The sequence below is a fragment of the Arthrobacter sp. CP30 genome (assembly GCF_053470025.1).
The window spans coordinates 1-55,701 of sequence record NZ_JBQEMM010000013.1; the positions used below are offsets into that span (position 1 = coordinate 1).

The 55,701-nt window shown below is 70.6% G+C and carries 54 protein-coding genes (1 of these 54 only partly in view); 35 read left to right on the top strand and 19 right to left on the bottom strand.

Going from position 1 to position 55,701, the window contains the following annotated elements; all coding sequences use genetic code 11:
• Nucleotides 1-444 precede the first annotated feature (444 nt).
• Nucleotides 445-891 (bottom strand): PLD nuclease N-terminal domain-containing protein, encoded by a 447-nt coding sequence (locus ACTIMO_RS14955; RefSeq protein ID WP_448182901.1) that lies wholly within the window; start codon nt 889-891, stop codon nt 445-447.
• Nucleotides 892-921: 30 nt separating this feature from the next.
• Here ACTIMO_RS14955 and ACTIMO_RS14960 point away from each other — a divergent pair, with 30 nt between their 5' ends.
• Nucleotides 922-1,218, top strand: coding sequence for a DUF4229 domain-containing protein (locus ACTIMO_RS14960; RefSeq protein ID WP_448182902.1), 297 nt, complete (start codon nt 922-924; stop codon nt 1,216-1,218).
• Nucleotides 1,219-1,257: 39 nt separating this feature from the next.
• Here the strand turns inward: ACTIMO_RS14960 and ACTIMO_RS14965 are convergent, their stop codons facing one another.
• From ACTIMO_RS14965 to ACTIMO_RS14980, 4 genes are all read right to left on the bottom strand, one after another.
• Nucleotides 1,258-2,142, bottom strand: coding sequence for a 1,4-dihydroxy-2-naphthoate polyprenyltransferase (locus ACTIMO_RS14965; protein WP_055767559.1), 885 nt, complete (start codon nt 2,140-2,142; stop codon nt 1,258-1,260).
• Between the two features lie 53 nt (nt 2,143-2,195).
• Nucleotides 2,196-3,326, bottom strand: a complete 1,131-nt coding sequence (locus tag ACTIMO_RS14970; RefSeq protein ID WP_055767562.1) for an AMP-binding protein — start codon at nt 3,324-3,326, stop codon at nt 2,196-2,198.
• 7 nt (nt 3,327-3,333) lie between these two features.
• A complete protein-coding gene (locus ACTIMO_RS14975; protein WP_448182903.1) occupies nt 3,334-4,287 on the bottom strand; it encodes a 1,4-dihydroxy-2-naphthoyl-CoA synthase in 954 nt (317 codons plus the stop codon).
• Nucleotides 4,288-4,387: 100 nt separating this feature from the next.
• Nucleotides 4,388-5,137: a GAF and ANTAR domain-containing protein gene (locus ACTIMO_RS14980; RefSeq protein WP_448182904.1), complete on the bottom strand. Its 750-nt coding sequence runs from the start codon at nt 5,135-5,137 to the stop codon at nt 4,388-4,390.
• A gap of 100 nt (nt 5,138-5,237) precedes the next feature.
• Between ACTIMO_RS14980 and ACTIMO_RS14985 the strand changes: the two genes are divergently transcribed.
• Complete coding sequence (locus ACTIMO_RS14985) at nt 5,238-6,119, top strand: tyrosine-protein phosphatase (protein ID WP_448182905.1); 882 nt, start codon at nt 5,238-5,240, stop codon at nt 6,117-6,119.
• 150 nt (nt 6,120-6,269) lie between these two features.
• On the opposite strand, the gene ACTIMO_RS14990 is transcribed toward ACTIMO_RS14985, so the two are convergent.
• Complete coding sequence (locus ACTIMO_RS14990; protein ID WP_422390573.1) at nt 6,270-7,133, bottom strand: SGNH/GDSL hydrolase family protein; 864 nt, start codon at nt 7,131-7,133, stop codon at nt 6,270-6,272.
• Between the two features lie 20 nt (nt 7,134-7,153).
• A complete protein-coding gene (locus ACTIMO_RS14995; protein ID WP_235498697.1) occupies nt 7,154-7,504 on the bottom strand; it encodes a PaaI family thioesterase in 351 nt (116 codons plus the stop codon).
• 530 nt (nt 7,505-8,034) lie between these two features.
• Here ACTIMO_RS14995 and ACTIMO_RS15000 point away from each other — a divergent pair.
• From ACTIMO_RS15000 to ACTIMO_RS15020, 5 genes are read left to right on the top strand one after another with little or no spacing between them, the layout of a single operon-like run.
• A complete protein-coding gene (locus ACTIMO_RS15000) occupies nt 8,035-9,327 on the top strand; it encodes an ABC transporter substrate-binding protein (RefSeq protein ID WP_448182906.1) in 1,293 nt (430 codons plus the stop codon).
• Between the two features lie 3 nt (nt 9,328-9,330).
• A complete protein-coding gene (locus ACTIMO_RS15005; protein WP_055767580.1) occupies nt 9,331-10,317 on the top strand; it encodes a carbohydrate ABC transporter permease in 987 nt (328 codons plus the stop codon).
• Nucleotides 10,314-11,228 (top strand): carbohydrate ABC transporter permease, encoded by a 915-nt coding sequence (locus ACTIMO_RS15010; protein WP_448182907.1) that lies wholly within the window; start codon nt 10,314-10,316, stop codon nt 11,226-11,228. Before ACTIMO_RS15005 ends, ACTIMO_RS15010 begins: the two co-directional genes overlap by 4 nt.
• Complete coding sequence (locus tag ACTIMO_RS15015) at nt 11,225-12,694, top strand: GH1 family beta-glucosidase (RefSeq protein ID WP_448182908.1); 1,470 nt, start codon at nt 11,225-11,227, stop codon at nt 12,692-12,694. Before ACTIMO_RS15010 ends, ACTIMO_RS15015 begins: the two co-directional genes overlap by 4 nt.
• Nucleotides 12,694-13,773, top strand: coding sequence for a LacI family DNA-binding transcriptional regulator (locus ACTIMO_RS15020; protein ID WP_448182909.1), 1,080 nt, complete (start codon nt 12,694-12,696; stop codon nt 13,771-13,773). Before ACTIMO_RS15015 ends, ACTIMO_RS15020 begins: the two co-directional genes overlap by 1 nt.
• Here ACTIMO_RS15020 and ACTIMO_RS15025 read toward each other — a convergent pair.
• On the bottom strand, nt 13,704-15,899 hold the full coding sequence (locus tag ACTIMO_RS15025; protein ID WP_448182910.1) for a S9 family peptidase: 2,196 nt from the start codon (nt 15,897-15,899) through the stop codon (nt 13,704-13,706). The genes ACTIMO_RS15020 and ACTIMO_RS15025 overlap by 70 nt on opposite strands.
• 186 nt (nt 15,900-16,085) lie before the next feature.
• Here ACTIMO_RS15025 and ACTIMO_RS15030 point away from each other — a divergent pair, with 186 nt between their 5' ends.
• The 4 genes from ACTIMO_RS15030 to paaZ are packed head-to-tail and all read left to right on the top strand — an operon-like array spanning nt 16,086 to nt 21,062.
• Nucleotides 16,086-17,294, top strand: a complete 1,209-nt coding sequence (locus tag ACTIMO_RS15030; protein ID WP_448182911.1) for a thiolase family protein — start codon at nt 16,086-16,088, stop codon at nt 17,292-17,294.
• A complete protein-coding gene (locus ACTIMO_RS15035; RefSeq protein WP_055767599.1) occupies nt 17,294-18,040 on the top strand; it encodes an enoyl-CoA hydratase/isomerase family protein in 747 nt (248 codons plus the stop codon). The genes ACTIMO_RS15030 and ACTIMO_RS15035 overlap by 1 nt, the downstream gene beginning before the upstream one ends.
• Nucleotides 18,040-18,978 (top strand): 3-hydroxyacyl-CoA dehydrogenase family protein, encoded by a 939-nt coding sequence (locus ACTIMO_RS15040; protein WP_448182912.1) that lies wholly within the window; start codon nt 18,040-18,042, stop codon nt 18,976-18,978. The genes ACTIMO_RS15035 and ACTIMO_RS15040 overlap by 1 nt, the downstream gene beginning before the upstream one ends.
• A complete protein-coding gene (paaZ, locus tag ACTIMO_RS15045) occupies nt 18,975-21,062 on the top strand; it encodes a phenylacetic acid degradation bifunctional protein PaaZ (protein WP_448182913.1) in 2,088 nt (695 codons plus the stop codon). Before ACTIMO_RS15040 ends, paaZ begins: the two co-directional genes overlap by 4 nt.
• Before the next feature lie 125 nt (nt 21,063-21,187).
• Here the strand turns inward: paaZ and ACTIMO_RS15050 are convergent, their stop codons facing one another.
• Nucleotides 21,188-21,997: a type IV toxin-antitoxin system AbiEi family antitoxin domain-containing protein gene (locus ACTIMO_RS15050; RefSeq protein WP_448182914.1), complete on the bottom strand. Its 810-nt coding sequence runs from the start codon at nt 21,995-21,997 to the stop codon at nt 21,188-21,190.
• A 285-nt stretch (nt 21,998-22,282) separates the two neighbouring features.
• Nucleotides 22,283-22,897: a TetR/AcrR family transcriptional regulator gene (locus tag ACTIMO_RS15055; protein ID WP_055767609.1), complete on the bottom strand. Its 615-nt coding sequence runs from the start codon at nt 22,895-22,897 to the stop codon at nt 22,283-22,285.
• A gap of 146 nt (nt 22,898-23,043) precedes the next feature.
• Between ACTIMO_RS15055 and ACTIMO_RS15060 the strand changes: the two genes are divergently transcribed.
• From ACTIMO_RS15060 to ACTIMO_RS15095, 8 genes are all read left to right on the top strand, one after another.
• The gene (locus ACTIMO_RS15060; RefSeq protein WP_448182915.1) at nt 23,044-23,487 is read left to right on the top strand and encodes a hypothetical protein; all 444 of its coding nucleotides are present in this window, start codon (nt 23,044-23,046) and stop codon (nt 23,485-23,487) included.
• 114 nt (nt 23,488-23,601) lie between these two features.
• A complete protein-coding gene (locus tag ACTIMO_RS15065) occupies nt 23,602-24,006 on the top strand; it encodes a DUF7793 family protein (protein ID WP_448182916.1) in 405 nt (134 codons plus the stop codon).
• Between the two features lie 79 nt (nt 24,007-24,085).
• Entirely contained in the window at nt 24,086-25,066 is a 981-nt protein-coding gene (paaA, locus tag ACTIMO_RS15070) for a 1,2-phenylacetyl-CoA epoxidase subunit PaaA (RefSeq protein WP_055767618.1), read from the top strand.
• Nucleotides 25,067-25,414, top strand: coding sequence for a 1,2-phenylacetyl-CoA epoxidase subunit PaaB (gene paaB / locus ACTIMO_RS15075; RefSeq protein WP_055767621.1), 348 nt, complete (start codon nt 25,067-25,069; stop codon nt 25,412-25,414). It begins immediately after the preceding gene.
• Nucleotides 25,411-26,235: a 1,2-phenylacetyl-CoA epoxidase subunit PaaC gene (gene paaC / locus ACTIMO_RS15080; protein ID WP_448182917.1), complete on the top strand. Its 825-nt coding sequence runs from the start codon at nt 25,411-25,413 to the stop codon at nt 26,233-26,235. The genes paaB and paaC overlap by 4 nt, the downstream gene beginning before the upstream one ends.
• Complete coding sequence (gene paaD / locus ACTIMO_RS15085; RefSeq protein WP_448182918.1) at nt 26,232-26,741, top strand: 1,2-phenylacetyl-CoA epoxidase subunit PaaD; 510 nt, start codon at nt 26,232-26,234, stop codon at nt 26,739-26,741. The genes paaC and paaD overlap by 4 nt, the downstream gene beginning before the upstream one ends.
• The gene (paaE, locus tag ACTIMO_RS15090) at nt 26,741-27,871 is read left to right on the top strand and encodes a 1,2-phenylacetyl-CoA epoxidase subunit PaaE (protein WP_448182919.1); all 1,131 of its coding nucleotides are present in this window, start codon (nt 26,741-26,743) and stop codon (nt 27,869-27,871) included. The genes paaD and paaE overlap by 1 nt, the downstream gene beginning before the upstream one ends.
• A 41-nt stretch (nt 27,872-27,912) precedes the next feature.
• Nucleotides 27,913-28,692: an enoyl-CoA hydratase/isomerase family protein gene (locus ACTIMO_RS15095; protein WP_448182956.1), complete on the top strand. Its 780-nt coding sequence runs from the start codon at nt 27,913-27,915 to the stop codon at nt 28,690-28,692.
• 132 nt (nt 28,693-28,824) lie between these two features.
• On the opposite strand, the gene ACTIMO_RS15100 is transcribed toward ACTIMO_RS15095, so the two are convergent.
• Entirely contained in the window at nt 28,825-29,907 is a 1,083-nt protein-coding gene (locus ACTIMO_RS15100) for a hypothetical protein (RefSeq protein ID WP_448182920.1), read from the bottom strand.
• Nucleotides 29,908-30,124: 217 nt separating this feature from the next.
• Between ACTIMO_RS15100 and ACTIMO_RS15105 the strand changes: the two genes are divergently transcribed.
• A complete protein-coding gene (locus ACTIMO_RS15105; protein WP_448182921.1) occupies nt 30,125-31,351 on the top strand; it encodes a MalY/PatB family protein in 1,227 nt (408 codons plus the stop codon).
• A gap of 81 nt (nt 31,352-31,432) precedes the next feature.
• Complete coding sequence (locus ACTIMO_RS15110) at nt 31,433-32,089, top strand: dihydrofolate reductase family protein (RefSeq protein ID WP_448182922.1); 657 nt, start codon at nt 31,433-31,435, stop codon at nt 32,087-32,089.
• A 78-nt stretch (nt 32,090-32,167) separates the two neighbouring features.
• On the opposite strand, the gene ACTIMO_RS15115 is transcribed toward ACTIMO_RS15110, so the two are convergent.
• On the bottom strand, nt 32,168-32,611 hold the full coding sequence (locus ACTIMO_RS15115; RefSeq protein ID WP_055767641.1) for an Lrp/AsnC family transcriptional regulator: 444 nt from the start codon (nt 32,609-32,611) through the stop codon (nt 32,168-32,170).
• Nucleotides 32,612-32,847: 236 nt separating this feature from the next.
• On the opposite strand from ACTIMO_RS15115, the gene pdhA reads away from it, so the two are divergent.
• Genes pdhA through ACTIMO_RS15130 form a run of 3 tightly spaced genes read left to right on the top strand, consistent with a single transcriptional unit; the run spans nt 32,848 to nt 36,693 of the window.
• Nucleotides 32,848-34,029, top strand: coding sequence for a pyruvate dehydrogenase (acetyl-transferring) E1 component subunit alpha (gene pdhA, locus ACTIMO_RS15120; protein WP_448182957.1), 1,182 nt, complete (start codon nt 32,848-32,850; stop codon nt 34,027-34,029).
• Nucleotides 34,026-35,102 (top strand): alpha-ketoacid dehydrogenase subunit beta, encoded by a 1,077-nt coding sequence (locus ACTIMO_RS15125; RefSeq protein ID WP_152812656.1) that lies wholly within the window; start codon nt 34,026-34,028, stop codon nt 35,100-35,102. The genes pdhA and ACTIMO_RS15125 overlap by 4 nt, the downstream gene beginning before the upstream one ends.
• 1 nt (nt 35,103) lies before the next feature.
• Nucleotides 35,104-36,693: a dihydrolipoamide acetyltransferase family protein gene (locus ACTIMO_RS15130; protein WP_448182923.1), complete on the top strand. Its 1,590-nt coding sequence runs from the start codon at nt 35,104-35,106 to the stop codon at nt 36,691-36,693.
• 24 nt (nt 36,694-36,717) lie between these two features.
• Here ACTIMO_RS15130 and ACTIMO_RS15135 read toward each other — a convergent pair whose 3' ends face one another.
• Complete coding sequence (locus tag ACTIMO_RS15135; protein WP_448182924.1) at nt 36,718-36,993, bottom strand: hypothetical protein; 276 nt, start codon at nt 36,991-36,993, stop codon at nt 36,718-36,720.
• A 123-nt stretch (nt 36,994-37,116) separates the two neighbouring features.
• On the opposite strand from ACTIMO_RS15135, the gene ACTIMO_RS15140 reads away from it, so the two are divergent.
• Both ACTIMO_RS15140 and ACTIMO_RS15145 read left to right on the top strand, forming a co-directional pair.
• Nucleotides 37,117-37,392 carry an NAD(P)H-dependent oxidoreductase gene (locus ACTIMO_RS15140; protein ID WP_448182925.1) on the top strand — a complete coding sequence of 92 codons (276 nt, stop codon included), beginning with the start codon at nt 37,117-37,119 and terminating at the stop codon, nt 37,390-37,392.
• Entirely contained in the window at nt 37,389-39,947 is a 2,559-nt protein-coding gene (locus ACTIMO_RS15145; RefSeq protein ID WP_448182926.1) for an ABC transporter, read from the top strand. The genes ACTIMO_RS15140 and ACTIMO_RS15145 overlap by 4 nt, the downstream gene beginning before the upstream one ends.
• A gap of 69 nt (nt 39,948-40,016) precedes the next feature.
• On the opposite strand, the gene yczR is transcribed toward ACTIMO_RS15145, so the two are convergent.
• Nucleotides 40,017-41,429, bottom strand: a complete 1,413-nt coding sequence (gene yczR / locus ACTIMO_RS15150) for a MocR-like transcription factor YczR (protein ID WP_448182927.1) — start codon at nt 41,427-41,429, stop codon at nt 40,017-40,019.
• A gap of 61 nt (nt 41,430-41,490) precedes the next feature.
• On the opposite strand from yczR, the gene yczE reads away from it, so the two are divergent.
• Together yczE and ACTIMO_RS15160 are read left to right on the top strand one after the other, a co-directional pair.
• The gene (gene yczE, locus ACTIMO_RS15155) at nt 41,491-42,141 is read left to right on the top strand and encodes a membrane protein YczE (protein ID WP_448182928.1); all 651 of its coding nucleotides are present in this window, start codon (nt 41,491-41,493) and stop codon (nt 42,139-42,141) included.
• 134 nt (nt 42,142-42,275) lie between these two features.
• Nucleotides 42,276-43,139, top strand: a complete 864-nt coding sequence (locus tag ACTIMO_RS15160) for an MBL fold metallo-hydrolase (protein WP_448182929.1) — start codon at nt 42,276-42,278, stop codon at nt 43,137-43,139.
• 22 nt (nt 43,140-43,161) lie between these two features.
• Here the strand turns inward: ACTIMO_RS15160 and ACTIMO_RS15165 are convergent, their stop codons facing one another.
• On the bottom strand, nt 43,162-44,436 hold the full coding sequence (locus tag ACTIMO_RS15165; protein ID WP_448182930.1) for an FAD-binding protein: 1,275 nt from the start codon (nt 44,434-44,436) through the stop codon (nt 43,162-43,164).
• Between the two features lie 140 nt (nt 44,437-44,576).
• Here ACTIMO_RS15165 and ACTIMO_RS15170 point away from each other — a divergent pair, with 140 nt between their 5' ends.
• From ACTIMO_RS15170 to ACTIMO_RS15195, 6 genes are all read left to right on the top strand, one after another.
• Nucleotides 44,577-45,596, top strand: coding sequence for a LacI family DNA-binding transcriptional regulator (locus ACTIMO_RS15170; protein WP_422390547.1), 1,020 nt, complete (start codon nt 44,577-44,579; stop codon nt 45,594-45,596).
• 324 nt (nt 45,597-45,920) lie between these two features.
• Nucleotides 45,921-47,273, top strand: coding sequence for an ABC transporter substrate-binding protein (locus ACTIMO_RS15175; protein ID WP_448182931.1), 1,353 nt, complete (start codon nt 45,921-45,923; stop codon nt 47,271-47,273).
• A gap of 100 nt (nt 47,274-47,373) precedes the next feature.
• Nucleotides 47,374-48,324, top strand: coding sequence for a carbohydrate ABC transporter permease (locus ACTIMO_RS15180; RefSeq protein ID WP_055767669.1), 951 nt, complete (start codon nt 47,374-47,376; stop codon nt 48,322-48,324).
• Nucleotides 48,325-48,327: 3 nt separating this feature from the next.
• The gene (locus ACTIMO_RS15185; protein ID WP_422390546.1) at nt 48,328-49,257 is read left to right on the top strand and encodes a carbohydrate ABC transporter permease; all 930 of its coding nucleotides are present in this window, start codon (nt 48,328-48,330) and stop codon (nt 49,255-49,257) included.
• A gap of 50 nt (nt 49,258-49,307) precedes the next feature.
• Nucleotides 49,308-50,819, top strand: a complete 1,512-nt coding sequence (gene arfA / locus ACTIMO_RS15190) for an arabinosylfuranosidase ArfA (RefSeq protein ID WP_448182932.1) — start codon at nt 49,308-49,310, stop codon at nt 50,817-50,819.
• The gene (locus tag ACTIMO_RS15195; protein ID WP_448182933.1) at nt 50,816-51,724 is read left to right on the top strand and encodes an aldose 1-epimerase family protein; all 909 of its coding nucleotides are present in this window, start codon (nt 50,816-50,818) and stop codon (nt 51,722-51,724) included. The genes arfA and ACTIMO_RS15195 overlap by 4 nt, the downstream gene beginning before the upstream one ends.
• Nucleotides 51,725-51,745: 21 nt before the next feature.
• On the opposite strand, the gene ACTIMO_RS15200 is transcribed toward ACTIMO_RS15195, so the two are convergent.
• From ACTIMO_RS15200 to ACTIMO_RS15215, 4 genes are all read right to left on the bottom strand, one after another.
• Complete coding sequence (locus ACTIMO_RS15200) at nt 51,746-52,387, bottom strand: hypothetical protein (protein WP_082471242.1); 642 nt, start codon at nt 52,385-52,387, stop codon at nt 51,746-51,748.
• 193 nt (nt 52,388-52,580) lie between these two features.
• On the bottom strand, nt 52,581-53,585 hold the full coding sequence (locus tag ACTIMO_RS15205; protein ID WP_448182934.1) for an NAD-dependent epimerase/dehydratase family protein: 1,005 nt from the start codon (nt 53,583-53,585) through the stop codon (nt 52,581-52,583).
• Nucleotides 53,586-53,639: 54 nt separating this feature from the next.
• Nucleotides 53,640-54,029, bottom strand: coding sequence for a hypothetical protein (locus ACTIMO_RS15210; protein ID WP_448182935.1), 390 nt, complete (start codon nt 54,027-54,029; stop codon nt 53,640-53,642).
• 196 nt (nt 54,030-54,225) lie between these two features.
• Entirely contained in the window at nt 54,226-54,771 is a 546-nt protein-coding gene (locus ACTIMO_RS15215; RefSeq protein ID WP_448182936.1) for a GNAT family N-acetyltransferase, read from the bottom strand.
• 208 nt (nt 54,772-54,979) lie between these two features.
• Here ACTIMO_RS15215 and ACTIMO_RS15220 point away from each other — a divergent pair, with 208 nt between their 5' ends.
• Nucleotides 54,980-55,701, top strand: partial view of a dienelactone hydrolase family protein gene (locus ACTIMO_RS15220; RefSeq protein WP_448182937.1) — the 5' portion only. 25 nt of this gene lie beyond the right edge of the window; the window shows 722 of its 747 coding nt (coding positions 1-722); its start codon is at nt 54,980-54,982; its stop codon lies beyond the right edge, outside the window.

Genomic DNA, 55,701 nt, shown 5'->3' on the forward strand with positions numbered 1-55,701 from the left:
GACTCCCGGTGGCCGGCACCCTGTGCGCTGCGTCCCTCCCATCGTCCAGCAGGATGACGTGGAATGGTCGAGCCCTCCCAGGTGCGGAGGCCTCGGGCGGGCAGATCCGCACCTGCAGTGCCCGTGGTGTGCCCATGCGCTGTGGGCCGGAGCTCCTGCGTGGGCGCCTGAGTACCTTCCTGCTGCGTGCTCGGCACCCCGGGCACTGCAGGTGCGGATCTGCCCGCCCGAGGCCTCCGCACCTGGGAGGGCTCGACCATTCCACGTCATCCTGCTGGACGATGGGAGGGACGCAGCGCACAGGGTGCCGGCCACCGGGAGTCCGCGACGGCCGATGGACGCCCTCGGTAGGCCCGCGACGGACGATGAACGCCTTCGAGAGGTCCGCGACGGACGATGGACGCCCTCGTCAGGCCCGGACACCGAAGGTCCTCGGAAGGCCCGCTAGGGGCGGTGGACTCCCGCGGGGCCGGATCCGGCGTCGTCGTTCCCCTCGCCGTCGGCCTTGCCGTCGTCGGCAGGGCCCCGCGCATCCCGCTCGCGCGCTTTCGCGTCGAGATCCTTCTGCTCCTGCTCGCGCCGTCGACGTTCCTGCTCGCGCGCCTGCTGCCGCCGCTGTGCCTCGAGGTTCTGGAGGAAGGCGGGATCGTCATCGGGTGCGGTGGGTTTTCGCGGTGCAGGCCGGCGCGGACCGGATGGGCCGTCGTTGCGCGGGCGCCCCAGGAGGAACCACATGCCGGCTCCGATGAGCGGCAGGACGAGGATCGTGATGAACCACGCGGTCTTGGAGATGCTGCGTACCTCGTGTTTGCGACTCATCACGCAATCGATGAGCGCGTAGATGATGACGGCGACCCCGAGGATCGCGGCGAACAGCAGGAGGCGAGGCATGCGCCAATTGTAGGCGAGTAAACTTGGAGTGTGGCCTTCCTCAAATTCAGCGCCCTGCGCCTCCTGCTGATCGTCGTGTTCTATGTGGCCTGCGTGCTGCTGGGCCTCGGACTGTTCTTCTCCGCCGTGGTCGCCGCGATCCTCGCCTGGTGCCTGACCTACCTCTTCGCCCGCGACCTCCGGGACGCCGCGGCAGCGGCGCTCCAGCGTCGGTTCACGCCGGGGGCACCACCTGTGCGCACCGCCGTCGAGCTCGACGACGCGGCCGCGGAGGACGCACTGGACCCCAACATGCCGGTCAACTCCGACCGCAAGCCCCGTGCCTAGCAGGACGCGCGCAGGAAGACCCCGCCAGGACTGCAGGAGCTAGGCGAGGGCCGTGGTGATGACGATTCCGGCGCCGAACAGGATGCTGAAGGCGAGGTTGATCAGGCCCGTCTGCTTCAGGACCGGGATCAGACTCTTGCGCTTCTTCCCCTTGAGCATCAACCAGCTGGGCATGAGGCAGGCCGGGATGAGCAGGAGCACCAGCAGCACCCACGGGTAGTCGTAGCTGAGCAACAAGGGCAGCAGGACGGCGGCCGCCAGCATCATGACATAGCTGATGCGGGCGGCGGTGTCGCCCAGCCGCACCGCCAGGGTCCGTTTGCCCACCATGCTGTCCGTGGGGATGTCGCGGACGTTGTTGGCCATCAGGAGTGCCGTGGCGATCAGCCCGGTGCAGACGGCGCCGATCCATGCCGGTGCGGAGAGCTGGTCGGCCTGGGTGTACGTGGTGCCGAGGGTGGCGACGAGCCCGAAGAACACGAAGACGAAGACGTCACCGAGCCCCAGGTAGCCGTAGGGGTTCCTGCCGCCGGTGTAACCCCACGCCGCCGCGATGCAGCCCACACCGACCAGCAGGAGTATCCAGGCCTGGGACAGGACGATCAGGGCGAGGCCCGCCAGCATCGCGACGCCGAACGCCGTGAAGGCCGCCCGCTTCACCTGCCGGGGCTCTGCTGCGCCGGAGCCGGTGAGACGGAGGGGACCCACGCGCTCGTCGTCGGTCCCGCGGATGCCGTCCGAGTAGTCGTTGGCATAGTTCACGCCGACCTGCAGCAGCACGGAGACGATCGCGGCCAGCACGGCGTTGACGGGCTTGAACTCGCCGAGCCCGAAGGCCGCCGCACTGCCGATGATCACCGGGGCGAACGCCATCGGCAGGGTTCGGGGGCGGGCTCCTTCGAGCCACTGAGCGGCAGTCGCCACGGGGAGGTCCTTCTGGTCGGTGCGGATGTCGGGGGAGCCCTCTGCCCGGAGGGTCAGGCGCGTTCGAGGAGGCTGTGGATGGTGCGGCGGTCCGGCTTACCGCCCGGCAGCAGGGGGAAGGCGTCCAGGGTCACGATGGCCTTCGGCACGGCGTGTGCTCCCAGTTCGACGTGGACCGCCTGTCGGATGACGTCGGCGTCCACGTCGCCCACGATCGCCGCCGCCACGGCCGAGCCCCACTCCTCGCTGCGGACGCCGAGCACCATGGCCTGTTCGACGCCCGGAAGCGCCTCGATCACATCGGTGACCTTCGCGGCGGAGACCTTCAGGGCGCCGGTGATGATGACGTCGTCGAGCCTGCCGTGCACCGTCACCGAGCCGTCGAGGGCCACGTCCCCGGCGTCGTCGGTCGCGAACCACCGCTGGCCTGCGTTGAAGACGAACCGCTCCTCGGTGAGCTCGGGCGCGCCCAGGTACCCTTCGGCGAGGACCGTTCCACCGATGCGCAGGCGTCCGTCGACGGAACGGAGGTCGACGCCGTCGAGCGGGACGCCGTCGTACACGCACCCGCCGCAGGTCTCGCTCATACCGTAGGTCTCGACGATCCGCAGGTCGTGGCTCCGCGCAAGGGAGCGCAGGGCGGAACCGGCGGGTGCACCGCCGAGGAGGATCCGGTCGAAGCGCCGCAGGACCCGCAGGGTCTCCGGGGAGGGATCGGTCAGCAGGCGGTGGAGCTGCGTGGGCACCAGCGAGGTGAAGCGGACCTTGTCCGTCAGTTCGGCCGCCCCCGCGGTGAAGGCTGCCGGGGTGAAGCCCGCCGAGGTGTCCATGACCCACGGCTGCGTCCCGGCGAAGAGCGACCGGACCAGCACCTGGAAGCCGGCCACGTAGTGCACCGGCAGGGTGAGGAGCCACTGTCCCTCGCCCTTCAGGGCGAACGCCGTCCCCATGGCCGAGGCGGCGAGGGCGTCGACGCTCAGCATCGTCTGCTTGGGTGTGCCGGTGGACCCGGAGGTGCTGATCACGGCGGCGATCTCGTCGTTGGGCAGCGTGCCCCGGAACTCCTGGCCGGGGAGCACGTGGGGGGCGACGGCGGGACCCTCACCGGCGAGTGCCGCGGCGAGGGATGGGAGCAGCTCCAGGGGATCGGAACCGTCCGGGGTGTGGACGGGAAGAAGTTCCACGCCGCTCCTAGAAGTAGTAGGGGAACGAGGACCAGTCGGGAGCGCGTTTCTCGAGGAACGCCTCCTTGCCCTCCACGGCCTCGTCGGTCATGTAGGCGAGGCGCGTCGCCTCGCCCGCGAAGACCTGCTGCCCGGCGAGGCCGTCGTCCGCCAGATTGAAGGCGAACTTCAGCATACGGAGGGCCTGCGGGCTCTGCCGGGCGATGTCCGCCGCGTATCCGAGCGCCACCACCTCCAGCTCCGCATGGTCGACGGCCTCGTTGACGGCCCCCATCTCCACCATCTCCGCCGCCGAGTACTCACGCGCGAGGAAGAAGATCTCCCGCGCCTTCTTCTGCCCGATCTGGCGCGCGAGGAGCGCGGACCCGTATCCGGCGTCGAAACTGCCCACGGTCGCGTCGGTCTGCTTGAACTTCCCGTGCTGCGCCGAGGCGATCGTCAGGTCCGCGACGACGTGCAGGCTGTGCCCCCCACCGGCTGCCCAGCCGTTGACGACGGCGATCACGACCTTCGGCATGGTGCGGATCAGGCGCTGAACCTCCAGGATGTGGAGCCGTCCGGCGCGTGCCGGGTCGATCGTCTCCCTCGTCTCGCCCTCCGCATAGCGGTAGCCGTCCCGGCCGCGGATCCGCTGGTCGCCGCCGGAGCAGAAGGCATGGCCCCCGTCGCGAGGGCTCGGCCCGTTGCCGGTCAGCAGGACCGTGGCGACCTCGGGGGTCATGCGGGCGTGGTCGAGCGCGCGGTACAACTCGTCGACGGTGCCCGGGCGGAAGGCGTTACGGACCTCGGGGCGGTCGAACGCGATGCGCACCGTGGGGATGTCGCGCACCACGTCGCCGTCGTGGTCGCGCTCCACCTGGCGGTGGTAGGTCAGGTCCGTGAAGTCCTCGAATCCTGCGACGACGCGCCAACGAGCGGGGTCGAAGGTGTCGGATACCGAGGCGGGGAGCTCTGAAGTCACCCGTCGAGTCTAGCCGCGCGGGAGGCAGGCCCTGCCGAGCTTCCTGCGCGATGCAGGCCGCGGCGTGCCGGGGCGAAGGCCCCGGCTGCCACGGTTCCGGTCACGGCGCAGGCGGGGGACCCGCGGTACCGCCGCCGGAGGCGACGACGGCGGCCGCCACGTCCCGCAGCTTCAGGTTGCGGACGCTGGAGGCGCGCTCGAGGAAGGTCAGCGCCTCCTTCTGCGAGCAGTGGTTCTGGGCCATCAGGATCCCGACGGCGGTGTTGATCGTCGACCGCGAACGCAGGGCGGCGTCGAGATCGTCCCGCTCGGAGGCGAGCACGGCGAGACGGACGGCCAGCCGGAGTGCATTCGAGGTCTCCCGGACGAACTCGTGCGCGACGCCGATCGAAGCGGCAGGGAAGGCATCGGGGGACGAGCTGTAGAAGTTCAGGCCCGCGTCCGCCTCGTCAGCGAGGTGGAACGGCGTGCCGAGGATGGAGCGTACGCCCAGTCCGCCCGCCGTCGGCAGGTAGTCGGGCCACCGGTCATCCTGCAGCGTGTCCGGGACATACACCGTCTCGAGCGAGCGGGCTGCCGTGATGCACGGCCCCTCGGCCACGCGGTTCTGCTCGTCGTCCAGTCGCCGCGCGTCCTCGTTGCTCCAGGCGACGGTCATGGGGCGTCGGCGGCGCAGCAGGGAGACGGCGCACATCACCTGGTGGTCCGGCGTCGTGAGCCGGTGTGCGGCCCGGGCGGCGATCTCCTGCAGGAATTCGTGGACGTCCTCCGTCCGGGTCACGAAGTCCAGGAGATCGCCGTCCACCGATTGCTCGACGGCGCTGCTGTCATCGGTCCCGTTCGGCGTCATCGGACCACCGTACTCAGCGCCGGCCGCCGATGCAGGAGGCTTGTGCGTCGACGATGGGCCGTGCGCCGCCCGCCGGACTGTGCTTGCTAGGCTTCGGCGCATGGACGCCGCACCGGTCTCGAGCCCGCTCCACCCAGTCCCGCCCGTCCGGTCCGGCGCGCCGGTGCCGCCCGTCCGGTCCGGCGCGCCGGTGTCGCCCGCCGCGGACGCGGGACCGTCCGGCTCGCACACGCCGGCAACCGCAGCCGCGGCACGGGCTCCGCTCTGGGACGGAGCGGTGAACGCGCGTGACGTCGGAGCGGTCGTGTCCGCTGTGCAGCCGGGGCGCCTCTACCGGATGGGCCGGCAGGAGTGGGTCACGGAGGCGGGGTGGGAGCAGGCCTGGGATCACGGCGTCCGCACCGTGATCGACCTGCGCAAGCCGTTCGAGCTGGGACGACGTTCCCCCGATCCGCGCGTCCAGCCGGACGTCCTCGCCCGGTTCCTGGTCCTCAACCTGCCGACCGAGGACCAGGCGGACGCCGACTTCATGGCGTTGACCGGCCCGTACCTGAACACCCCCGAGCACTACCGCGAGAACCTGGACCGCTGGCCGGAGAAGTTCGGGGCCATCGCCCGGGCGTTCATCACCGCACCACCCGGGGGAGTCGTCATCCACTGCGCCGCCGGCAGGGACCGGACGGGCATGGTGGTGGCGCTGCTGCTGGCGGCGTCCGGCATCCCGCATCCGGAAATCGGCGCCGACTACGCGAGAGCCGTGACGGCGATCAATGACCGCTACCGGGGCCAGGAGGTGCCGCACGAGACGCCGCGCTCCGACGAGGAACTGACCGAGTGGCTCACCGTCGCGCAGGGGCACCTCCGAACGCTGCTGTCCTCGCTCGACGCCGCCCGCTACCTCCTCGACGCCGGACTCACGGAGGCCGAGCTCGACCTGCTGCGCGCGCGGCTCACCGGTCCGCGAGCACCCGCGCACCGCTAGCGACGCCGACCGGGCGGGCGGCGCCAGGGCCGGGAGCCGGCCCCGCAGGACCACCGGGCATCCGACGACCGCGGAGCCGCTCGTCCCCGACGGGAGATCCCTGCCCGCCAGGACCGGGTGCTGCTGGACCTGCCCAGCGGCAAGGGGTGATCAGCGCTGCAGCTGGGCGAGGTTGACCGAGCTGCGAACGGCGGGGAAGTACCCCGACTTGTACCCCTCCGCCGTCGGGTGCAGATTGTCCACCGCACCGGCGCGGAAGGTGATCCACGGCGACGGGGAGCCGAGGCCGTGACCGTCGAACTTCTGCACGAGGTCCACGAAGGTGTACCCGTGCGCCTCGGCCTGGTTCCGGATGACCGCATTGAGCGCATCCGTCCCGGCGTTGAAGGCCGTCTGCGAGGCGACCGGGATGACCGGGACGCCGAACTCGGGCGAGAACAGGTGGGGGTACCCGGTGACGGCGACCGTCGCGTTCGGCGCGGCCGCATCGAGGGAATCGAAGAGCGTGTCCAGGTTCCGGTCGAGCACCGGCAGCGCTGTCGCGTTCTTGCCGGCGATCACCTGGGCGCAGACGGCCGTCGACTGCGTGGCGCACACACCGGCGATCTCGCCGAATCCGACGTCGTTCCCGCCTGCCGAGAGGGTGACGAGGTCCGTGGCGGGGGAGAGCGCGCCTGCAGCCGCCACCCGGGCCACCTGCTCGGGGAGATCGAGGGCGCCACCCGGCTCCGTGGCGGCCTTGGCTCCTGCGCAGGTGGCGTCGGCGACGAGCTGCACCTGCTTCTTGCCGTCCAGGATGCCGGGCAGGCCCAAGGGTGACTGGCCGCACGCGTTCACGTAGGAGCCGGCACCGAAACCGGAGGCGTAGGAGTCACCGAGCGAGACATAGGAGAGCGGCTGCTTGGGCGCTGCTGCCGCGGGGGCGGCACCACCGGCCAGGAGGGCGGAGGCTGCGGTCGCGAGGACGGCGAACCTGAGGGAGTGCTGACGGAGGACACGCGCGGCGGGAGTCATGGCCTAACGGTACTCGCGGATCAGCGCTTGTCGAGGAGGAGGTTCGTGATCCTCAGGGTGCACAGCCGCCCGCCTGCCGCATCGGTGATCAGGACCTCGTGGGTGGTGAGGGTCCGGCCCAGGTGGATCGGGGTCGCGGTGATGGTGATGACGCCCTCGCGCGCACTCCTGTGATGGGTCGCGGACACGTCGACACCGACGGCCGTCCGGCCGAGGGTGGAGGCATGGATGACCGCGGCCCAGGAGCCGACCGCCTCCCCGACGGCCAGGGAAGCACCGCCGTGCAGCAGTCCGAAGGACTGACGGTTGCCCTCGACAGGCATCGTGGCGACCACGCGTTCCACGGACTGCTCGAGGATCCGCACGCCCATCTTCTCGTCGAGCTCGCCGAGGGTGATGGTCCAGGGTGCGGGGGATTCGTGGGTCACGGCTGCGGTCTCCGGGGCGGTGGAACGGGGTCGGTCGACGGCAACTCTAGCCCTTCCCCGGGGGAGTCCTCGGGTTCCCGATCGCGTCCTTCCGGTAACGATCCCATCACGAAGACCATCATGTCCCGCCCCTGACCTGCGACGATGCTGCGCTCTCGAAGTCTTCCGCACACCGTGGAAGCGCTCCCACTTGACAGTGCCATACGTCACAGTCAGGATGATCTGACAGCGTGAGAGCGCTCCCACCGCTCCTGATCAGCGTGGCGGGAACCGACGTCTCGGGCTGCCGAATCCACTCGCTCCGGCGGCGGGTTCCGGGTGCTCCCGGTTCTCGCCGCCGCCACCCCCGTCCTGGTCCCGGTTCGTCATCCATCGCGGTGAGAGAACCCGTCCGGCCGCCAGGAAAGTCCACCCAAAGAAACCCTTCGACAGCCCTGCGCCCGCAGGTGTCGAAGCTGACAAAGGAGTCACCCGTGCACAGCAGAGCACGCATCACAGCACTTTCCGCCGCGGCGGCATGCCTCGCCCTGGCCCTCACCGCCTGCGGATCCGGCGGAACCGAGAACGCAGGAACCGAAGGCGAGACCGGCACCGAGGACGTCACCCTCTCGGTCGGCACCTTCAACGAGTTCGGCTACGAGGAGCTCTTCACCGAGTACGAGGAGCTCAACCCGAACGTCACGATCGAGCACAAGAAGGCTGCGACCTCCAACGAGGCCCGCGACAACCTCACCACGAGGCTCGCCGCCGGCTCGGGCCTGTCCGACATCGAGGGCATCGAGGTCGACTGGCTGCCCGAACTGCTCGAATACCCCGACCAGTTCGCCGACCTCAGCGATCCCGCTGTCGAGGGCCGCTGGCTGGACTGGAAGACGGCGGCCGCGACCACCGAGGACGGCCAGCTCATCGGCTACGGCACCGACGCCGGCCCCCAGGGCGTGTGCTACCGCGCGGACCTCTTCGAGAAGGCCGGCCTGCCGAGCGACCGCGAGTCCGTCGCGGACATGCTCGACGGCTCCTGGCAGGACTACTTCGACGCCGGGAAGGAATTCGTCGCCGCAAGTGACGGCGTCGCCTGGTTCGACTCCGCCGGAGCCACCTACCAGGGCATGATCAACCAGGTCCAGAACGCCTACGAGGACAACGAGGGCGCGGTCATCGCGACCGACAACTCCGAGGTCAAGGACATCTACGAGCAGGTCCTCCAGGCCTCCGTCACCGACGGACTCTCGGCCCACCTCACGCAGTGGGAGGACGACTGGGTGGCGAGCTTCCAGTCCGACGCCTTCGCCACCAAGCTCTGCCCGGGCTGGATGCTCGGTGTCATCGAGGGCAACGCCGAAGGCGTCGAGGGCTGGGACATCGCTGATGTCTTCCCCGGTGGCGGCGGCAACTGGGGCGGCTCGTACCTGACTATCCCGACGCAGGGTGCCAACCAGGCCGAGGCGAAGAAGCTCGCCGAGTGGCTCACGGCTCCCGAGCAGCAGGTCAAGGCCTTCGAGTCGAAGGGGACGTTCCCCAGCCAGGTCGAGGCGCTCGAGAGTGACGCGCTGCTGGGCCAGACCAACGCCTTCTTCAACGACGCGCCGACCGGCGAGATCCTCGCGAACCGCGCCACCGCCGTCGAGGTCACGCCGTTCAAGGGCCCGAAGTACTTCGCCATCAACGACGCGATGCAGCAGGCCCTGACCCGCGTGGACGTCGACGAGACCGACGATCCCGACTCCTCCTGGGAGAAGTTCGTCACCGCTGTGGGCGCTCTGTAGCCGATGGCCGTCACGGACCGGGTCCACACCCCACCCCCTACGAGACAGCGGGCTCCACGCGACAAGAGCGTGAAGCGGCTGGCCTTCTCCCAGAAGGTATCGAAGTGGGACGTCAAGCTGTCCCCGTATCTCTACATCTCACCGTTCTTCCTGCTCTTCGCCGTCACGGGGCTCTTCCCGCTGCTCTACACGGCATGGGTCTCGCTGCACTCCTGGAACCTCATCGGAGGCCAGGGCGAGTTCACCGGGCTGGAGAACTACGAGTTCGTGCTCGCGCAGCCGTTCTTCTGGAACGCGGTAGGCAATACGTTCAGCATCTTCCTCCTCTCGTCGGTCCCGCAGGTCGTCATCGCCATCGCCATCGCCGCGGTGCTGGATGCGAACCTCAGGGCCCGGACGTTCTGGCGGATGGGCGTCCTGGTTCCCTTCGTGGTGGCCCCTGTGGCCGTGGGGCTGATCTTCAACAACCTCTTCGCCGACCAGGCAGGCCTGGTCAACGAGATGTTGGTGGGGGTGGGCCTGGACCCGGTCCGTTGGCACTCCGACTCGCTGGCGAGCCATGCGGCCATCGCCACCATGGTCAACTTCCGCTGGACGGGCTACAACGCCCTGATCTTCCTCGCGGCCATGCAGGCCATCCCGAGGGACGTCTACGAGGCCGCGACCATCGACGGTGCGGGCCGGCTCCGCCAGTTCTTCTCGGTCACCGTGCCGATGCTTCGCCCCACCATCATCTTCGTGGTCATCACCGCCACCATCGGTGGACTCCAGATCTTCGACGAGGCCCGGGTGTTCGACCAGGCCGGCCTCGGCGGGGCGGACCGCCAGTGGCAGACGCTCACCATGTACATCTGGGAGCTCGGCTGGGGCCAGCGCAACTTCGGGAGGGCATCCGCCGTCGCCTGGCTGCTGTTCCTGATCATCGTCATCATCGCGATGGCGAACTTCCTCATCACCCGCCGCATCGCCAACCAGGGAGGCCGACAGTGAGCTCCGTCCCCATGATCGAGCAGACCGCGGGCAAGGGCGCTGCCCGGGCCGCCCAGCGTGGCCTGGGCGCCCGGCGCCGCGGAGGGGCCGGCGGGACCATGCGACGCCCCGGCTTCCTGACCTACGGCTTCCTCGGCGCGGTGATCCTCGGATCCGTGTTCCCGCTCTGGTGGTCCTTCCTCGTGGGCAGCCACGACAGCTCGGTGATCAGCAAGGGCGTCCCGTTGACTCCGGGCGGCAACTTCCTCGCCAATGCCGCCACCGTGCTGGACAGCATCCCGTTCTGGAAGGCCCTGAGCAACAGCATCATCGTCTCCACCGTCACGGCCGCCTCGGTGGTGCTGTTCTCCACGCTTGCCGGGTTCGCGTTCGCCAAACTCCGTTTCCGCGGCAGCAAGGTCCTCCTCGTGTTCGTCATCGCCACCATGGCGGTGCCGACACAGCTCGGCGTGGTCCCGCTGTTCATCGTGATGGCGAAACTCGGGTGGACCGGCTCCCTCTGGGCCGTGATCGTGCCCGGCGTCGTCACGGCTTTCGGTGTCTTCTGGATGACGCAGTACCTGCGCGACGCGCTGCCCGACGAACTCATCGAGGCCGTGCGGATCGACGGCGCGTCGATGATCCAGGCGTTCTGGTACGTTGGGCTGCCGGCAGCACGGCCCGCGGCCGCGATGCTCGCACTCTTCACCTTCGTCGCGACGTGGACCAACTTCTTCTGGCCGTTCATCGTGCTGGATCCCTCCAACCCCACCCTCCCGGTGGCCCTGCAGCTGCTCCAGGCGGCGCACTTCGTCGACTACTCGATCGTGCTTGCCGGGGCCGTGCTGTCCACCATCCCGCTGCTGCTCCTCTTCGCCGTCGCGGGACGCCAACTCGTTTCAGGAATCATGCAAGGAGCAGTCAAAGGATGAGCAGCACCGACATCACCTTCCCCGAGGGTTTCCTCTGGGGTGCGGCCACCGCGGCCTACCAGATCGAGGGCGCAGCCCGGGAGGGCGGCAGGGGACCGTCCATCTGGGACACCTTCAGCCGGGTGCCGGGGGCGGTGGCGGATGCACACAACGGCGACGTCGCGTGCGACCACTACCACCGGTCCGCCTCGGACGTCACCCTCATGAAGAGCCTCAACCTGCAGGCGTACCGTTTCTCGACGTCGTGGTCGCGCTGCATGCCCGACGGCGTCACCCCGAACGCGGAGGGTATCGCGTTCTACTCGGCACTCGTGGACCAGCTCCTCGAAGCGGGCATCAAGCCGTGGCTCACCCTCTACCACTGGGACCTTCCGCAGGCCCTCGAGGACGAGGGCGGCTGGACCAACCGCGAGACGGCCCACCGGTTCGCCGAGTATGCGGCAGTCATGCACGAGGCGCTCGGGGACCGCGTCCGCGTGTGGACCACGCTCAACGAGCCGTGGTGCGCGGCCTTCCTCGGCTACGCCGCGGGCATCCATGCCCCCGGCCGCCAGGAGCCGACGGCGGCGCTCGCCGCCGCGCACCACCTCCTGCTCGGGCACGGACTCGCCACGCAGGAGCTGCGCCGGCGTGACGCCGAGGCGACCCTCGGCATCACGCTGAACCTCACCGTCCCCGACCCGCTCGATCCCGAGAGCGAGGCGGACCGCGATGCGGCCCGCCGGATCGACGGGCAGTTCAACCGCATCTTCCTCGATCCGGTCCTCCGGGCCGCCTACCCCGAGGACGTGCTCGCGGACGTCGCGCACCTGGGGATGACGGAGCACATCCGGGAGGGCGACCTGGAGATCATCGGCACACCGATCGACGTCCTCGGGGTGAACTATTACCACGGCGAGGCCGTCACCATGACGCCGGCCGGGGGGTCCGTCCCGCAGGAGGGCCATGCGCCGCTCGAACGCCCGATCTCCTCGCCCTACGTCGCGGCACACGGCGTGCGCTCGGTGCCGCGCGGCCTGCCTGTCACCGCGATGGACTGGGAGGTGCAGCCGGAGGGACTCCGCCGGCTGCTCAACCGCCTGCAGGACGAGTACACGGGACCTGCGGGGATCCCCGTGTACATCACCGAGAACGGGGCGGCGTACGACGACGTCCCGGACGAGGGTGGTTTCGTGGACGACCAGGACCGACTCTCCTTCTTCGACCAGCACGTCCGGGCCATGAAGGACGCGATCGACGACGGGGTGGACCTTCGGGGTTACCTGGCCTGGTCCCTCCTGGACAACTTCGAATGGGCGTGGGGCTACCACCAGCGCTTCGGTCTGGTCCGGGTGGACTACGCGACCCAGGAGCGTATCCCGAAGGCCAGCGCCCTCTGGTACGCGCGCCTCGCCGCGACCAACGCGCTGAGCGCCGACGCCTCGGCCGCGGACGCGGGAAAGCCGGGTGTCGTATTGTCGAGGTGATGAACGCCTCCCCGCCCCGGTCACTGCGCCAGGTGCCAGGCCGCCCGAGCCCCACGCTCGAGGACCTGGCCCTGGCCGCCGGGGTGTCGCGCTCCACGGCCTCGCGCGCGATCAACGGAGGGGACCGCGTCAGCCCCGAGGCACAGGCAGCCGTGGACCGCGCCGTGGTGTCCCTCGGCTACATCCCGAACAGGGCTGCCCGCAGCCTGGTGACGCGGCGCACCTCCTCGATCGCGCTGGTCATCCCCGAACCCGACGTCCGGGTCATGATGGACCCCTTCTTCGCCGTCGTCATCACCGGGATCACGGAGGCGCTCCGCGAGACCGACGTCCAGCTCGTGCTGCTGATGTCGAGGACCGACGACGACTCCGCGCGCACCCTGCGCTACCTGCGCGGAGGCCACGTGGACGGCGCGATCGTCGTCTCCCACCACAAGGCCGATTCCTGGGCGAGATCGCTCTCCGAGACCGGCCTGCCCACCATCTTCATCGGCCGCCCGTGGGACACGGCGTTCGACGTCACGTATGTGGACACCGACAACGAGGGCGGCGGGCGCATCGCCGCGCGGCACCTGAGCGGTATCGGTCGCCGCCGGCTCGGGACCGTCGCCGGACCCGCGGACATGACGGCCGCGGTCGACCGCCTCCGCGGCTGGCAGGCGGGCCTCCGCGAGGCGGGCCTGCCCGAGGGTCCGGTGGTCCACGCCGACTTCACGACCGACGGGGCCGCCGCTGCCGCCCGGCGGCTGCTGGCCGAGCACCCGGACATCGACGGCATCTTCGCCGCGTCCGACCTCATGGCGCTCGGCGTCATGGAGGCCATCCAGGCGGCGGGCAGGAGCGTGCCCGGGGACATCGCCCTCATGGGCTACGACAACCACGCCGTGGCGGAGACGGCGGCCACGCCCCTGACGACCATCACGCAGCCCATGGTCGAGATGGCCGTGAAGGCGGGCACCATGCTCCTCGAGGAGATCGAGGCTCCGGGCTCGCACCCGGAGCCCGTCATCTACTCGACCGAGCTCGTGGAACGCGCCAGCACATCCGTGGCACCGACGGCCTCGGCGGCGAAGGCGTAGTCCCACGCGATGTCGCGCCAGCGGGAGTAGCGCCCGCTGGCGCCGCCGTGGCCACCGTCCATCTCGGTCTTCAGGACGATCGGCTCCGCGCCCGTCGTCGTCTCCCTGAGCTGCGCCACCCACTTGGCCGGCTCGACGTACAGGACCCGGGTGTCGTTGTAGCTCGTGACGGCCGCGATCCGCGGGTAGGCCACCTGCCGGACGTTCTCGTAGGGCGTGTACTCCTTCATGTACCGATACACCTCGGGGTCCGTGATCGGGTTGCCCCACTCCTCCCACTCCAGCGCGGAGAGCGGGAGCTCCGGGTCGAGGATGGTGGTCAGGGCGTCGACGAACGGGACCTGCGCCACGATCGCCCGGTACTTCTCGGGCGCCAGATTCGCGACGGCACCCATGAGCAGTCCGCCCGCCGAACCACCGATCGCGGCGATGCGCGCAGGGTCCACCCAGCCCGAGGAGCCGATGTAGGTGGTGGCATCGACGAAGTCCGTGAACGTGTTCTTCTTCGCGAGCTTCTTGCCCTGCTCGTACCAGGTCCGGCCCATCTCGCCGCCCCCACGGATGTGCGCGGTCACGTAGACGATGCCGCGGTCCAGGAGCGAGAGCCGCGCGATCGAGAAGGCGGGGTCCATGCTGACCTCGTAGCTGCCGTAGGCATAGACGACGGCGGGATGCGTGCCGTCCTGCGCGAGGTCGGCGCGGCGGACCACCGACAGCGGGATCAGGGTGCCGTCCGCGGCCGGAGCCCACTGCCGCTCGGCGACGTACTCCGCCGCGTCGTACCCGCCACGGACCTCGGTCTCCTTGCGCAACTCCAGTGAACCGGCCGCGAGGACGTAGTCGTAGACGCGGGGCGGAGTGAGGTAGGACGTGTAGGAGAGCCGGATGACGGGGGATTCGAACTCGGCGTTCGCGAGGTTGCAGGTGAACAGCTCCTCGTCGAAGTCGGGTTCCGTCGGCAGCTCCTGGTCGCTCGATCCGAGACCTGCCAGCGGCAGGACCTGGACGCGCTCGATGGTGTCCTTGCGGACCGAGAGGACGAGGTGGGTCTGCGTGACGGTCAACCCGTTCACGCGGACGGCGTCGTCGTGCGGGAGGACCGTCGTCCACTCCTGGTCCGCGAGCGGACGGGCGAACTCCGTGGCCCGGACGAGGCTGACCATCGAGTTCTTCGCGTCGCGGTCGTGGGTGAGCAGGTAGTGCGCGGTGCCGTCGACGACGACGGGCTCGGCGTCGTACAGGATCCGCTCGTCGCGGGAGATCAGCGTGGTGAGGCCGGTGTCGGGCCGGGCGAGGTCGAGGACGCGGTACTCGCTGTACTCGGAGCAGCCGATGCTGATGAGGAGTTGCGTGCGGTCCGCCGAGACCTCGAAGCCCGTCCACATGGCCACGTCGTCCTCCTGGTAGACGACGTCGTCATCCGTCACCGGGGTGCCGAGGGTGTGCGAGCGCACCTGGTACGGGCGCCACGAGTCATCGACGACGGTGTAGTAGACGCGGGATCCGTCGGGGGAGAAGGCGAGGCCGTAGAAGACGTTCGGCACCTCGTCGGGGAGGAGCTCGCCGGTCGTCAGGTCCTTGATGCGGAGCGTGAAGCGCTCGTCGCCGGCGTTGTCCTCGCAGTACGCGAGCAGCGTCCCGTCCTCGGTCACGGACAGGCCGCCGAGGGAGAAGAAGGGCTTGCCCTCGGCGAGCTCGTTCCCGTCGAGCATGATCTGCTCGCCGGGCACGGGGCGCCCTGGCACCACCTCCGGCGGCGTCCAGTCACGGCCCACATCACCCGTGTCCGCCGCGGCGACGCGGCACTGGATGCCGTACTGCTTGCCCTCCTCGGTGCGCGAGTAGTACCACCAGCCCTTCTTGCGGGCGGGCACCGACAGATCGGTCTCCTGGGTGCGGTCCTTGATCTCCGTGAAGATGGCCTCGCGCAGCGGCTCCTGGTGCCGGGCGACGGCTTCGGTGTAGGCGTTCTCGCGCTCGAGGTACTCGATCAGCTCCGGGCTCTCCTTGTCGCGCATCCACTCGTAGTGGTCGACGAAGGTGTCCCCGTGGCGCGTGCGGTCGGAGGGGACCTTCCTGGCGGGGGGCGGGACGGGGACTTCAAGCGCGGTGGCGTCAGCGGTCATGGCTCCCATCTTGCCACTGCCCGCGCGGCGGGGGTCGACCCGCCGGGCCCGGTCTCCCTGGTCGGGTTGCCGCCGGTTGACCGTGCAGGGCGGGCATGTAAGGGTGGAGCAGGCCTTTACAGAACGAGCGTTCAGTAATTCGTTCCGAGCGACGGGGCCGGACCTGTGACGACGAGGGAGACGACCATGGCCGAGGCATTCCTGGTAGGGGGAGTCCGCACCCCCGTGGGCCGTTACGGCGGGGCACTGTCCAGCGTCCGCCCCGACGATCTCGCGGCGCTCGTCCTCTCCTCGGTGGTCCAGCGTGCCGGCCTCGATCCGGCCGCCGTCGACGAGGTGATCCTCGGCAACGCGAACGGCGCCGGCGAGGAGAACCGCAACGTCGCGCGCCTCGCGTCCCTGCTCGCAGGGTTCCCGGACACCGTCCCCGGCATCACCGTCAACCGCCTGTGCGCATCCGGCCTCTCCGCCATCATCATGGCCTCCCACATGATCAAGGCGGGTGCCGCGGACATCGTGATCGCGGGCGGCGTCGAGTCCATGAGCCGCGCGCCCTGGGTCATGGAGAAGCCGGACAAGGCTTTCGCCAAGCCGGGCGCCGTCGTCGACACCTCCATCGGCTGGCGCTTCACCAATCCGCTGCTCGCCGCACGGGAGAAGACCACCTACTCGATGCCCGAGACGGCCGAGGAGCTCGCCTCGGTGGACGGCATCACGCGCGACGACGCCGACGCCTTCGCGCTCCGGTCCCACGAGCGGGCGCTGGCCGCGATGGAGGCGGGGCGCTTCGACGACGAGATCGTGTCCGTGCAGGTCAACCGGGGCCGCACGTCCTTCGCCGTGGACACCGACGAGGGGCCGCGCGCCGAGACGACCCTGGAGGTCCTCGGGAAGCTCCGCCCCGTCGTCCGGCCGGGCGGGATCGTCACGGCCGGGAATTCCAGTTCGCTGAACGACGGCGCGTCCGCCGTGATCGTCGCCTCGGAGGCGGCCCTGCAGCGCTACGGGTTGACGCCGCGGGCCCGGATCCTCGACGGCGCCTCCGCCGGTGTGCCCCCGGAGATCATGGGGATCGGCCCCGTCCCCGCCACGCAGAAGGTCCTGGACCGGACCGGAGCGGGCATCGCCGATCTCGGCGCCGTCGAACTCAACGAGGCCTTCGCCACGCAATCCCTCGCATGCATCCGCCGCCTCGGCCTCGACGAGGAGATCGTGAACCGGGACGGCGGGGCGATCGCCCTCGGCCACCCGCTCGGCTCCTCGGGCTCCCGCATCGCGATCACCCTGCTGGGGCGCATGGAGCGGGAACTCGGCGGGGAGGCGCGCCGGCTCGGGCTCGCAACCATGTGCGTGGGCGTCGGCCAGGGCACCGCGATGCTGCTCGAGGGCGTCTGATGCCCGCCGCGCTGCAGCTCACCGAAGACGAGGGCTCGAACGCCCTGGTCGTCGAACTCCACCGGCCCGAGGTCCGCAACGCCATCGACCGGCAGATGGTCGATGAGCTGCATGCCGTCTGCGCGGACCTCGAGCGCGCTCCGCGCACGCTGATCCTGATCGGGTCCGGCGGCGTGTTCGCCTCGGGCGCAGACATCGCCGAGCTGAGGGAACGGCGGCGCGACGACGCTCTCGCCGGCATCAACTCGACCCTGTTCGCCCGCATCGCGGCCCTGCCGATGCCCGTCATCGCCGCCCTCGACGGCTATGCGCTCGGCGGCGGTGCGGAACTGGCCTTCGCCGCCGATCTCCGCATCGGCACACCGCGCCTGAAGATCGGGAACCCCGAGACGGGCCTCGGCATCCTGCCCGCAGCCGGAGCCACCTGGCGCCTGAAGGAGCTCGTGGGGGAGCCGCTCGCGAAGGAGATCCTCCTCGCAGGGCGCATCCTCTCCGCGGAGGAGGCCCTCGACGCACGCCTCATCTCCTCGATCCACGAGCCGGACGAACTCCTGCCAGCAGCCCACGGACTCGCGGACCGGATCGCCCGCCAGGATCCCCTCGCCGTCCGGATCACGAAGAGCGTCTTCCACGCCCCCCGGGAGTCGCATCCGGTGATCGATCACTTGGCGCAGGCCATCCTCTTCGAATCCGAGGCCAAGTTCGAGCGCATGCAGCAGTTCCTCGACCGGAAGAAGGGTTCCTGATGACCTCCCTCGACGTCCCCTCGGTCGCCGGTGTCCCCACCTGGGTCGGCGTGCTCGGCGGTGGCCGCATGGGCGCGGGGATCGCGCACGCCTTCTGCCTCGCGGGCGCGCGCGTCGTCGTCGTCGAGCGTGACGACGCCGCAGCCGCGGCCGGGCTCGACCGCGTGACACAGGCCCTCGGGCGCAGCGTCGACCGCGGGACGACCCCGGAGGACCTCGGAACCCTGTCCGCCCGCGTCTCGGTCTCCACGGACTACGCCGCCTTCACGGACTGCGGGCTCGTCGTCGAGGCGGTTCCCGAGGACCTGGACCTCAAGCGGCACGCACTGCGGGCCGTCGAGGACGTGCTCGACGGCGGCGCCTCGCTCGCCACCAACACGTCGTCGCTCTCGGTCGATGCGCTGGCCGGCGCCCTGCGGCGGCCGGAGCGGTTCTGCGGCCTCCACTTCTTCAACCCCGTCCCCGCCTCCGCGCTGATCGAGGTGGTCGTGGGCAGCCAGACCTCCCCGGAGCTCGAAGCCGCCACGCGGACCTGGGTGACCGCGCTCGGCAAGGTGCCCGTCGTCGTGCGGGACACCCCCGGTTTCGCCAGTTCGCGTCTCGGCGTCGCGATCGCCCTGGAGGCCATGCGCATGCTCGAGGAGGGCGTCGCGTCGGCGGAGGACATCGACGCCGCGATGGTCCTCGGGTACCGGCATCCGGTCGGGCCGCTGCGCACCACGGACCTCGTGGGCCTCGACGTCCGCCTCGGCATCGCCGAATACCTCGAGTCCACACTCGGCGCCCGTTTCACCCCGCCGTCCATCCTGCGCGACAAGGTCGCCGCGGGGCATCTCGGACGCAAGAGCGGCCGCGGCTTCTTCGACTGGGAGGATGCGCCGTCGTCCTCCGACTCCCCTCCTCCCTCGGCACAACCAGCGAAAGGTGAGCGGCCATGACCACCGCCCCGGAACGAGTACAGATCGACGTCGTCCCCAGCTTCATCGAGGACGCCTGGTGGACGCCCGACCGCACCGCCGCGGACGACGACGGCACCGTGGTGCGCGACGCCAGCACGGGCGAGGAGCTCGCCGTCGTCAGCACGGCCGGGATCGACACCGCCGCGGCGATCGGGTTCGCGCGGGCCACGGGGCAGGCCGAACTCGGTCGCCTCACCTTCCACGAGCGCGCACTGAAGCTCAAGGAGCTCGCCCAGTACCTCAATGCCCACCGCGAACCGCTGTACGAGCTGTCCGCGAAGACCGGCGCCACGAGGATCGACTCGATGGTGGACATCGACGGCGGCATCGGCGTGCTCTTCACGTTCGGCTCGAAGGGCCGCCGCGAGCTGCCGAACTCGCACGTGATCGTCGACGGCCCGCCCGAGGTGCTCTCGAAGGACGGCTCCTTCCTCGGGACGCACATCCACACGCGGATCCCGGGCGTCGCCGTGCAGATCAACGCCTTCAACTTCCCGGTGTGGGGCATGCTCGAGAAGCTCGCCCCCGCGTTCCTCGCCGGCGTCCCGACCATCGTGAAGCCCGCCACGCCCACCGGGTTCCTGACCGCCGCCGTCGTGAAGCTCATCATCGGCTCGGCGATCCTGCCGACGGGCGCGCTGCAGCTGATCTCCGGTCCCGCCCGCGACATCCTCGACCACCTCGACTACCGCGACCTCGTCTCCTTCACCGGTTCGGCCTCGACGGCCAATCACCTCAAGTCGCACGCATCCATCGCGCGCGGCGGCGTCCGCTTCACGTGCGAGACGGACTCCCTCAATGCGGCCATCCTCGGACCCGACGCCGTCCCCGGCACCCCCGAGTTCGACGCCTTCGTGAAGTCGCTCGTCACGGAGATCACGGTCAAGGCCGGCCAGAAGTGCACGAGCATCCGGCGGTCCATCGTGCCGGACGCGCTGGTCGAGGACGTCGTCCGGGCTGCCGGCGATCGGATCCGGGAGCGTGTGACCCTCGGGGACCCACGCGCCGAGGGCGTCACGATGGGTGCACTCGCCTCCCTCGCCCAGCTCGAGGGGGTGCAGGAATCCGTGCGCGAACTGATCGCGGGCGGCGCGTCCCTGGCGTTCGGGTCGCTGGACGCGCCCGACGTCGTGCTCGCCGACAACACCTCCGGCAAGGCGCCGGGCGGGGCGTTCATGGAACCGGTGCTGCTCACCTGGCAGGACGTCGAAGCCGGGGCCCTCCACTCGGTCGAGGCCTTCGGCCCCGTCGCGTCGGTGATCGGGTACGACGACGTCCAGCACGCCGTCCGCCTCGCGGCCCTCGGATCCGGCTCGCTCGTCGCCACGGTCTGCACCAACGACCCCGCTGTGGCGCAGGAGCTGGTCCTCGGCATCGCGGCGCACCACGGCCGCGTGCTCATCCTGAACCGCGAGGACGCCCGCTCCTCGACCGGGCACGGCTCGCCCGTCCCGCACCTGGTGCACGGTGGACCCGGCCGGGCCGGCGGCGGCGAGGAACTCGGCGGGATGCGCTCGGTGCTGCACCACATGCAGCGCACCGCGGTCCAGGGCTCCCCGAACATGCTCACGAGCATCACGGGCGAGTGGCACACCGGAGCGGACCGCCGCTTCGACGACGTCCACCCGTTCCGCAAGGACCTCGCGACGCTGCGGATCGGCGACAGCGTCCGGTCCGAACTGCGGCAGGTGACGCTGGCGGACATCGCCGCGTTCGCAGAGACGACGGGCGACACGTTCTACGCGCACACCAACGAGGAGGCCGCGGCCGCCAACCCGTTCTTCCCCGGCATCGTGGCGCACGGCTACCTGCTGCTCTCCTGGGGCGCCGGCCTGTTCGTCGATCCCGAGCCCGGGCCCGTCCTCGCCAACTACGGCCTGGAGAACCTGCGCTTCATCACGCCGGTCGCCGCAGGTGATTCCATCCGGGTCACGCTGACGGCCAAGCGCATCACCCCGCGGGAGACCGACGAGTACGGCGAGGTGGCCTGGGACGCCGTCCTGCACAACCAGGACGACGAGATCGTGGCGACCTACGACGTCCTGACCCTCGTGCAGAAGTAGCCGGAGTTGCTGGTCCCGGTTCCGGGGCGCCGTTCCGCCCATTCCGAGCTCGTCGGTCGGCGTTCCTCCCATTGACCGAGGCCGGTCAGTGGGAGGAGGCGCCTCTGCCCACCGACCGGACGCGGTCATCGGGCAGAGTGCACCTCAAGCGTCGCCCTGACGAGCCGGAGGAAGGTGTCCGGATCGTTCTGCAGCAGGGGCCAGGTGACGCGCGGCACGGGCATGCCCCGTGCAGTCAGCAGGTTCCCCCGGCGACGGTCCTCCTCGAAGGCGGGCCGGTCACTGTGGTACTCGTGTCCGTCGGCCTCGATCCCCAGGACTCCATCGACAACGAGGTCGGGACGACCGACGCCGGACACCTGCACCTGCGATGCGACGTGGAACCCGGCCTCGAGCAGGCGATACCTCGCAACCGTCTCGAGGATCGACTCGGCCTGCGGATCGATCAGCGCCACGATCCGGCGCAGGGTGCCGGACCTGTGCCCGACGACGTGCTCCCGCAGGTCATCGAGCGTGACGGAACCCTGGACGACTGCTGATTCGACGATGGACAGGGCATCGAGTTCCGGCAGGCACCGCATCACCTGCAGGCACACGACGAGGTCCGTCACGGGGCGTGCCGCCCGATGGACGCGCAAGCCGGCAGTGTCGATCGGCCGCCCGTGGTCCGTGGCGACATGCATCAGCCCGGGTCGTCGGAGGATCCAGAGCCCGCGGTGCTGCGCCGCACTGACGGAGGCGAGTTCGGTGCCCAGCTGGAGCGCGGCCACGACCACGGGATCATGGTCCGGAAGCGCATAGATGCCGCGGGCAACCCGGAGGACCTGACCCCGCTCGCACGCCTTCGCGATGGCGGCCCTCCCCGTGCCGGCTGCCACGAGCTCCGGCAGCCGGGCCACCCCACCCAGCTCGGAAAGCAGGTGAACGACAGTCATGGGACCACTGTGACGGTCCGTCGGGATCCAGGGTGCCGTGTTGTCCCTCTGTGGACGACGCCATGGCCCCGTTGCGGTGACGCGCCAGCCCATTCACCGGCTTCCGTCGGTGGGAAGGAGTGCCCATTCCCACTGACCGGCAACGGTCGGTAGGAAGAGCTCACGTCGTCGGGCGGTTCGGTACGGGCATCGGCGCCGCGGGGCGCAGTCGGTATAGAGCAGTCGGCATAGATGGGGAGGGACGCTGGTGGGTGGGAGGCCCACCGACGCCGGGGAGCAGCCCGGTCAGCGCCGGTGCAGGCCGTCGAAGACCATGAGGATGATGTCGTCGGCCAGCTTGTCCGCGGTGAGCGGTCCTCCGGGTCGGTACCACTCCACGATCGAGTTGATGGTCCCGAAGATGAGGCGCGTCGTGGTCCGCGGGTCGATGTCGTCGCGGATGGAGCCCTCGTGGCGGGCGGCGTCGACGAGCGCGGCGATCTCACGGTCGAATCTCCGGCGCCGGTCGAGGGCTTCCCGCTCCACCTCCGTGTTGCCGCGGAGCCGCAGCAGGAGCGTGACGAAGGGGAGGCGCTCCGTCAGGACGGCGATGGTGCCACGGAGCACGAATTCCAGGCGGGCGTCCGCGGCGCCGGTGCCCGCGCGGCTGTCCTCGAGCACGGCCTCCAGCCCGCCGAGCGCGTGGTCGAGCGCGAGCCGGAGGAGGTCGCCCTTCGACGGCACGTGGTGGTAGATCGCCGACTTGCTGATGCCGAGTTCCTCGGCGAGCATGCCCATGGAGGTCGCCTCGTAGCCGTGGCGGTTGAAGGCCGTGACGGCGACGGCGAGGACCGACTGCTGGTCGTACCCGGGACGTCCCCGGCGGGCAGTGGGGAGCGGAGCGGCTCCGGCAGCAGTCATAGGGTCATTTTTGCACGACCGTTCGGTCGGGAGAGCGGGCGGGACGGCGGGCCACGGCGTCACAATCGAACACAATCCTTAGTTTGCCTAGAGAGTAGTAGCCTTACTGTCGATACCACCGCACCACCCGTGAAAGGGCGCTCACCGTGCCGACCACCTCCTGGGACCTCCGTCTCCACGCCCTGACCGCCTTCATGGACGCCGAAGGCCGCGAGCCCTCGACCCGATCCGCCATTGCCGGGGAGCACCGGCTGGCCCTGTGGCTCGACGAGCAGCGGAAGTCGGTGCGCGCCGGACGGATGGGGCCCGCCCGCCGGGAGATCCTGCAGCAGGCGGGATTGCTCACGGCGGACGAGATCGGCAGTCCCCGCACCGGCACGGCGTGGCTCAGGGTGGCCAGTGTGGCCGAATTCGTCGAGGAGGAGGGCCGGTTGCCGTCCTTCGTGGCGCCGGCGACGGCGGGCGAGAAGCGCCTTGCGGACTGGATGCACGTGCAGCTCTCCGGCCGAGCGGCCGAAACGGAGCCACTGCGTGCACTGCGCGCCATCCTCGACGCGGTGGCCGTCGACGGGCTCGCGCACACCGTCTGAGCTCGCGCCTCCCTTACTCCGCTTCCTGACGGGTGATAGGTTCGGCGCACGTGCAGCGCTGCAATGGACCCGGACGTCCCCGGGCCGCCAGGGCGGCATTCTGCGAGGAAGCCGATGGACAGTGTGGTGGCGGCGAGCGGCCGAGCGACAGTCTCCCTGATCGCGCCCGGCCTGCAGCGCCTCTCCTGGAGTCCGGGGACGCACATCGATCACGACGACGCGCTCTCGGTGCTCGCCGCGAGCAGGATCATGTCCTCCGGCGGGCCCTACGCCATCCTGGTCGACATGACGACGACGGTCGACGTCCGCTCCGATGCGCGGGCGGCCTTCAACGGGGAGTCGCTCGTGGTCGCGGCCGCCCTGCTGGGCGACGGGCCGATGGACGAGGTGCTGGCTGCAGGAGCATGCAGGGCGGTGCATCCCACCCGGTACTTCACGTCCGTCTCCCTGGCGCTCGCCTGGCTGGAGGAACGTCTCGCTGACCGGCAGATCCCGTCCGGCGACCCGTCGTTCCGTTGACTGCTCAACGCCCTGCTCCCTATACTGAACGAACGGTCGGTAAATACGCCGCATACGTCCAGACGAGCGAGGTAGCACGATGACGACGACAGCGATTGATCCGCGGAGCCGCGAGGACCACGACGCGGCCGGTGAGCGCCGATTCGACGAGCTGATCGCCCAGGACTCACGCATCGAGCCCCGTGACTGGATGCCGGCCGACTACCGCAAGTCGCTGACGCGCCAGATCTCCCAGCATGCGCACTCCGAGATCATCGGCATGCAGCCCGAGGCCAACTGGATCACGCGCGCGCCGTCCCTCAAGCGCAAGGCCGTCCTCATGGCCAAGGTGCAGGATGAAGCCGGCCACGGGCTCTATCTCTATTCCGCGGCCGAGACCCTCGGAACGCCCCGTGACCAGATGACCGAGGACTTGATCGCCGGCAAGGCGCGCTACTCGAGTATCTTCAACTACCCCGTCCTGACCTGGGCCGACATCGGTGCGATCGGCTGGCTCGTCGATGGTGCGGCCATCTGCAACCAGGTGCCCCTGTGCCGTGCGTCCTACGGCCCGTACGGCCGGGCGATGGTGCGCATCTGCAAGGAGGAGTCCTTCCACCAGCGCCAGGGCTTCGAGATCCTGCTCGAACTCGCCAACGGCACCGAGGCGCAGAAGCAGATGGCGCAGGACGCCGTGAACCGCTGGTACGCGCCGTCCCTGATGATGTTCGGTCCGCCGGACGAGGACTCGCCCAACTCGCAGAAGTCCATGGAGTGGAACATCAAGCGCTTCTCGAACGACGAGCTGCGGTCGCGCTTCGTCGGCATGATGGTCGAGCAGATCAAGGTTCTCGGGCTCGACCTGCCCGACCAGGACGTGCGCTTCGACGAGGAGACCGGCCGCTGGCAGCACGGGCCCCTGGACTGGAACGAGTTCAAGGAGGTCCTCGCGGGCCGTGGACCCTGCAACGCCCAGCGCATGGAGCGGCGCCGCGAAGCCCACGAGGACGGCGCCTGGGTGCGCGAGGCCGCTGCGGCCTACGCCGAGAAGCAGGTCCTCAAGACCGCGCAGGCGGCGTAGGTGACGGGCGGGTCGACCACGGGCGACGACGGCGCGAAGGCACCGTCGTCGGGTCCGCGGGAACCGCGTGCGGCCTGGCCGCTCTGGGAAGTGTTCGTGCGGTCGTCGCGCGGGCTCTCCCACGTCCACGCCGGGTCGCTCCACGCGCCCGACGCCGAGATGGCCGTGCGGAACGCGCGTGACCTCTACACGCGGCGCAACGAGGGCGTGAGCCTGTGGGTGGTCCCGGCGACGGCGATCATCACCAGCGATCCCGACGCGAAGGACCAGTTCTTCGAATCCCCCCAGGGCAAGGACTACCGGCACGCGACGTACTACACCAAGAGTGAGGGAGTGAAGCACCTGTGAGCGAGGCCAACGCCAGCGCGACCCGCATCACCCCGGGCAACGCCCTGCGGCCGGAGGACATCGCGCTGCTCGAGGCGAAGCCCTCGGACGCCGTCGGGCAGTACGCGCTGTGGCTGGGCGACGACGCCCTGATCCTCGCGCAGCGGCTCGGCTGGTGGATCTCCCGCGCGCCCGAACTCGAGGAGGACGTGGCGCTCGCCAACATCGCGCTCGATCAGATCGGCCACGCCCGGTCCTTCCTCACCTATGCGGGACGGGCGTGGGACAAGACCGAGGACGATCTCGCCTACTTCCGCCGGGAGCCCGAGTTCCGCTCGGTCCATCTCGTCGAGCAGCCCAACGGGGACTTCGCCCGCACTATCGCGCGGCAGTTCGTCGTCGCCCTCTACCAGTGGGAGCTCTACTCGCGGCTGGTGGATTCCAGCGATCCCACCCTCGCCGCGATCGCCGCGAAGGCGGTCAAGGAGGTGGATTACCACCGCGACCACAGCATCCAGTGGATCCTGCGGCTCGGCCAGGGCACCGAGGAGTCGCGCCGCAGGATGATCGCGGGCCTCAAGCTGACTTGGCCGTACGTCGAGGAACTCTTCACCGATCACCCACTCGTCGACGAGCTCGGAGACGCCGGTGTCCGCCCGAGCACTCTCCGTGCGCCCTTCGACGCGGCGGCGCAGGTGGTCCTCGCCGAGGCCGATCTGGAGGTGCCGCAGGTGCCCGGATCCGTGGGCGGCGGGCGTCTCGGCCGGCACAGCGAACATCTCGGCTACATCCTCGCCGAACTCCAGGTGCTCGCGAGGGAGTACCCCGGAGCGTCGTGGTGACCGTCACCGATCTGCGGCCCTCGTCCGCCGTGGACGCCGCGGCGTGGGACATCGCCGCGACGGTCTGCGACCCCGAGATCCCGGTCCTCACGATCGAGGACCTCGGGATCCTCCGCGACGCCCACGTCGCGGAGACCGGGCAGGTCCTCGTGACCATCACGCCGACGTACTCGGGCTGCCCCGCCATGGACGCCATCCGCGACGACGTCACCGCGGCCCTCAGGGGAGCGGGGTACGACGACGTCGCCGTGCGCCTGGTCCTCTCGCCCGCCTGGACCACGGACTGGATGAGCGACGACGGCAAGGCGAAACTGGCGGACTACGGCATCGCTCCGCCCACGGGGAAGGCCGCCGCCGGTCCGTTCCGGATCGGGCTCAGCGTCAAGTGTCCGCAGTGCTCGTCGCTCAACACCCGCGAGATGACGCGCTTCGGCTCGACCTCCTGCAAGGCCCTGTACGTCTGCAACGACTGCCGGGAACCCTTCGACTACTTCAAGGTGCACTGATGGCCGTCGTCCTCGCCCCCTCCACCCAGCGACGGAGCGCCTTCAACACGCTCACGGTCCGCGAGGTGCGCCGCCTCACCGAGGACGCGGTCGAGGTCACCCTCGACGTTCCCGCCGAGCTCCAGGAGAAGTACGACTACCTCCCCGGCCAGTACGTGGCGCTCCGGGCGACGCTCGACGTCGACGGGGAGCCCAAGGAGGTCCGGCGCAGCTATTCGATCTGTGCCGATCCCCGCCTCGGTGAGCTCCGCGTGGCCGTCAAGCGGGACCTCGGCGGAGTGTTCTCGACGTGGGCCAACGAGTCGCTCGCGGCGGGGGACACCCTCGACGTCATGAGTCCGCTGGGACAGTTCACCCCGCGTACGACGCCGGGCGAGCAGGCTGTCGCTCTCGTCGCCGTCGCGGCGGGATCAGGCATCACGCCGGTGATCTCCATCGCACGGTCGATGCTCGCCGGCAGCCCCAATGCGCGCTTCGACCTCATCTACGCGAACCGGGCGGCGATGGACGTGATGTTCCTCGAGGAACTCGCCGACCTCAAGGACCGCTACCCCGCGCGGTTCGCGCTGCACCATGTCCTGTCCCGGGAGCAGCGCATCTCGCCGCTGCTGTCCGGCCGGATCGACGCCGAGAAGCTGGAGAAGCTCCTCGGGACGGTCCTGGCCGCCGAGCGGGTGGACGAGTGGTTCCTCTGCGGGCCCTTCGAGCTGGTGCAGCTCTGCCGGGATGCGCTCGCGGAGCGAGGCGTCCCCGCTGAGAGGATCCGCTTCGAGCTGTTCACGACGGGTGAGCCCACACGTCCGGAGGGGAGCATCGGGCGCCCGGTCGCGCCCGCGGAGAGCGGCGAGAACTACACGATCTCCTTCAACCTCGACGGCCTCCAGGGATCCGTGCAGAGTCCCACCCATGCGCGGGAGTCCATCCTGAACGCCGCCCTGCGGGTGCGGCCCGACGTTCCCTTCGCATGCGCCGGTGGTGTCTGCGGCACGTGCCGCGCGAAGGTGGTCGAGGGCACCGTGGAGATGACCGAGAACTACGCGCTGGAGCCCGACGAGGTGGCGAAGGGCTTCGTGCTGACGTGCCAGGCCCACCCCACCAGCGACACCGTCACCGTCGACTACGACGCCTAGGAGCAGCGATGACCGCACCACAGGACACCACATCGGCGAGCATGGTCCGGCTGACGATCGCCGACGGCATCGCCGACGTGGTGCTGGACGCGCCCTACCGGCTCAACGCCGTCGACGCCCAGGCACTCGAGGACCTGGCCGCCGCGTACGACGACGCCGCAGCCGGTGTGCGGGAAGGCACGGTCCGAGCCCTCGTACTGCGCGGGGAGGGACGCGCCTTCTGTGCGGGCCGCAACCTCGGGGCCATCACCTTCGAGGACGACGACGCGTACGAGTTCCTCGATGCCACCCTGACGCCCCTGCTCCGGAAGATGGCCGACTTCCCGGCTCCGACGTTCGCCGCCGCACAGGGTGCGTGCCTCGGCGTCGGGCTCGGCCTGCTCATCGCGACCGACGTCGTCTACGTCGCCGAGGACGCCAAGATCGGCTCGCCCTTCGCCAATCTCGGGCTGATGCTCGACTCCGGCGGGCACTGGCTGTTCATGGAACGGCTCGGCTCGCACCGGGCCCTCGACCTGATGTACACCGGCGACCTCATGACCGGCGCGGAGGCCGTGGCCGGTGGCCTCTTCAGCCGTGCGGTGCCTGCGGCGGACCTCCTCGACCTCACGAGGGCGAAGGCCGCCCGGGCCGCCGGCGGTCCGCTGCAGTCGCTCGTCGCCTCGAAACAGCTCATCGGACGGATCCGCGACGACCGCCTGGGCCTGTGGGACGCCATCCGCGGCGAGAACGACGCGCAGGCCGTGCTCGGCAGCTCGGAGGACTACCGCGAGGGTCTCGCGGCCTTCCGGGAGAAGCGGGCTCCGCGCTTCGGCAGTTGACCGGTTCCCGGTCGCGGGCGCTACCGCCGGTTCTGTCGCGCACTGATCGCGCACACATCCGGGCTGCCCGGTAGGTACTCGCTGCGACGGCGGCTGTGACCCGACTGGTCGAGCGCATCGAGGTGGGGGCTCCTAGGGAGTCGGCAGGATGTAGAGCCGCGCCATCGCCTCGGAGAAGAAGGCCGGGTCGGCGTCGAGGACGGCCTGCGGACAGGTCATGACGGCGCTGACCACCCCCTCACTCGCCGGCATGGCGCGGGTCGCGATGTAGCGCACCCCGGTGTCGCCCTCGAGGGTGAGGCCCGGGAGCGTGGTCGTCGAGAGGTCCACGGTGGGTCCGCCGGCGAAGTTGATGCTGAGGGGGACGGTGCCGGCCTGGCCCTCGATCGTTCCGCCTTCGAGGTCCGCGAAGAATTCGAGCAGGTAGACCATGTAGCTCGAGGTGGCAGGAGCGTCGCTCAGGAGGTCGTCGTCACCGTCGAGCGGCGGCATGTACGCCTGCTCCAGCAGGAGGTCGCAGCCATTCGGACTGCTGAAGGTGGAGATGCCGTCGGCCGGGAGGTCGTCCATGGTCCACGTCTCCACCGGCTGCGCCCAGGACGGCGGAGCGGTGAAGAGGGCGGAGCTTTCGAGCGGTTGCTGCTCGGGCGCGTCGATCGTTCCGGCGGCGGGGTCAGGGCCGGTGATCTCCGGGACGGGGCCACCCGGGACGTCCGTCGACGGCGGAGCGGCGAACCCCGTCTCGGAGGCCGTCGTGGGGGTGAACGTCGCGGCGAGACCGAGGACTGCGAGGACCACCACCACACCGACCAGGCCGACCACGAGTGTCCCGGCCCCGATGAGGACCCAGCCCCACACCGGCAGGCCCCTCCTGCGCGGAGGTGGTCCGCCGGGCACGGACGCGTACCCGCTGAAGGCGCCCTGCGGAACCTGGCCTGGTCCCGTTAATTGCGGCGGGGAGGGCCGGCTCCCGACGAGCCGCTCGACGTCGCCGGGTCCGGGTGTCGCCCACAGATTCTCCGTGCGGGGGGCGTTCGCCCGCGGCAGATCATCGAAGGACGCACCGTGGCCCGGATCATTGCCGAAGGGGCCCTGAGGAGTCGGGCCGGCCCCGAGCGGACCCGGGGGAGTCGGAGGAACGCCGGACCCGCCTGCGCCGTGGAGGCGCCCTCCGTCGTCCTGCCCCTGACCGCCGGTGCTCCCTGAATCCGTCATTCTCTCCCCCATGTGGAACGCCGCGAACCCGGCCCCGCGGGTCTGCTTCGGTCATTATGCAGGGGCGCGGGAGCGAACACCATGGGTAGCCCCGCCGAGGTAGCGGGGGCGCCGTGACGAGGGTCGTCAGGAGCAGGAGCAGGAGCAGGAGCAGGAGCAGGAGCAGGAGCAGGAGTGGCAAGCTGGCGTCATCCCATCGCCCACAGGAGGAGCCACCGTGACCGGTATCGCCAATCCGCTGGAGGAGTTGTCCCTCGAGGACCTCCGGCGCCGCACGAGCGTGAAGTGGCGGACCTACCCGGAGGACGTCCTTCCCCTGTGGGTCGCCGAGATGGACGTCCGACTGGCCGAACCGATCGCCGCAGCCCTCAGGCAGGCCATCGAGCGCGGCGACACCGGTTACCCCTCCGGTCGGGGACTCGCCGAGGCCTACGCGGGGTTCGCCGGGCGGCGTTGGGGCTGGGCCGGTGTCGATCCGGCGAACACCGCCCTCGCGCCCGACGTCATGCTCGGCATCGTCGAGGTGATCCGGCTCCTGACGTCGCCCGGTGACACCGTCGTCGTCAGCGCACCCGTCTACCCGCCGTTCTACGCGTTCGTGGAGCATGACCAGCGCCTGATCAGGCACGCCCCCTGCACCGACGCGGGCCGGCTCGACCTCGAAGCCCTCGACCGCGTGTTCGGTGAGGTCCGGGCAGCAGGCAGGCCCGCCGTCTACCTCATGAGCAACCCCCACAACCCGACGGGCACGGTCCACTCCCGCGCCGAGCTGGAGCAGCTGGCAGCCCTGACGCGCCGCCACGGCGTCCGCGTGGTCTCGGACGAGATCCACAGCCCGCTCGTCCTGGCGGGTGCCGCCTTCACGCCCTATCTGAGCGTCGCCGGCGCGGAGGACGGCTTCGCCGTGGTGGCCGCGTCGAAGGCGTGGAACCTCGCCGGACTGAATACGGGGCTGATCGTCGCAGGTCCCGAGGCTGCGGCCGACCTCCGGCGCCTGCCCGAGGAAGTGGGACACGGCGCCAGCCACCTGGGCGTCATCGCCCACACCACCGCTTTCGACGAGGGGGAGCCCTGGCTGGACGCACTGCTCGCAGGACTGGCGGACAACAGGACGCTGCTGCGCGAGCTCGTCGGGGAGCGGCTCCCGCAGATCGGCCTGCGTCCGCCCGAAGGGACCTACCTCGCCTGGTTGGACTGCCGCCCGCTGGGCCTTCATGACCCTGCCGCGGACGGTGCCCCGGGCATCGTGACCGACCTGGCCGGTCCGGCACGGTTCTTCCTCGACCACGCCCGGGTCGCCCTGAGTTCGGGCCATGTCTTCGGCGCCGGCGGGGGAGGTCATATCCGGTTCAACTTCGCGACGTCGCGCGCCGTCGTCACCGAAGCGGTGGACCGGATGGCGCGGGCGCTGGACGTTCGCGAGACGTCCCGGCCGAGCGGCTAGAAGCCGGGTGTGCAGCATCGGGTGACCCTGGACGCAGCAGGCCCTACAGTGGGTCCACGCCACCAGCACCCAGGAGCTGCCATGTCCCTCGTCCGCGTGCACAACTTCTCCATCTCCCTCGACGGGTTCGGCACCGGGGAGGGCCAGACGCTCGAGGCCCCCTTCGGGCATGCGGGCTCGCGGCTCGTCGAATGGGCGTTCGAGACCCGCACCTTCCGCGCGATGGGCCTGCACGGGGAGTCGGCGGGTTCCTCCGGCGTCGACGAGGCCTTCGCGAGCGCCTGGGAACCCGGTATCGGCGCGGAGATCATGGGCCGCAACAAGTTCGGACCCCACCGCGGCCCCTGGGAGGACCACGAGTGGAAGGGGTGGTGGGGCGGGGATCCCGTCTTCCACACGCCCGTCGTCGTCCTCACGCACCATCCGCGGCCCGTGCTCGAGATGGAGGGCGGGACGACGTTCCACTTCGTCGATGCGGAGCCTGCGGCGGCGCTCGCGCAGGCACGCGAGCTGGCCGCAGGCCTCGACATTCGGATCGGCGGCGGCGTCACCACGGTCCGCGCGTTCCTCGAGGCCGACCTCATCGACCACCTGCACATCGTCCTCGTGCCGATCGTCCTCGGGCGGGGCGAACGCCTCTGGGATTCTCTCGAAGGGCTCGAGCAGCGCTTCGCCATCGAAGCCACGCCGTCCCCCAGCGGCGTGGTCCATCTGGTCCTCACCCGCAGGGCGCGGTGACCGCCGGTCCTCGCCGGCCGCGGTGACCGCCGTGACCGCCCGTCCTCCGACGGGAACGGCGACACGAGGGCGGAGGCCTCAGCGCGTGTCGAGGTCCTCGAAGACCAGGAACGTCTGGGTGTCGAGCACCCCGGGCATGGACTGCAGCTGGTCGAAGATCACGCGCCGCAGGCCCACGTTGTCCTCGGCCCGCACCAGGAGGATGACGTCGAAGTCCCCGCCCACCAGGGCGATGTGGTGGATTTCCGGGACGTCGCGGAGTTTGTCCCGGAGCTCGCGCCAGGAGTGCTGCCGGACCTTCAGGGTGACGTAGGCGGAGGAGCGGAGGCCTGCTTTCGCGGGATCGATGATGGCCGTGAACCGGGTGAGGACGCCGTCCTCGGTGAGTTTCGCGATCCTCGAATAGGCGTGCGCGCGGGAGATGTGCACCCGTTCGGCGACCGACGTGACGGACTGCCGTCCGTCCCGCGTCAGTTCGGCGAGGATCCTCCGGTCGACGTCGTCGAGTTTTCCGTCCGCCACCTGTCCACGCTCCTTCACGTAATCCAGCTCACACTGGCAATTCGTCCAAACAATACTCCTCCCTGGCTTCGAACATCCAGACTTCTGCTGCTCTCTGGATACAAAAGAGGACCGCTGGCCATACTGGAGCGACACAGCATCCAGCGCCGGGGCTCCCGGCGCGCGGGATCGACGCGCCGCTGCAGCGGCCGGTGACGGAGGCGGACATGAGTACGGCAACGAACGAGGGCAGGGGCATGATGGGCGTGCCCGCGGAGGACGGGACGACGCCGACGGCAGACCGCGCGCTCCTCCCGTCGGCCCGGCCGGTGCAACTGATCGACCCCGACGGGCGGCACACGCACGACGACCGCTACCCCCTCCCCGACGGTGAGCGCCTGCTCGGGGTCTACGGCCGGCTCGTGACGGGCCGCCGGATCAACGACCAGGCGAACGCGCTCGTGCGCCAGGGCCGCATGGCGGTCTATCCGTCCTCGCACGGACAGGAGGCGTGCCAGGTGGCCGCCGCCGTCGTGCTGGACGAGGAGGACTGGCTGTTCCCCACCTACCGTGACACGGTGGCGGTCATCACACGCGGCGTCGACCCGCTCGAGGTCCTGACGCTCCTGCGCGGTGACTGGCACGGCGGCTACGACCCCTACGAGCACCGCGTCGCCACGCAGGCCACCCCGCTCGCAACCCAGCTGCTGCATGCCGTCGGGGTGGCGCACGCCGCGAAGCTGCGCGGTGAGCCGACCGTGGTCCTCGCCATGTGCGGTGACGGTGCGACCAGCGAGGGGGACTTCCACGAAGCCCTGAACTTCGCCGCCGTGTTCCACGTCCCCGTGGTCTTCTTCATCCAGAACAACGAGTTCGCCATCTCGGTGCCGCTCTCGAGCCAGACCGTGGCGCCGTCGCTGGCGCACAAGGCCATCGGCTACGGCATGCCGGGCGAGCGGGTGGACGGGAACGACCTCGCTGCCCTCCTCTCGGTCCTCGGCTCCGCCGTGGACCGCGCGCGTGACGGCGGGGGCCCCTCGCTCATCGAGGCACACACCTACCGCATGCAGGCGCACACGAACGCCGACGACGCCACCCGCTACCGCTCGGCCGACGACGTCGAGCAGTGGGTGCCGCGCGATCCCCTCCTGCGGATGCGCACCTACCTGCGGGGCCTGAACCTGCTGACCGATGACGGCGAGCGCACGCTCTCCGACGAGGCGGAGCGCATCGCGGCCGCCATCCGCCAGGGACTCAACACGGAGGTCGACGTGAATCCGGCAGAGCTCTTCGAATACGTGTACACCGAGAAGACGTCGCAGCTGCGCGAGCAGGCGGAGCAGCTGCGCGAGGAACTGGCGCGCGGCGCCGACCCCGCCGTTGACGGTGCCGGCGACGCACCCGGCGACGGCGACCAGGCGGAGGGGGAGCGGCCATGACGCAGACCACGGAGGCGCCGGCCCGCGCAACCCAGGACCGGCAGGCCGGCGTCGTGCCACCCGCGCCGCGCTCCACCTCGACGTTCGCGAAGGCCCTGAACGCAGCGCTCGCGGACGCCATGGAGGCCGATTCCGCCGTGCTCATGTTCGGCGAGGACGTCGGGAGGCTCGGCGGTGTCTTCCGCATCACCGACGGACTCACCGCACGGTTCGGCGAGGAGCGGTGCTTCGACACCCCCCTCGCCGAGGCCGGCATCATGGGCATGGCCGTGGGCATGGCGATGAACGGCATGAAGCCCGTGGTCGAGATGCAGTTCGACGCCTTCGCCTACCCGGCCTTCGAGCAGGTGGTGAGCCATGTCGCGAAGATGCCGAATCGGACCCGCGGCAAGGTGCGCCTGCCGATCGTCATCCGGATTCCCTACGCCGGCGGGATCGGCGGCGTGGAGCACCACTGCGACTCCTCCGAGGCCTACTACGCGCACACGCCGGGCCTCACCGTGCTGGCTCCCGCCACGGTGCGCGACGCCTACTTCATGCTGCGCGAGGCCATCGCCTCCCCGGACCCCGTCGTCTTCCTCGAGCCGAAGAAGCTGTACTGGTCGAAGGAGGAGGTGGACCTCGCGGAGCTCCGCCGCACGTACGACGACGGTCAGGCGCCCCGGCGGATCGGCCGCGCCGTCGTCGCCCGCGCGGGGACCGACGCCACGCTCATCACCTACGGGCCGTCCGTGCCCACGGCGCTCGCCGCTGCGGCTGCCGCCGCCGAGGAGGGGCGCTCGATCGAGGTCATCGACCTGCGCTCCATCGTGCCCTTCGACGACGAGACCGTCTGCGAGAGCGTCCGGCGCACCGGCCGCGCCGTCGTCGTGGCCGAGGCCCCCGGATTCGCGTCGGTGGCGTCGGAGATCGTGGCCCGCGTGCAGGAGCGCTGCTTCCACTCGCTGGCGGCGCCCGTGCTCCGCGTCACCGGCTTCGACATCCCCTACCCCTCGCCCAAGCTGGAGCATTTCTACCTGCCGAGCGTGGACCGCATCCTGGACGCCGTCGACCAGCTGCAGTGGGAGGACTGACATGAGCACGCCGACCGTTGCCGAGAAGCTCCTCGTCTTCATGCTCCCCGACCTGGGCGAGGGCCTCACGGAGGCCGAGCTGGTGTCCTGGCTCGTCGCGGAGGGGGACACCGTCGTCGTCGACCAGGCGATCGCCGAGGTCGAGACCGCCAAGTCCGTGGTCGAGGTGCCGTCGCCCTTCGCGGGAACGGTCGCCGTCCTCCACGGGCGGCCGGGCGAGGTGCTCGACGTCGGCGCCCCCTTCCTGTCCGTGCGGCCCGAGGGGGCTCCCGTATCAGGATCCGGCGCAGCTACCCCTGATGCCGCGGTCACCTCCGATGCCGCGGCGATCGACGGCGCCGCCGAGGAGCTTCGCGAGGATTCCGGTGTCCCGGCGTCCACGACCCGCCCCGACGAGCGGTCGCCGGTCGTGAGCGAGGGGTCCGGGAACGTCCTCATCGGGTACGGCACCCCGGGTGGTCTGACCGGCGGCCGGACGCGACCGCGGAAAGGTGCAGCGCCGACAGCTACGCGACCGGCGGGGGAGGGTGTCGGCACTTCGGTGGGCAGCCCGGCGAGCGCATCCGCGCAGCTTCCCGGGCAGGCTCCGGCCCAGGGTCCTGCCCGCACTCCGGCCGGGACGCCGGCCCACACGCCGACCGACCCGGGTGCGGCCCCCGAGCGGCGCGCAGCCCTGTGCGTCTCGCCGCTCGTGCGCAAGCTCGCCCGCGACCACGGCATCAGGCTCGATGACGTCCGCGGGTCGGGGGAGAAGGGCCTGATCCTCCGGCGCGATATCGATGCCGCCATCGCCGCGCACGTCAGCCCCTCCGACCTGACCGATGGTCCTGACACGCCGGCGCCCCCCGCGGAGGCATCGGTGTCCCGTGACTCACGGTCCGGCCTCGCCGTCCTCGAGCGGACACCACTGCGCGGGGTGCGTCGGACGATCGCGGACGCCATGTCGCGGAGCCGGCGGGAGATCCCCGAGGCGACCGTGTGGGTGGATGTCGACGTCACGGCCCTCGTGGAACTCCGCGACGGGATCAAACGGCGCACGCCCGACGCCGTCCCCGGCATCCTCGCCTTCGTGGCGCGCTTCGTGGTCGCGGGCCTGGCACGCTATCCCGCGTTGAACAGCAGGATCACCACGGGCGAGGACGGCACGCAGGAGCTCGTGCGCGTGGACGGCGTGAACCTCGGCATCGCGGCACAGACCGACCGAGGTCTCGTGGTGCCGAGCGTCCGACGCGCCGACACCCTGTCGGCGCGTGAACTCGACACCGAGATCCGGCGCTTGGCTGCCCTGGCGCGCACCGGGAAGGCGACACCGTCCGACCTGTCCTCCGGTACCTTCACGCTGAACAACTACGGCGTCTTCGGAGTGGATGGCAGCGCCGCGATCATCAACTACCCGGAATCGGCGATCCTCGGCATGGGGCGCATCATGGACCGCCCCTGGGTGGTGGACGGTGAGCTCGCCGTGCGGAAGGTGACCGAGCTGACGCTCGCGTTCGACCACCGGGTGTGCGACGGCGGGACGGCCGGTGGGTTCCTCCGCTTCGTCGCCGACGCGATGGAGAACCCGGGCGGGATGCTGGCCGACCTCTGACCGGCCGCGGCGAACGCTGTCCGGTCAGCCCTCGCCGGGGTCTCCCAGCAGACCGCGCTGGGCGAGGTCGGCCTCCGAAGCTGCCTGCGGGGGCAGCGGATCCGTGGCATCGGGGACGTCGTCCGGGACATAGTCCTTCAGGCCCAGTGCCACGTCCTCGCGTTCGGTGGCGAGCGCCAGGGCGTCGTCGTCCACGTGGTCGTCGGACTTGCCGTGGGTCCGGGGCGAGGGCCGCGGCAGGGCGTCGTTGTCGGGGTTGAGATCGTCCAGCGTCGGGAACTCTTCGTTGATGTCGGCCATCGCTCCAGCCTAGGAAGGCGTGCAGGCGGTCGCGAGGTGAGGATCGTGCCGGTCGATGCCTTCCGCTCGACGGCGGCGCGACCTATGATCCGCCGCCGACCGTCCCGGGCAGCACCCGGCCCTGTGCACGACGCACCCGGTGAACGGGTGCCCCGGCCGTCCGTCCTGCGCGAGCAGGAACGGCTCGACGCCGTGACGGACGTGGTGCTCGTCGTCCCCGTGTACAGGTGGTCCATGCCGGCGATCCCCACGGGGTGGATCGACCGGGTCTTCATCGGCGGGTGGGCCTTCGACGACGACGGCCCGCATCTCGGCCACCCCGCTCGATGCGCGCGGGGTGCTCCGAGGCCCGGGGAGGTGCGCACGGGGGCGTGGGGGACCGTAGGGTGGGACCGGTGATCGAATCGACCGAAAGCATCCCGTCCGGCACGCCGACCAGCCGACCCGGCTTCGTACGGGTCCTCGGCGCCACCGAGAACAATCTGCGCGGAGTCGACGTCGACTGCCCCCGCGACGCCGTCGTCGCCTTCACGGGTGTCTCGGGCTCGGGCAAGTCCTCCCTCGCGTTCGGGACCATCTACGCCGAGGCCCAGCGCCGCTACCTGGAGTCCGTGGCCCCGTACGCGCGGCGGCTCATCCAGCAGGGCCACACCCCGCACGTCGCCTCGATCACCGGGCTGCCTCCCGCCGTCGCCCTCCAGCAGCGGCGCGGCACCCCGAGCGCCCGCTCGACCGTCGGCACGCTGACCACGCTGTCGAACTCCCTGCGGATGCTCTACTCCCGGGCCGGCACGTACCCGGCGGACGCTGCCGGACGGCTCGAGTCCGACGCCTTCTCGCCGAACACCGCAGCCGGCGCCTGCCCGCGCTGCCATGGGCTCGGCATAGCCCGCGACGTCACGGAGCAGTCCCTCGTGCCCGATCCGACGCTCAGCATCCGCGACGGCGCCATCGCCGCCTGGCCGGGCGCCTGGCAGGGCAAGAACCTGCGCGACGTCGTGAGCGAACTGGGTCACGACATCGACCTCCCCTGGCGTGAGCTGCCCGAGGACGCGAGGACGTGGCTCCTGTTCACCGAGGAGCAGCCCGTCGTCGAGGTGACCCCGCAGCGGGACCGCGTGGCCAAACCCTACAAGGGGCGCTTCTGGAGCGCGAAGAGCTACGTGCTGCACACCCTGCACGATTCCAAGAGCCAGCAGATGCGCGAGCGCGTGCTGCCCTTCATGGAATCCGGGCCGTGCGGGGTCTGCGGCGGCAGCGGATTGCGGCCGGAGGCGCTCGCGGTGACGTTCGCCGGCCTCTCGATCGCCGCGGCCAACGCCCTGCCGCTGGCGGAGCTGGCTGCGCACCTCGAACCGGCAGCGACCCTCGACCACCCGTCCGCCGCCCACCGGTCGTGGACCTCGGGGGAGGGGACGGAGGTGTCGGTGACCATCAGCAGGGACCTCGTGCAGCGGCTCGGCACGCTCGTGGACCTCGGGCTCGGGTACCTCAGCCTCGGCCGCGCCACGCCCACGCTCTCACCCGGGGAGATGCAGCGGCTCCGGATCGCCACCCAGCTCCGCTCGGGCCTGTTCGGCGTGGTCTACGTCCTCGACGAGCCCTCGGCGGGCCTTCATCCGGCCGACGTCGAGCCGCTCCTGGCCGTCCTCGAGGAGCTCAAGGACGCCGGCAACTCGGTGTTCGTCGTCGAGCACAACATGGACGTGGTGCGCCACGCGGACTGGATCGTCGACGTGGGCCCGGGTGCGGGCGAGGGCGGCGGCACCGTCCTCTACAGCGGCCCGGTCGACGGCCTCGCCGCCATCCCGGCATCGGTGACGGCACCGTTCCTCGCCGGAAGCGGCTCCGCGGACGCCGGTCCTCCCGCACCGCGTGCGCCCGCGGGCTGGCTGCGCCTGACCGGAATCCACCGCCACAACCTCGCGGGACTCGACGCCGAGATCCCGGTCGGCGTGCTGACGGCGGTCACCGGGGTTTCCGGTTCCGGGAAGTCGACCCTGGTCAGTACGGTCCTGGCCGAGGCCGTCGGGGCGTACGTGCGCAACGACACCCCGGAGGAGATCGACGACGACGCCGACAGTCAGGCCGGCGCGGCAGAGCCGCCGGTGGCGGGCATCAGCGGCCTCGAGGCCGTCGACCGGCTCGTCAGCGTCAACCAGAAGCCGATCGGGCGGACGCCGCGATCCAACCTCGCCACCTACACGGGGCTCTTCGACGCCGTGCGGAAGGCCTTCGCCGCGACGGACGAGGCCCGGGCCCGGGGCTTCGGAGCGGGTCGCTTCTCCTTCAACGTGCAGGGCGGCCGCTGCGAGACGTGCCAGGGCGAAGGTTTCGTGTCCGTCGAGCTGCTCTTCCTGCCCGGGAGCTACGGGCCGTGCCCCACCTGCCACGGCGCGCGCTACAACGAGGAGACGCTCGCGGTCACGCTGGACGGCTGCAGCATCGCCGACGTGCTCGCCCTGACGGTCGACGACGCCGTCGGTTTCCTCGCGAACGTCCCCGCCGCAGCGCGCTCCCTCGCCACGCTCCGCGAGGTGGGCCTGGGCTACCTCCGCCTCGGCCAGCCGGCCACCGAGTTGTCCGGGGGCGAGGCCCAGCGGATCAAGCTCGCCACGGAACTGCAGCGCGCCCGCCGCGGGCACACCCTGTACCTGCTCGACGAGCCGACCACGGGCCTGCACCCGGCCGACGTCGTCCTGCTCCTCGCCCAGCTGCGCACGCTCGTGGACGCGGGGAACACCGTCGTGGTCGTGGAGCACACCATGTCCGTGGTGGCCGCGGCCGACTGGGTGATCGACCTCGGGCCCGGCGGCGGGTCGGCGGGCGGGTCGATCGTCGCGGCGGGGACGCCTGCTGACGTCGCGCGCCTCGACGCGGGGACGAGCGCCACGGCGCCCTATCTCGCACTCCAGCTGTCTGGTCATCGGTCGGCGCCCGCGCACCAGGTGTGACGCGCCGGGCCCGCGCCGCGGCGACGTCGTGCGGCGGGCCGAGTGCTCCAGCCGGTGCCGGTGCGCGGGCTAGACCAGCGCGGGGGCGAAGTCGTCGCGCGCGGACCTGCTGCCGTCCAGGGAGGCCCACGCCCCGGCGAGGATTCCCACGGCCCGTCGGGTGTCCTCGGCCGGATAGCTGAAGGGGACGCGGAGGAAGCGCTCGAACACGCCGCCCATGCCGAAGCGGGGACCCGCTCCCAGCAGCAGGCCGCGGTCGCGCGCGGCGAGGGCGAGCTCCGAGCTGACCGGGGCGCCGAGATTGACCCAGGTGCACAGGCCGCCCGAGACGCGCGGTACGTCCCAGCCCGGCAGCTGTGCGGCGAGGAGCCGGCCGAGCTCCCGCTGTCCGTCGTCGAGCTGCTGCGCCCGGAACCGGAGCAGCGCGTCGTAGTCCCCGAGCATCTCGAGGGCGATCAGCTGCTCGAGGATCGGCGTCCCGAGGTCCTGCGCGTACCGGGACTGCACGAGCCGCCGGATCACCTCGCGCTCCGCCCTGATCCAGCCGATACGCAGCCCACCCCAGACGGTCTTGCCCATGGAGCCGATCAGCACGGCGGGACCGAACGCCGCGAGGGGCGGCTCGGCGTCGCCCTCGATCCGCAGCTCGGCCATCGTCTCGTCCGCCACGACCACCGTGCCGGCCCGCGCCGCGGCGGACATGAGGCGCTCGCGCTGACCGGGCGGCATCACGGCCCCGGTGGGGTTGTGGAAGTCCGGCATCACGTAGGCGAGGGCGGGCCGTGCCCGGTCGAAGGCCTGCTCCAGGCCGTCGTCGTCCCAGCCGTCCCCCGCGCCGACGGAGACGGGGACGAGCCGCCGGCCGGCCGCGCGGAGCGCCTCGTACGCGTGCGGATAGCTCGGGGCCTCGACCAGGACGGTGTCGCTGCGCGTCAGCCAGGTCCGCGCGAGGAGCGAGATGGCGTGCTGCGCGCCGAGGGTCACCATGAGCTGCCCGGGCTCGGTCGGCACGCCGCGGGCGGTGTACCGGTCCGCGAGGGCCTGCCGCAGCCGGGGGAGGCCGAGCAGGTCGTAGCCGTCACCGTTGAGGTAGGCGGGCAGCTCGGCGGCGGCACGCGCGGCTGCTTCGCCGACCTGCGGGGCGGCGGGCAGTGCCGCCTTGCTGAGGTCGAGCACGACGCCGGAGCCGCCGTCGTCGTGCACCGGGGCGCCGCGTCCCGGCATCGACACCACGGATCCCGAGCCGCGCATGCTCTGCACGTACCCGGCCGAGCGCAGGCGCGCGTAGGCGGCGGCGACGAGCGTGCGGCTGACCGCGAGCTGCACCGCGAGTTCCCGCTCGGCCGGTAGCCGTGACCCGACGGGGATCCGGCCGTCGAGGGTGAGCAGGCGGATGCGGTCGCCCAGTGCCGCGTAGGCGGGCCCGGCGGTCCGCCAGGAGCCGAGTTCCGCGGCGAGGCGCCGCGCTGTGAGGACCATCATGGAGCCACCATCCCATGATTGGCATCTTGTTGTCAGTCCAATGACAGGTTCTACTGAAGGCATGACCTTCCTCGGTGTCCGGCGCGGACTGCAACTGCTGCTCGGACTCTTCCTCTACGGCCTGTCCCTCGCGATGATGATCCGGGCGACCCTCGGCGTCTCGCCGTGGGACGTCCTCGGGCAGGGCGGGTCCCTCCGGACCGGCATCCCCTTCGGTTTCATGACCAACATCATCGGCCTGATCGTCCTGCTCCTCTGGATCCCGCTGCGGCAGCGCCCGGGCATCGGCACCGTCCTCAACGTCGCGCTCGTGGGGCCGAGCGCGGAGATCGGCCTGGCACTGCTCACCGAGCCCACCCAGCTGTGGGCGCGGATCCTGCTGTTCACCGGCGGGCTGGTGCTCCTCGCCGTCGCCAGCGGCCTCTACATCGGTGCCCGCCTGGGGCCAGGACCCCGCGACGGACTGATGACGGGCATCCACGCGCGCAGCGGCCTGCCCATCTGGCTGGTCCGCACCGGCATCGAGGGCACGGTGCTGGTGCTGGGCTGGCTTCTCGGCGGGACCGTGGGGCTGGGCACCGTCGCCTTCGCGCTCCTCATCGGGCCCCTGATCAACCTCGCGCTGCCGGTCTTCCGGGTGCCGGAGCGCCCACGGTCCGCCCCGGACACCGCCCCGGACACCGCCCCGGACACCGCGACTGCCGGGACCTGACGCCGCAGATCCCGGCTCCGACGCCCGGTGGGGTTGCCGGTTGGGCTCCTCGCGCCACGAGGTCCCGGCCTGCTCCCCGGCGGGCGGACCCGGCAGACCTAGACTGGGAGTCCTGCCGCGACCGAGAGGACCCCATGACCGCCGACGTCCCCAGCGCCGAGACCCGCAGCCCCTGGCGCGAGCTCGCGCCGGGCATCTACCAGCTCCCGACTCCCGGCTTTCGGATGAACGTGGGCCTCGTCGTCGGGCGCGAGCGCGCCCTGGTGGTCGACGCCGGTGCGGGTCCCGTCGGGGCCGCCGAGGTGTACGGGCAGGTCCGGGGCATTACCGATCTGCCCCTGATCGTGGTCAACACGCACGCGCACGCGGATCACTTCTTCGGCAACGCCTATTTCGCCGCACAGGGTGTGGAGGACTTCTGGGCCACCGCGAGGTGCAGCACCGCGCAGGGTGAGACCGGCGAGGACCAGCGGACGCTGGTCGCCGCCGTCGAACCGGCCATGGGCGCGGGCGACGGCGACCACACGCAGATCCTCCCGGCCAACCGGCTCGTGGAGGGCACGCCCGTGGACCTCGACCTGGGGGAGGTGTCGGTGACCCTCTTCCACCTCGGCCGCGGCCACACGGACCACGACCTGCTCGTCGGCGCCGGCAACGTCCTCTTCACGGGTGACCTCGTGGAGGAGGGTGCGGATCCGGCGTTCGAGGACTCCTTCCCCGTGGACTGGGTGCGGACGCTCGGGAAGATGGTGGCGCTGGAGGACCTCTACGACGTGTTCGTCCCCGGTCACGGAGCCCCCGTCGGCGTCGCGGAGGTCACCACGCAGATGAACAAGATGCGCAGTGCCATCCGCGTGACCCGGCTCGCCATGGACGAGGCCTCCGTGGACATGACGAAAGCCATCCCGATCCTCCCGTACGGCCCCGAGCAGTCGCGCGCCCTGCTGATCCGCCTGCGCACGCTGGCCCACTGGACGTGGCTGACACGCAAGCACTGACCCGGACGGGTGGCCCGAGGACCTAGGCGGTCGCGCCGAAGACGGTCCGGTCCAGGAAGGCGTTGCGGAATTTGCCCTCGGGATCCATGCGTACGGCCAGGGCGCGGAAGTCGTCGAAGCGCGGATAGAGCGGGGCCAGCCGGGCGGCATCAGCAGTGAACAGCTTGCCCCAGTGCGGACGCATGGCGAACGGCGCCAAGGCGGCCTCGATCTCCGGCAGCAGCGCCTCGACCTCGGGCTGGGCGGGCTTCCAGGTGAAGTGGAGGCCGATGCCGGCCCGCTGGTAGTTGTTGCTGAGCCAGAGCCCGTCCGCGGCCATCGAGCGGATCTCCGAGACCTGCAGCAGCGGCGTGATGCGTGGCGCGAGGGCGCGTACGGCCTCGATGGCCGCGACGGCGTGTTCGCGGCCCACGAGATACTCGGTCTGCAGTTCCTCGCCGTTGCTGGGGGTGAAGGCGAGGCGGAAGTGGGCCAGGCGGTCCGACCACGGTCCTGCGACGCCGAGCTGCTGCGTGCAGTGGTCCGCGGCCACACCCGGCACCGGGTGCAGGGCGGCCTCTGCCGGCCTGCCGCCGAAGAAGTCCGTGGGGACGGCGGTCCCGCTGTCGACGCGGCTCTTCAGCCAGGCCTGACCGATGGTGCCACCGGTCCAGTCCGTGAAGAGGCTGACGCTGTAGGCGGCGGAGGTGGCGGCGTCGTAGTCGGCGAGCACGGCGTCCCACGGGACGTCCGTGAAGACGTCCTGACGGACCTCGAAGGTCGGCTCGATGCGCAGCGTCACGCGGTGCACCACCCCGAGGGCGCCGAGGCCCACCACCATGCCGTCGAAATCGTCGTCGCCCTGCGTGACGGTGAGGACGTCACCGGAGGCCGTGACGATCTCCAGGCCCACGACGGCGGTTGCGAGGTTACCGTTGCGGTCCCCCGATCCGTGGGTGGCTGTCGCGATGGCGCCACCGATGGAGATGTGGGGGAGGGAGGCGAGGTTGTGCAGCGCGTAGCCGCCGCGCTGCAGGTGCTCGGCGAGGACGCCGTACCGCACGCCCGCGCCGACCGTGACCGTGAGGGCCTCCGGATCGACCGAGACGGCAGGGTCCATGACGTCCAGCGACACGAGGGTGCCCGGGCTGTCCGCGATGTCGTTGAAGGAGTGGCGGGAGCCGAGGGCGCTGACGCGGGTGCCTCCCTCGACGGCCCGTTGCAGCTCCGTGAGCGTGGTGGGGTGCTCGATCGCCTCGGCGGCATACGTATGGTTGCCCGCCCAGTTGAGCCGGTCCCGTGCCTGTTCCTCGATCATGGTGTCCTTGTCTGGCAGGGTCGCGCCGGCGGGAAAGGAGCCGCGGGACACAAGCGGTAGGGTGCCCGGCAATCCTACAACGTTGTAGACTCGCGGGACGCGTGACGTACAGGGCATCACCGGCGGATCGAGGGAGCGCTATGGCGGCCACACTGAAGGACGTCGCCCTGGCGGCCGGCGTCTCGATCAAGACCGTCTCGAACGTCATCAACGACTACCAGCACATCCGGGCCGACACCAAGCAGCGGGTCATGGAGGCCATCGACGAGCTCGGGTACAGTCCCAACCTCTCGGCACGCAGCCTCCGGTCGGGCAGGACCGGCGTGATCGGCCTCGCCGTCCCCGAACTGTCCCTCAGCTACTTCGCCGAACTGGCCGATGCCGTCATCACGGCAGCCGAGCGGCGGGGGCTCAAGGTCCTCATCGAGCAGACCGGCGGCGGTGACCGGGCACGCGAGCTGGAGATCCTGCGGAGCCCACGGCTGCAGATGACCGACGGCCTGCTCTTCAGTCCGCTCGGCATGTCGAACGAGGACGCCCACTACCTCGACGTCAACTTCCCGCTCGTCCTGCTCGGTGAACGGATCTTCGGCGGCCCCACCGACCACGTGACCATGAGCAACGTGGAATCGGCGCGGGCCGCGACAGCACACCTCATCTCGAAGGGGCGGCGGCGCATCGCCGTCGTCGGCGGTCACCGGGGGGAGGTGATCGGCTCGGCCGGTCTCCGCCTGCGCGGCTACCAGCAGGCACTCGAGGAGGCGGGGATCCCCTTCGATCCCGCCCTCGTCGGCCACACCACCTTCTGGCACCGTGCCAATGGGGCGACGTCCATGCGCGAGCTCCTCGAATCGGGGGTGGAGTTCGACGCGATGTTCGGCATGAACGACACCCTGGCGCTCGGTGCCATGCGGGTTCTGCAGGAGGCGGGGCGGCGGATACCCGACGATGTCGCCGTGATCGGGTTCGACGACCTCGACGAGGGGCGGTACTCCCTGCCGACCCTTTCCACCATTGACCCGGGCAGGGTCGAGATCGCGGACACCGCGGTCCGGGTGCTGCAGGAGCGGATCTCCCGGCGCGACGGTGATGCGCCTCCCCGCGAATTCGAAGCCCGCTACCAGGTGATCGAGCGCGAGTCCTCCGCGCTGCCCGGCTGAGCTGCCCGCGTCGCGGGCCGCGGGCCGCGGGCCGCGGTTCCGACGCCGGGGGAGATTCCCTGCAGCACCTGCTTGACAGTGACCCGCCTCACTCTGCATGCTTCTTCTACATCGTTTACCTACAACGATGTAAACGACGGAACCGAGACCTGCTCCACACCTCTCCACCGGAGGTCGGCGCGCAGGAGGACGGGAACCGGATCAAGGAAGATTCGAGCGGGCACGCCATCCGGGTGCCCCGGTGATCCTCCTCCCTGCAGCACCTGGACCGGCCGCCCACGGGCTGGCCACGGTGGAACGCCACCGCGAGAGGAAGCACACGATATGAAAGCCACGTTCCTGGCATCGGTCGGCATCGCCGCCGCCACCGCCGTAGCACTGACCGGCTGCTCCGGAGGGGAATCCGGCGGCGGAGTAGGGGGCTCCGAAGCGGCCTCCTGCACCAACACCGTCGTCAACGCCGAGGCTCCCCAGGTGACCGTCTGGGCCTGGTACCCCGGTTTCGACCAGGTGGTCGACACCTTCAACAACGCCAATGACGACGTCCAGATCTGCTGGACGAACGCAGGTCAGGGCAATGACGAGTACACGAAGTTCTCGACGTCGATCGAGTCCGGATCCGGTGCCCCGGACGTCATCCAGCTCGAGTCCGAGGTCCTCTCCAGCTTCACCATCCGCGACGCCCTCGTGGACCTGACCGAGTTCGGCGCGAACGACGTCGAGGGGGACTACGCCGAGGGTGCCTGGGAGGACGCATCGAGCGGCGACGCCGTGTACGCGATCCCGGTCGACGGCGGACCCATGGGCATGCTCTACCGCCAGGACATCTTCGACGCCGCGGGCATCGAGGTGCCGACCACCTGGGAGGAGTTCGAGGCGGCCGCGCAGACCCTGAAGGACTCGGGCGACGGCGCGGTCATGGCCGACTTCCCGACCAACGGCCGCGCGTTCAACCAGGCGCTCTTCGCCCAGGCAGGGTCCGTCCCGTTCGAGTACGACTCCGCGAACCCGCAGGAGATCGGCATCACCGTGAACGACGACGGCGCCAAGAAGGTGCTCGAGTACTGGGAGGGACTCGTCAAGGACGGTCTCGTGGCCACCGATGACGCCTTCACCGCCGACTACAACACCAAGCTGGTCGACGGTTCCTACGCCGTGTATCTCGCGGCGGCCTGGGGGCCCGGGTACCTGCAGGGTCTCTCGGACGCCGACCCGACCGCGGTCTGGCGTGCAGCGCCGCTTCCGCAGTGGGACGCTGCGAACCCGGTGCAGGTCAACTGGGGCGGCTCGACCTTCGCGGTGACCGAGCAGGCCTCCGACAAGGAGCTCGCCGCGAAGGTGGCCATGGGCATCTTCGGGAACGAGGAAGGCATGAACCTCGGCGTCGACGCGGGCGCCCTGTTCCCCTCCTACGCGCCGGTCCTGGAATCCGACGAGTTCGCCACCAAGGAGTACGAGTTCTTCGGCGGGCAGCAGATCAACAAGGACGTGTTCCTCGACGCCGCTGCCGGCTACGAGGGCGCCACGTTCAGCCCCTTCCAGAACTACGCCTACGACCAGCTGACGGTGCAGATCTACGCGATGGTCCAGGGCGAGAAGGACGCGAGCCAGGCACTCGACGACCTGCAGGCCTCGCTCGAGCAGTACGCCACCGAGCAGGGCTTCACGCTCACGTAGCCTGCCGGCAGGGTGCCCGCTCCAGGACGGGCACCCTGCGTCCCGGTCCCCGCGGAGACCTCCACCCCACATCCGTTCCGATCCCCGAGGAAAGACCACCATGGCCACGACCACCGCGCCGACGTCGTCACACCGCGCCGAGGCACACCAGCAGGTCAAGCACCGACCGGACAGGAACTACCGGCGCCGCCAACGCTGGGGATGGCTGTTCGTCGCACCCTTCGCCCTGATCTTCCTGACCTTCCTGGTCCTCCCGCTCGTCTTCGCCTTCCGGATGAGCCTGTTCACGAGCACGCTCGCCACCGGCGACAGATTCGTGGGATTCGCGAACTACGCCAAGGCCTTCACCGATCCGCTCTTCCTCGACGGACTGCTCACGGTCGCGAAGTTCGGGCTCATCATGATCCCGGCGCAGATGATCGTGGCGCTGATCGCCGCGCTCGTCCTCGACAACCTGGCCACCTGGGCGTCGAAGTTCTCCCGGCTGATGATCTTCATCCCCTATGCCGTGCCAGTGGTCATCGGCGCGCTCATGTGGGGCTTCCTCTACAGCCCGCGCTTCGGTCCCGCGAGTACGGTCTTCGCCCTGTTCGGGGCCGAGGCGCCGAACTTCCTCGCGCAGGACAGCATCTTCGGCAGCCTCGTGAACATCGTCACCTGGCAGTGGGCCGGCTACTACATGATCATCATCTACGCGGCACTGCGGGGCATCGACCCCGGCATCTACGAGGCGGCCGTGCTCGACGGCGCCTCGGACCGGCAGATCGCCACGCGCATCAAGGTGCCGATGATCTCCTCGTCGCTCGTGATGGTGGTGATCTTCGCGCTGATCGGGACCCTCCAGTTCTTCACCGAACCACAGGTGCTGCGGGGGGTGGCGCAGGGTGCCATCCCCACGGACTACACACCGAACATGTACGCGTTCTCGCTGGCCTTCTCCTACAGCCAGTTCAACTACGCCTCGGCCATCTCCTTCGCCCTCGGCATCGTGGTCTTCGTGTTCTCCTTCTTCTTCCTCTTCCTGACCCGCAAGCAGAGCGGACTGAAATAAGCCATGGCACTCGTCACCGACACGCTCGATCCGAAGCAGCAGGGCGGCAGGGGCCGGAGCGCGGCGTCGCGCACCAGGGCCCGCAGCGGCGGACCTCGCATCGGCTCGCACATCTTCCTGCTCATCCTCGTCATCTACTTCATCACCCCCATCTGGTGGCTGACCGTCGCGAGCACCAAGGACACCGCCGGCCTCTTCAGCGGCTCGGGCGGACCACTGTGGTTCGACGACGAGTTCCACTTCGTCGACAACGTGCAGGGCCTGTTCGACCGCCAGAACGGCATCTACTGGCGGTGGCTCGGCAACTCGTTCCTGTATGCGATCTCCGGTGGTGTGGGAGCGACGGTCCTCGCGGTCCTCGCCGGCTACGGCTTCGCCAAGTACAGGTTCCGCGGCCGGGGCGCCTTCTTCGGCGTCCTCCTGGGCGCGGTCATGGTCCCGCTGACGGCGCTCGTCATCCCGACGTTCGTCCTGCTCAGCGAAGTGGGCCTCGTCAACACCATCTGGGCCGTCATCCTCCCGTCGCTCCTCAGCCCCTTCGGCGTCTACCTCATGCGGGTCTTCGCCCAGGAGGCGGTGCCGGACGAACTGCTCGATGCCGCACGGATCGACGGGGCGGGGGAACTCCGGACGTTCTTCACCATCGCGCTGCCGCTGCTCCGCCCGGCCATCGTCACGGTGCTCCTGCTCTCCGTCGTCGGCACCTGGAACAACTTCTTCCTGCCGCTCGCGGTCCTCAGCGACCCGCTGCTGCTCCCCGTCACGGTGGGACTCAACGGCTGGACCGCCCTCTCAAACGCCGGCAGCGGCGGCGAGGCGCTGTGGAACCTCATCACCACGGGTGCCTTCATCTCGATCATCCCGCTGATCATCGCCTTCCTGTCCCTCCAGAAGTACTGGCAGGGCGGACTGTCCCTGGGCTCACTCAAGTAGCCCGGGCACCCGCCCCCACCGACCCATGACACCGCGCAGAAAGTAGTTCGATGCAGAACGCACGCCTCACCCTCGACCCCCACTTCACGGTCGGGCCGATCAACCGCAACATCTTCGGCGGCTTCGTCGAACACCTCGGCCGCCACGTGTACGACGGCATCTACGAGCCCGGCCACGCCACGGCCGACGACGAGGGCTTCCGCCAGGACGTCGTCGAACTGGTCAGGGAGATGGGTGTCTCGACCATCCGCTACCCGGGCGGCAACTTCGTCTCCGGTTTCCGCTGGGAGGACAGCGTGGGCCCGCGCGAGGAGCGCCCCACGCGCCTCGATCTCGCGTGGCACTCCACGGAGACGAACCAGGTCGGCATGCACGAGTTCGCCTCCTGGCTGCGGAAGGTGGGCAGCGACCTCATGCTCGCGGTGAACCTCGGGACGCGCGGCACGCTCGAGGCCCTCGAACTGCTCGAATACGCGAACCTGCCCAAGGGCACGGCACTCGCCGACCAGCGCATGGCCGACGGGCGGCCCGACCCGTTCGACGTGAAGATCTGGTGCCTCGGCAACGAGATGGACGGTCCCTGGCAGCTCGGGCACCGCTCCGCGGAGGACTACGGCAAGCTCGCCTCCCGCACCGCCAAGGCCATGCGCCAGCTCGATCCGTCGATCCAGCTCGTGGCCTGCGGATCCTCCAGCGCCCACATGCCGACCTTCGGCGAGTGGGAGCGCGTGGTCCTCTCGCACACGTACGACGACGTCGACTACATCTCCTGCCACGCCTACTACGAGGAGAAGAACGGCGACCTCGCCTCGTTCCTCGCCTCCGCCGTGGACATGGACCACTTCATCGAATCGGTGGTCGCCACCGCCGACCACGTGAAGGCCGTCCGCGGCAGCTCGAAGACCATCAACATCTCCTTCGACGAGTGGAACGTCTGGTACATCAGCCGCTTCGAGAACGTCGACAAGATCCAGGGCCTCGACAACTGGCCGGTCGCCCCGCGCCTGCTGGAGGACTGCTACTCGGTGGCGGACGCCGTCGTGTTCGGCAACCTGATGATCTCGCTGCTCAAGCACGCGGACCGCGTGACGTCGGCGTCGCTGGCGCAGCTCGTGAACGTGATCGCGCCGATCATGACGGAGCCGGACGGCCCGGCGTGGCGCCAGACGACCTTCTACCCGTTCGCCATCACCTCACGCCTGGCGCAGGGCTCCGTCCTCGAACTGAAGCTGGACGCCGGCACGTACGAGAGCGCCGAGTACGGCGTCGTCCCGCTCGTGGACGCCGTGGCGACGCACGACGACGCCGCAGGTACCGCCGCCGTCTTCCTGGTCAACCGCTCACAGACCGAGGAGATCATCGTGACGATCGACATCGCGGCCCTCGAGGGCTTCACCGGCGTCAGCGCCGAGTCGCTGTACGATACGGACGTGTATGCCAAGAACACTCTCGAGGAGCCCGAGCGCGTGACCATGAAGCCCAACACCACGGCGACGCTCGACGGCGGCGCCGTCACCGTCACGCTGCCACCCGTGTCATGGACGGCCGTAGCCCTCGCATGAACCACCCCGAATACAGGATCGAGGGCGACGGCTATGCGGCCGTCGTCCTCGGTCTCGGTGCCGCCGTCCGTGAACTGACGTTCGAGGGCCGCCCCCTCGTGGTCGGCTTCGGCCCCGACGAGGACATGCCCAACTTCCGCGGCGCCTTCGTGGCTCCCTGGCCCAACCGGATCGCCGACGGGCGCTACACGTTCGACGGCGTCGATCACGAACTGCCGATCAACGAACCCGAGCGGGGCACGGCCCTCCACGGACTCGTCTTCGACATCCCCTGGACGCTCGTGGAGCACACGGCCTCCAGCGTGACGCTCGGCTGCACCATCGAGCCGAGCGAGGCGTACCCCTTCACCGTCGCGCTGCACGCGCGCTTCGGCATCGGCCCGGACGGCTTCCGGACCGAGGTCACCGCGCTGAACACGGGATCCGGCCGGGCCCCTTACGGGGTCTGCCCCCACCCGTACCTTGTCGCGGGCACCTCCGCGCTCGATGACTGGGTGCTCGAACTCCCCGCCGCGACGGTGCTGACCGTGACTCCCGACCGCCTCCTGCCCGTCGGCAGGGAGGACGTGGACGGGACGCCCTTCGACTTCCGCTCGGCGCACGCCCTCGGGGACGTGCAGATCGACCACGCGTTCACCGGGATCCAGCGTGACGCCGCGGGGCTCGCGACCGTGCGCCTCATGGACCCTGCCGATGGGACGGGGGCGGCGATGACGTGGGACGGGAGCTGCCCCTGGGTCCAGATCCACACCGCGGACCTCCCGAAGAAGCCCGAGAGCACGCGCCTCGGTCTCGCCGTCGAACCCATGACCTGCCCGCCGGAGGCCTTTAACTCCGGCGAGGACCTCGTGGTGCTCGAGCCCGGGCAGACGCACCGGACGGGCTGGACAATCAGCGCGCTCTAGCCGGCGGCGCCGGGCGGATCCCTACGGAGTGCGTGAGACCGCGAGCCGGCGGTCGCTCCCGGATGCGGCGCTTCCGCCGTCGACGAGCGCGAGCAGGTCGTCGAGCACATCGGGCAGGGACCGCGATGCGTCGACGGCCGTGAACGAGGCGAACTCGGGCAGGGCACGGTACCCGGCCTCCAGTGCCGCCAGGTCCGCCGGGTCCTCCTCGTCGGTGGCGCGGAGCCTCACGCGGTCGACGGCCACGCCGACCGGGACGTCGACGAAGGCGACGACGTCCGCGGCGGGGAGCAGGCCGAGGAGCCAGGGCACCATCACGCCGCGCGGCAGGCCCCGGGCCGCGCGGAGCGCCAGTTGGCATTCGAGGCCCCGGTCCAGTACGGCGACGCCGTCGTAGGTCCGCATCCGCATCTCGTTGCGCAGGACGTTGACCACCCGGGCGACCGTCTCGAGTGCGTCGAGGACACGCGGACCCGGTACGTGTCCGAGCCGGGCCCACCAGCCGGCCATTGTCCGGCGGCCGGCCGGGTTCCTGAAGACGGCGGCGTCCTGCCCCCGGCGCACGAGGGCCCGCTCCAGCTCGTGCGCTGCCGTGCTCTTGCCGGAGCCGTCGATACCGATGAGGAGGATGCGCAGCGACGTGCCTTTCACGAGAGGGGACACACCGTCCAACGGGAGGTTCCCGCGCGGTGTTCCCCGTCCTGCGGTCCGACCGGCGGATGCACAGCAACTTCACAGCGCCGGGATGGCTCGACGGCAGGGCCGACATCCGTGGCCGTCGTGTCGCCGGGGGAGGCCTTCGCCGGCAGGACACGGCCTGGCCCTGCTCCGTCCGCCCGGTGAGCCGGGTCGAGGGCTACCGGCCGAGGACGCGCGGGCGCTCCTCGAGCGAGCGCAGCAGGTCGAGTTCCTCCCGGCGCGTCAGACCTGATCGCCGGTGGCGCGTCAGTTTCCGCGCGCGCTCGTCGTCGAGCGTGTCCTCGAGGGTCCGCCGAAGGTCCCGCAGGGTTCCTCCCGCAGCCCTGAAGGCGGCGTTGCTGCGCCGGCTGAAGCCGGAGAAGTCCTCGGGCAGCCAGAGCGGGAGCGATCGCGGGCCCGCCCAGTGGGTCACGCCCTGTTCCAGCAGCCAGTCCGACGGCGCCTCGACGACGGCACCGGTATGTCCCGCGACCGAGCGCGCCTGGCCCAGCATGTCGCCGAAGGAGGTCTCCTCGCCCACCGCGTTGATCGATCCCGTGGTCCCCGCACGGCCGGCATCGACGGTCCACGCCGCGAGGTCCCGGACATCGACGACCTGGACGAAGCGGCCGGCGAGGGTGGGTGCCAGCACGGCGCCGTCGCCCGCCAGGGCGAAGCGCGATACCCAGTAGCCGAAACGGTCGCTGCCGTCGCCGGGACCGGCGATCAGCCCCGCGCGGACGGTGAACAGCCGTTCTCCGAGGACCCTGCGCGATTCCTGCTCGCACATGACCTTCGCCGTGGCGTAGTCCGTGGGATCAGCCCCGACCCCGACGTCGACGAGGGCGGCGGCTTCGTCCGCCCCGGGCTGCGTGTTCGAGGCGTACACCGAGCACGAGGACACCAGCGTCCAGTGGGCGGCGCGCTCGGCCAGGGCGGCCAGGGCGCCGGAGACGTGCTGCACGTCCCACGAGATCTCGACGACCTCGTCCCAGTCCTCGGAGGCGACGGCCTGGTAGGCGGCGGGATCCGCGCGGTCGGCTGCAATGAGGACGGCTCCTGCCGGTGGCGGCCCCGCCGTGCCGCGCGCCAGGCAGGTCACCTCGTCGCCCTCGTCGAGGAACCGCGCCGCGAGCTCCCTGCCGAGCCAGGCCGTGCCACCGAGGATCAGCACGCGTCTCATGACGCCCCGACCCACCGCACCGTGCGCCTCACGGCATTGCGCTCGAGGGCACCGTCACGGGGTCGACCGGCCGGACAGCGGCACCGCAGCGTCCGCGAGGACCCGTGCCCTGCCGGCGATCGGCGCGTCCGGAGCAGCTGCCCTCCACCCCGCGTCCGGGCCGTGGTCCTCGCTCGCCGCCCGCGCCAGGCGCGCGGCGAGCGTCCTGGCCTCGCACAGCCGCTCCGGCGGGCACGCGGGGACCGTTGGCAGGGCGAACTGCGGACCGGGCGCAGGGTCGGCGCGCATCGCGGCGGGGACGCCGGTGGAGAAACAGGAGCGCGCCAGGACCATCCCGCCCGCGGCGAGAAGGAGGAACGGGTAGCCCCGGATGCCCGCGAAGAGCGCGAGGATCCCGAGGGAGGTGCTGAGCAGGCCGAGTGGTACGAGGAGTCTAGAAGCCATCACGCGTCCGTCGTCGTTGACTGAGGGTGGTGGCACCGATGGTACCCGCTGTTCCGCCTGGCGGCGCTGCCGGCGCCGCGTGTCCCGGAGGACCGGCCCGAGGGGGCGGGCCGATCAGGCCGCTTCCGCCGTGCCGATCGCGCAGGCCCTCGGCGCGCTGTGACGGGCCGTTACCGGCGTCCGGAGCCGGGCCCGATCAGGGGAGGATGCGCTGGTACAGGAGGTGGTCCTGCCATCGGCCCGCGATCCGGAGGTAGGACGGCGCCGATCCGATCAGGGTGAAGCCGGCCCGGTCGAGGAGTGCCCGGGACGCGGTGTTGTGCGGCAGCACCGATGCCTGCACGCGGTGCAGTCCGAGGTCGTCGCGGGCCACGGTGAGGACCTCCCGGAGTGCCGCCGACGCGATGCCCCGTCCCTGCAGCGCGGCGTCCACCCAGTAGCCCACATGGGCGCTGAGGAAGGAGCCGCGGACGATCCCGGAGAGGGTGACCGTTCCGACGATCCGGCCCTCCGCCTCGAGGACCCAGGGCGCGTCCGTCCCTGACGCGAGGCCGGCGAGGCGGGCGGCCACCGCACCGGCCTGACCGTCGGCGGTGAAGAAGCCCTCCTCCCGCAGCGGTTCCCACGGCGCCAGATGCGCGCGGTTCCGGCGATACGCGGCGGCGAGCTCAGCTGCGTCCGTGGACACGAGAAGGCGCAGGGTCGTCCCCGAGGGCAGGGTGGTGCTGGACACCCGCGCCATCGTAGCCGAGCGACGGCCGGACCCGCCCGTCCCGCCGTCGGGACGGTCGCCGCCGGAGAGGGGGGGGAGAGAACAGTGCGGAGCGCCTGGGCCATCGACGACGACATCGCACCCTGCCCCCATGCCGGTGGGAGATCGGCCGCACCGTCATCGCCGACAACCGGTCGGGTGGTTGGCGCAGCATCACGAAGCGTGCAAGCCTAGGCGAATGAGCACTCTCCAGGACATCGACACCCCTTCCGGGACCGTCTCCGCCTACGTCGTCCGGCCGGAGGGACCGGTCCGGGGCGGGCTCGTGCTCGTGCACGAGGTGTGGGGGCTCGTCGGCCACACGCGTGATGTCGCCGACCGCTTCGCGCGTGAGGGCTATGTCGTGGTCGCGCCCGATCTCCTCGCCGACCAGGGCATCACCGAGGAGAAGACCCTGGGCCTGGGGGAGGCGCTGGCCGGGCCCGACGACGAGGCGCGGAACGAGGTGCAGCCGACGCTGCGTGCGCTCCTCGCGCCCCTGGGCAGTCCCGAGTTCGGCGCCCTCACGACCGAGCGCGTGCGGGCCTGCTTCTCCCACCTGTTCGACGACGCCGACGTGGCCGGGCGCGTGGGCGTCATCGGCTTCTGCTTCGGGGGGACGTACAGCTTCTCCCTCGCCGTGCACGAGCCACGCCTCCTCGCGAGCGTGCCGTTCTACGGCCACGCCACGTTCACCGCGGAAGAGCTCGGGCGCATCGAGGCGCCCGTCCTCGCGTTCTACGGGCAGGACGACGACGGACTCCTCCAGGAGCTGCCGGCCCTCGAGGCGGCGATGCAGCACGCCGGGGTCGATTTCACCGCCGTCGTCTACCCGGCGGCCGGCCACGCCTTCTTCAACGACTCCAACCGCTTCGCCTACCGGGCTGCTCCGGCCGAGGACGCCTGGCAGCGCACGCTGGA

Coding starts and splice junctions, on each gene's coding strand:
- ACTIMO_RS15005 (WP_055767580.1), top strand. CDS start 9,331: ATGGCCGTCACGGACCGGGTCCACACCCCACCCCCTACGAGACAGCGG.
- ACTIMO_RS15110 (WP_448182922.1), top strand. CDS start 31,433: ATGTCCCTCGTCCGCGTGCACAACTTCTCCATCTCCCTCGACGGGTTC.
- ACTIMO_RS15165 (WP_448182930.1), bottom strand. CDS start 44,436: ATGATCGAGGAACAGGCACGGGACCGGCTCAACTGGGCGGGCAACCAT.
- paaA (WP_055767618.1), top strand. CDS start 24,086: ATGACGACGACAGCGATTGATCCGCGGAGCCGCGAGGACCACGACGCG.
- ACTIMO_RS14990 (WP_422390573.1), bottom strand. CDS start 7,133: ATGACTCCCGCCGCGCGTGTCCTCCGTCAGCACTCCCTCAGGTTCGCC.
- ACTIMO_RS15215 (WP_448182936.1), bottom strand. CDS start 54,771: ATGGCGCGGGTGTCCAGCACCACCCTGCCCTCGGGGACGACCCTGCGC.
- ACTIMO_RS15160 (WP_448182929.1), top strand. CDS start 42,276: ATGACCGCCGACGTCCCCAGCGCCGAGACCCGCAGCCCCTGGCGCGAG.
- ACTIMO_RS14980 (WP_448182904.1), bottom strand. CDS start 5,137: ATGACGCCGAACGGGACCGATGACAGCAGCGCCGTCGAGCAATCGGTG.
- ACTIMO_RS15175 (WP_448182931.1), top strand. CDS start 45,921: ATGAAAGCCACGTTCCTGGCATCGGTCGGCATCGCCGCCGCCACCGCC.
- paaE (WP_448182919.1), top strand. CDS start 26,741: ATGGCCGTCGTCCTCGCCCCCTCCACCCAGCGACGGAGCGCCTTCAAC.
- ACTIMO_RS15040 (WP_448182912.1), top strand. CDS start 18,040: ATGACCTCCCTCGACGTCCCCTCGGTCGCCGGTGTCCCCACCTGGGTC.
- ACTIMO_RS15195 (WP_448182933.1), top strand. CDS start 50,816: ATGAACCACCCCGAATACAGGATCGAGGGCGACGGCTATGCGGCCGTC.
- ACTIMO_RS15095 (WP_448182956.1), top strand. CDS start 27,913: ATGGTCCGGCTGACGATCGCCGACGGCATCGCCGACGTGGTGCTGGAC.
- ACTIMO_RS15125 (WP_152812656.1), top strand. CDS start 34,026: ATGACGCAGACCACGGAGGCGCCGGCCCGCGCAACCCAGGACCGGCAG.
- ACTIMO_RS15030 (WP_448182911.1), top strand. CDS start 16,086: ATGGCCGAGGCATTCCTGGTAGGGGGAGTCCGCACCCCCGTGGGCCGT.
- ACTIMO_RS15180 (WP_055767669.1), top strand. CDS start 47,374: ATGGCCACGACCACCGCGCCGACGTCGTCACACCGCGCCGAGGCACAC.
- ACTIMO_RS15185 (WP_422390546.1), top strand. CDS start 48,328: ATGGCACTCGTCACCGACACGCTCGATCCGAAGCAGCAGGGCGGCAGG.
- ACTIMO_RS14985 (WP_448182905.1), top strand. CDS start 5,238: ATGGACGCCGCACCGGTCTCGAGCCCGCTCCACCCAGTCCCGCCCGTC.
- ACTIMO_RS14955 (WP_448182901.1), bottom strand. CDS start 891: ATGCCTCGCCTCCTGCTGTTCGCCGCGATCCTCGGGGTCGCCGTCATC.
- yczE (WP_448182928.1), top strand. CDS start 41,491: ATGACCTTCCTCGGTGTCCGGCGCGGACTGCAACTGCTGCTCGGACTC.
- ACTIMO_RS15065 (WP_448182916.1), top strand. CDS start 23,602: ATGGACAGTGTGGTGGCGGCGAGCGGCCGAGCGACAGTCTCCCTGATC.
- ACTIMO_RS15135 (WP_448182924.1), bottom strand. CDS start 36,993: ATGGCCGACATCAACGAAGAGTTCCCGACGCTGGACGATCTCAACCCC.
- ACTIMO_RS15130 (WP_448182923.1), top strand. CDS start 35,104: ATGAGCACGCCGACCGTTGCCGAGAAGCTCCTCGTCTTCATGCTCCCC.
- ACTIMO_RS15025 (WP_448182910.1), bottom strand. CDS start 15,899: ATGACCGCTGACGCCACCGCGCTTGAAGTCCCCGTCCCGCCCCCCGCC.
- ACTIMO_RS15100 (WP_448182920.1), bottom strand. CDS start 29,907: ATGACGGATTCAGGGAGCACCGGCGGTCAGGGGCAGGACGACGGAGGG.
- ACTIMO_RS15055 (WP_055767609.1), bottom strand. CDS start 22,897: ATGACTGCTGCCGGAGCCGCTCCGCTCCCCACTGCCCGCCGGGGACGT.
- ACTIMO_RS15050 (WP_448182914.1), bottom strand. CDS start 21,997: ATGACTGTCGTTCACCTGCTTTCCGAGCTGGGTGGGGTGGCCCGGCTG.
- pdhA (WP_448182957.1), top strand. CDS start 32,848: ATGATGGGCGTGCCCGCGGAGGACGGGACGACGCCGACGGCAGACCGC.
- ACTIMO_RS15015 (WP_448182908.1), top strand. CDS start 11,225: ATGAGCAGCACCGACATCACCTTCCCCGAGGGTTTCCTCTGGGGTGCG.
- ACTIMO_RS15210 (WP_448182935.1), bottom strand. CDS start 54,029: ATGGCTTCTAGACTCCTCGTACCACTCGGCCTGCTCAGCACCTCCCTC.
- ACTIMO_RS15035 (WP_055767599.1), top strand. CDS start 17,294: ATGCCCGCCGCGCTGCAGCTCACCGAAGACGAGGGCTCGAACGCCCTG.
- ACTIMO_RS14995 (WP_235498697.1), bottom strand. CDS start 7,504: ATGGGCGTGCGGATCCTCGAGCAGTCCGTGGAACGCGTGGTCGCCACG.
- arfA (WP_448182932.1), top strand. CDS start 49,308: ATGCAGAACGCACGCCTCACCCTCGACCCCCACTTCACGGTCGGGCCG.
- paaZ (WP_448182913.1), top strand. CDS start 18,975: ATGACCACCGCCCCGGAACGAGTACAGATCGACGTCGTCCCCAGCTTC.
- ACTIMO_RS15020 (WP_448182909.1), top strand. CDS start 12,694: ATGAACGCCTCCCCGCCCCGGTCACTGCGCCAGGTGCCAGGCCGCCCG.
- yczR (WP_448182927.1), bottom strand. CDS start 41,429: ATGATGGTCCTCACAGCGCGGCGCCTCGCCGCGGAACTCGGCTCCTGG.
- ACTIMO_RS15170 (WP_422390547.1), top strand. CDS start 44,577: ATGGCGGCCACACTGAAGGACGTCGCCCTGGCGGCCGGCGTCTCGATC.
- ACTIMO_RS15205 (WP_448182934.1), bottom strand. CDS start 53,585: ATGAGACGCGTGCTGATCCTCGGTGGCACGGCCTGGCTCGGCAGGGAG.